Below are 57,671 nucleotides of genomic sequence, written 5' to 3' on the forward strand. Positions count from 1 at the left end.
GCTCGTCATCATTTCTTTAAATATTTTTCTCCTATTCCAAACGCTAACTCATTTTTAGACATAAGTACATGAAGGCTGCCGAGCAATCGGCGGCTTTTTTTTGCGTCTTGCGGGTAGACCGGCTTTTAATTGTTGCCACTGACCATTTAAATGGTGATTAATTGTCTATTTATGTTGCATATTAAACGTTTACATTTTATTTAATGTGTCATATTATATTGATTAGGATGTACTATATGAAAAATACAATAAGGGGATGAAGAAGTGGAAGCTGGAATTGGCATAAGTGGTCTGGGGAGAATCGGAAGATTGCTTATAAGAAGAGTGTTTTCGGATAAATATAACGCTATGCAGATCAAAGCTCTCAATTCTCCCCATTCTGTAGAAACAATAGCCCATTTATTAAAATATGATACCGTACACGGAACGTGGAATGCAGACATTTCAACCGAAGATGGAAAGCTGATTATCAACGGAATAACACTTGAATATTTCATGGAAAGAGACCCGTCTCGCCTCCGATGGACAGAAGCCGGCGTCGATATCGTTATTGATGCAACTGGTAAATTCACTGATCGTAAGGGAGCAGAGAAGCATCTTGCGGCCGGGGCGCAAAGCGTCATTATTACTTCCCCGGGCAAAGATGCTGATCTAACCGTTGTGATGGGTGTCAATGAGGAAAGCTACGAGCCGAACGAGCATCATATTTTATCCGCAGCATCCTGTACGACGAATTGCGTCGCTCCCCTTCTTAAATTGCTTGATCATGCCTTTGAGGTCAAGAGCGGTTGGATGACAACGATCCATTCCTATACCAGTGACCAGAACCACTTAGATAATCCGCATAAGGATTTGCGTCGTGCGAGAGCCTGTACGCAATCTATTATTCCAACGACTACAGGAGTAGGCAAAGCATTAATTGACGTGCTGCCGCATTTAGCTCCACATATTCAAGGCATATCGATCCGTGTTCCGACAACTAATGTTTCACTCATCGATTTGACTGTCCAGCTTGGTAGCTATACGACGCTTGTTGAGGCTAAGCGAATAATTCGCAGCATGGTTTCAGGAGGATTAGCTCCGTATGTAGATATGCAAGATGTTCCGCTTGTCTCGTCTGACTATATCGGAAATGAATGTTCAGCGGTTGTTGATGGGTCGTCCATAATGGTTGCCGGCAATCAATTAAAAATATTGGCTTGGTATGACAACGAGTGGGCTTACTCCTGCAGAGTAATCGATTTAGCGGATATGGTTGTTCGGAAAAATCAATTTATGGGAGGCATGAGACCATGCAATCAAGCAGCGGCGAAATGAAATTGGGAAGTATCGTATGCCAATACTGCGGGGAACTGATTGATACCGTCGATACGAATAGGGTGAAAATCCTATATGGGGTCTGCGGACTCAGCACATGCTCGGTGAACAATCCGAAAGAAATGGAGCAGCCTCTTCCTCCGCAGGCCGAACAAGGAAAGAGAGTTTGGCATTTTCAAGAGGGACATGCAGGAATGAAAACATTACTTGGCGGAAAAGGTGCAAATCTTGCAGAAATGACCAATGCCGGACTGCCTGTTCCTCCTGGTTTTACGATCACTACAGATGCTTGCCGAGCGTACTATAGTGCTGGCGGTAAGCTGCCGGAGGGCTTGTTCGATGAGATCCGCAGCGCTTTAGTGAAGGTGGAGCAGACGAAAAAACAGAAATTTGGCGACAGCCTCAATCCACTGCTTGTGTCTGTACGTTCGGGCTCCGTTAATTCCATGCCTGGAATGATGGATACGATTTTGAATCTGGGCTTGAACGATAACACCGTAAAGGGTCTTGCAAGCCATACAGGCAATCCCCAATTCGCTTATGACTGCTACAGAAGATTGATCCAAATGTTCGGAAACGTGGTATTCGATATAGAAGGAATCCACTTCGAAACGCTGCTGCACCGCAAAAAAAATGAGCTGGCGATTGATGAGGATAAGGATGTTCCTGTAGAAGCTTGGATCGAAATCATCGAAAAATTTAAAGAAGTAATCGAATGGCGAGCGAATGTTCCGTTTCCCCAAGATGTATATGAACAGCTGCATCTTGCTGTAGAAGCGGTATTCCGGTCTTGGAACAACCAAAGGGCAAACGTATACAGAAAGGCTTATAACATACCAGATAGTCAAGGGACAGCGGTTAATATTCAATCGATGGTATTCGGGAATATGGGGGATGATTGCGGTACCGGTGTTTTATTCACACGTAATCCATCTACGGGAGAGAAGGCATTATACGGTGAATATCTGATTAATGCCCAAGGGGAGGATGTCGTAGCCGGTATAAGAACACCTTTGCCAATTGCTAAGCTGAATCAGGAAATGCCTGAAATTTATGAGCAGCTTGTACAAACAGCTGCCAAGCTTGAAGCACATTATAAAGATATGCAGGACATTGAATTTACGGTAGAAAAAGGGAAGCTCTTTATTCTTCAAACGAGAAACGGCAAGAGAACGGCACAGGCTGCAGTAAAGCTGGCAGTCCACTTTGTTCATGAAAGAATATTGACAATAGAAGAAGCGATGCTGCGCATAGATGTTGAACATCTTAACCAGCTTCTTCATCGAGCCATTGATGAGGACGAGAAGCTGCAGGTATTGGCAGTGGGATTGCCAGCATCACCCGGCGCAGCTACAGGACAAGTCGTGTTTGATGCCGACAAAGCCGAGGAATGGAGCCGCTCCGGCAAGCGCGTCGTGCTTGTCAGCTCAGAAACAAGCCCCGAAGATATCCATGGCGTCATTGCTGCTGAAGGTGTGCTTACCAGTCGCGGCGGCATGACGAGCCATGCGGCAGTTGTCGCGCGAGGAATGGGCAAGCCATGTGTTTGCGGCTGTGAAGAGGTTCGTATTGATACAGGCGAAGGGCAGTTCATCGCAGGTGATGTTAAGGTACGCGAAGGAGACTGGATCACGCTGGACGGCTCGACTGGACGCGTGATTGCAGGCACTGTCACGCTTAAGGAACCGGAAATGAGCGACGAGCTGGGTCAGTTGCTGAAGTGGGCGGATGATATTCGAGCACTAAAGATACGTACGAACGCCGACTCGCCAGAGGATGCGGCTAAAGCAAGGTCGTTTGGGGCGGAGGGAATTGGGCTCTGCCGCACTGAGCATATGTTTATGTCTGCTAGCAGGCTGCCTGTCGTACAGGCGATGATACTTGCAGACAACTTGAAGGATCGTAAGGCTGCTTTGGATCAGCTGCTTCCTATGCAGCAAAGCGACTTTGAAGGTATTTTTGCCGCAATGGAAGGGCTGCCTGTTACGATTCGCTTGCTTGATCCGCCGCTCCATGAGTTTCTGCCCAATATGGAGGAGCTGCTGCTTCGGCAGGAACGGATGAAAAAAGATGCGGATACGATAGATGAACGCAGCGCGCTTGACCAGCTCATACGTAAGGTGCGAAATTTACAAGAAATGAATCCGATGCTGGGATGGCGAGGATGCCGGCTTGGCATTCTGATTCCGGAAATTTATCAGATGCAAGTGATAGCTATTTTCCGCGCTGTGCTGGCATTGCAGAAGAAGGGGGTTCAGGTCGTTCCGGAAATTATGATTCCGCTCGTTGGACATGTCAATGAGTTGAAGGCTATGCGAGAATTGGTGGATCGCACGGCCGAAGACGTGCTCGGGACGTTAAAGGAGCAGGTGCCTTATCAGGTAGGCACGATGATCGAGGTGCCAAGAGCCGCTCTAACTGCCGGCCAAATTGCGCAATATGCAGACTTCTTCTCCTTCGGCACAAACGATTTGACGCAAATGACGTTTGGCTACAGCCGAGATGATGCGGAAGGGAAATTTCTCACACACTATGTGGAGCATCATATTTTATCTCAAAATCCGTTCCAGGTTTTAGATACAGAAGGAGTAGGCTTATTGATCGAATGGGCAGTCGAGAGCGGCCGTTCCAAAAAGCCTGGCCTAAAAACAGGCATTTGCGGCGAACATGGCGGCGAAAAAGACTCGATCTTCTTCTGCCACCAAACAGGCTTGGATTATGTTAGCTGTTCACCTTTCCGTATTCCGTTAGCTAGAATAGCAGCTGCACAAGCACAGCTCATTCACAGCAGGTAACGAGCCCGCATCGCATTATGAAGAAGAGGAGGGGGAATCCGAATGACTGATCAGCAGCATTTGTATATTTGCTCTGATTCCATTGGCGGAACAGCGGAGTCGGTAGCACAGGCAACCATTCGCCAATTTAATGCTGAGCAGGTAAAGATCAAGCGGTACGGACATATCCGGCATGAGGATGAAATTAAAAAAATGATGGAAGAAGCTGCCGAGACAGGTGGTTTCGTCGCTTACACGTTAGTGCAGCCGGAATTGCGTGAGATGATGAAAGCAGAATCCATTCGTTTAGGCGTTAGGGCAGTTGACATTATGTGGCCGATGATGCAGGCATTTATTGATACTTATGGAGATGCTCCCAAACAGCAGCCGGGTCTTCTGCATGAAATGGATGCCGCTTATTTTCGCCGAGTTGAGGCCATTGAATTTGCTGTAAAATATGACGACGGCCGTGACGCAAGAGGGATGCTGCAAGCGGAGGTCGTATTGATCGGCATCTCGAGAACCTCGAAAACGCCGCTCAGTATTTTTCTTGCCCACAAGGGCATTAAAGTGGCCAACTTTCCTGTTATGCCAGAGGTTATGCCGCCGGCAGAGCTATTCAAAATTCCGAGCCATCGTATTATCGGACTCACGATTGATGCCGAGAACATACTCAAAATCCGTACAGAAAGACTTAAGGCACTTGGACTGCCTGATGGCTCCAGATATGCGAATTTGCAGAGAATTGTAGAGGAGCTTGAATATGCCCATGATTTGATGAAGCAGCTTGGATGCACGGTCATTAACGTTACCAATAAGGCCATTGAAGAAACAGCCGATCATATCATGGAATATATTTAATCAAACGATTCAATAGTAGAGTTTTGTGCCAACCTCATTACTCACTTGAAGCTGTGCCGCGTTTGCGGAATGCTGTAGGTGAGAGCCCTAACCGACGGATAAAAGCTTTGCCAAAATAGGCTGCATCCTCGAAGCCAACGCTGCTTGCAATTAATTGCACGGGCAGGCTCGTCTGGCTCAGCATCAGGCAAGCTTTTTCCATCCGGTAACGGATTAGAAATTCATGAGGAGATACACCCATTTGGGCATGGAACAGCTTGGTGAAATAAGAACGGTCCAAATCGACATGTCTGGCAATGACTGAGATGGAAATGCGCTTATGGTAATGCTCTTCTATAAATTTAACCGCTTGCGTGACATACTGCTCGTTGCTATTTCTCCCTATGCTGCGCAACGGCTGCTGTAGTTCCGTCTGCCTGCTCAGGAAGGTAGAGAAGATTTGCAGCATTAATCCATAGCAGTAGGTTTCGGCTGCGAGGTCGTTGACTGCAGAATGATGGAGCAGCTCTGCCAGCAATTTCTCCGCTCGCTCAGGCTCGTGGTGCGAATGGGTGGGAGATTGAACGGTTACTCCTGCTGAATGGAAGAGCTTGGCGGCAAGCTGCCCATCAATTCCGACCCAATAATAAGTCCAAGGGTCCATTTCGCTTGCACAATAGGTAGCTGGTTGATTTGGATACATGCAGAAGCTGTCACCTGCTTTCAGCTTATAATCGCAGCCCTCCATGGTGAAGACGCCGGAGCCTTTTACGATAAAATGCAGCAAATAATGATCGCGCATGACCGGACCATTTTGATGGGAGGGCATACAATGCTCCAGCCCGCAGTAGTGCAGTTTAATATCTGTGTCCAAGCGACCGATTAGAAAATGTTCCGTAAATTGTTTTTCCAACCTGAACCCCTCTTTTCATTAGCTGTCTTTAACTAAGGATAGCACAAAGTTACTAGTAAATTAAGCGGTGAAACAGTGGTTTTACTATAATCATGACACAAAATAACTACTATTAAACACAAATCTCTCTATAACTTCAACGCGTACAGGAGATATAATAATCTCAAAAACAGATGAAGTTTAGGGAGGCAGTTTAGCATGCAACTTACCGCTAAGGGGTTATATGAATATAAGCTGGAAAGCGTAGAATCCGGATTTCGCGCTGAGCTTTCGGTCGAACGTGAATCCGATGGGATTGAGATCGTTCGTATAAAGATTGCAGCAGATTGTCCGGCGGTACCGCCAACGTTCAAGCTGAAATGGAGCCATCCCGTTATCGATGTGCAGGGCATGTGGCATCCGACGGCTTTATATCACAGGTGGATTCGGGCGGACTGGAATCCGCTTCTGGATTCCAAGTCGACGAATTCCGCTCCCGTAGTAAGCCTATTTGGCGGACAGGGGACGAACAGGCTGACATTCGCTTTTTCCGATGTACTGAACGTTATCAAATACGATGCTGGTCTTCACGAGGAGAACTCTCATTTTAACTGCGTTATAGCCATGTTCGACACGCCAACGCCGGCGCTTGCCTCCTATGAAGCAGAGCTTCGGATCGACACGCGCGAAGTTCCGTATTACAAATCACTGGACGATGTGAGTCATTGGTGGAGCGAATACAAGACGAATACGCCTTCGCGCGTTCCTGCGGAAGCGCTGGAGCCTATGTATTCAACGTGGTACAGCTTTCATCAGGAGCTTACGCCGGAAGGAATCGAGGAGCAGTGCCGCCTTGCTCTCGAAATCGGCTGCAAATCGGTCATCGTTGACGACGGCTGGCAAACGGCGGACAATGCCAGAGGTTATGCTTTTTGCGGGGATTGGCAGGTATGCGAGGAAAAAATGATCGACATGAAAGCGCATGTTGAACGCGTTCATGCCATGGGCTTGAAATATTTGCTCTGGTATTCGGTTCCTTTCATTGGAGTAAACAGTGACGCATGGAGTCGATTCCAAAATAAGCTGCTCTACAAAATGGATAGTTTGGGTGCTGGCGTAATCGATCCGCGATATCCCGAGGTTCGCGAATATTTGATCGGCATATACGAGAAGGCGCTGCTGGATTGGGATTTAGATGGCTTTAAGCTTGATTTTGTTGATGTATTCCAGCAACAGGAGCAGGAGAATGAGAACTCCGATCCAGGACGCGATATCGCCTCGGTACCGCAAGCGGTGGACGTGTTGCTGAGCGATGTGATGGCACGCTTACGCGCGATTAAGCCTGATATTATGATCGAATTCCGCCAACCGTATATCAGCCCCCTCATGCGAAAATATGGCAACCTGTTCCGAGCGGGGGATTGTCCAAACGATGCGGTGCAAAACCGTATTCGTACGCTCGACATTAGGCTGCTGTGCGGAAATACGGCTGCGCATGCCGATATGATCATGTGGAATGCGGACGAGCCGGTTGACAGCGCGGCGCTTCAATTAATCAACATTCTCTTCGCGGTACCGCAAATTTCCGTTCGACTGGAGACGCTGCCGCAGAAGCATCTGGATATGCTGACCTTCTGGCTTTCCTTCTGGCGCGAGAACCGTGATGTGTTGATGCATGGCCAATTGGAGCCGCAGCGTCCTGAGCTGCTCTTCCCGCTTGTGACCGCACGTAATAATGAGATTTCGATTACAGCCGTTTATAACGATTCCGTTGTTTCATTAGAAGATACGGACTCACAAAAAATAGTCATCGTAAACGGGACGCGCGGAGACCGGTTGATCATAGAGGCGGTTAAGGCTTTAGGGGCGAGAGAGGTTCAGGTACTCGATTGCATGGGCGTAGAAGTCAGCAAATTTGAGATAGTTGGCGAGCAAGGCTTGCTGTCGCTCAGCGTTCCTCCTTCTGGATTGGTTTTTCTTCGGTCAGCCAGCTCCAAATAAGCAAATATTGCGGACTGTTCCAAAGGTAGAAGTGTTCTACTCTTTGGAACAGTCTTCTTTTATTGGAGGCTGCCTTAAAACAGCCCTTTTTCCTATTTGGCAGTGCCAAGCGGCATACGGATATTTTCTCCGGTAAGCGAGCAGGCCTCACCATCCGGCATTTTTTGATTTAAAGCAGAGTCGATAAAATCGACTACTTGCTGCAGGGAATCGATTTGATTTATAATTTTTTTCTTATGTCTCAGCATCAATTCAAGCAATTCAGGAAATGCGGTAATATCCGAAGTTTGGGATAAATTCAAATAGGGTTTCATATCATCTAAGGGCATTCCTGTTTTTTCAGGCAGTTAATGAGCTTTATTTTTTGAATATCCTCCGCACGATATATACGATGACTGTTTTCCTTGCGCTCTGCTCGCGGAAGCAGGCTAATTTTCTCGTAATAGCGAATGGTATCCTCCGTTAATCCGGTTTGCTCCGCTGCTTCCTTGATCGAAAACCCTTTTGCCTCACTCAACCGTTTCACCTTCCTCCTGCTAGCTTTATTATGTGTAAATTATATAACTTGGAGTCGGCTCCAAGTTATACACTGACCGCATCGAATCGATAATGGAATCGAAAACGAGTGATGGAGGCAAATCTAATGAATACAGCAGGTCATGGACGAACCGCGCTTATTACAGGTGCAAGCAATGGGATAGGTTTAGAGCTTACTCGGAAAATGCTAGCCGAGGGCTGGCAAATTATTGCGCTGAATCGCTCAGCATTCCCGGAAGATGATAAACTGATCCGAGAGTCGGTTAGCAAAAACCAGCTTCGGATATATAAAGCGGATCTGGCCCATTTCGATAGCTTGAGGCATGCTCTGAATCAAATCAAAGCCGCTGAAGAGAGGGTTGATCTTTTGTTCAACAATGCGGGCGGCAGCCTCGCCGAGCTCAGCTTCTCTAAGCAGAAGCGCGAGCTGCATTTTGAACTGCATACGGTCGTGCCGTACATTATACTTATGGAGCTGAAGGAGCTTCTGCAAAGGGGGACATTGAAAACGGTAGTGAATACCTCTTCTTATGCATTTAAGTTTCGCAAGAAATTTGATCCTGACGAATTGGAGCATCCCACCGATTTTACAATGCTATATGGTTCTTATGCTGCCTCCAAGCTGGCTCTTTCCTTATGGTCGCAGGAGATCGCAGCAGTACTCGCCGACGATGGCATAAAAATATTCAGCGTAGATCCAGGGGGGAACAACACAATCAGGAAGGGGAAGAAATCCGGCATTCCGTTCTATTTGAAGCCGATGATCAAGCTGTTTTTTCCGCATCCGCGCAAAGGGGCATCTCTGCTGTATGAGGCAGCTATGGACGTAAAGCGTGAAAAGTCTGGCGTCTTCTTCGTAAATGGCCAAGTAACGGAGCTAAAGTTCATCAAGCATGCCCGCAAGATGCTAGAGAAAGTAAGCTTCATTTATAGGTCGGAGTATGCGGGAGATGCCAAGGTTTAAAGAATAGGGAATAACTGTTTGACATATCGTTAATTCTCGATATAATGATATGTATGAAACCAATCGAAGTGTTTAAGGCGTTGTCCAACGAGTCGAGACTGCAAATTTTGCAATGGCTGAAGGAACCGGAAAACCATTTTACTCCCCATGAAGGAGTGGATATGAGAGAAATTGGGGTATGCGTAAGTCAGATCACTCAAAAGCTGAATATGACTCAATCTACCGCGTCGCAATTTTTATCGATGCTTCAACGGGCGGGGCTCATTAAGACGCTGCGTATCGGAAAGTTTACGTATTACAAAAGAGATGAGACCGCTATTGGTGAAATCGCTGATTTTTTGAAGCAAGAAATATAAGAAAAAGAACTGAATGCTCGATGTTGACCATTCAGTTTTTTATAGCATTATCATATCGACATATCGCGATATGTAATATCAACTGCAGTTATTCACATCGATATTCATGAATATGTTGATGGGTTGTATACACGTTGAGAGGAGCTGATGGACAGTTTTGTTAGATTGAACGTTGCTTGAACAAAATTAAAAAACGGGAGTGGAATTATTTTGTCGAACACATGGAAAATATATATTTTAGCAATCGTCAGTTTTTTAGTCGGAACATCTGAGTATATTATTTCAGGAATTTTGGATAAGATCGCGGATTCGATGGGTGTTACAGTAATGGCGGCAGGCCAGCTCATCACTATTTTCTCACTAGTCTATGCCATTGGCACACCCATTCTGATGGCAATAACCGCGAGTATTGATCGACGCAAGCTGCTCGTATATTCACTCGGTTTGTTCGTGCTTGGAAATATTTTTTCCTTTTTATTACCCGGCTTTGGGCTATTTATTTTTGCGCGCGTCCTGATGGCTCTAGGGGCAGGGATGGTCGTCGTAACGGCATTAAGCATTGCAGCGAAAATAGCGCCTCCAGGCAAGCAGGCCAGCTCAATCGCAACCGTAGTAATGGGATTTACAGCTTCCCTGATTATCGGTGTTCCTCTTGGGCGAATGGTTGCCAACGCCTTTGGCTGGAAATCGGTCTTTGGCGGCATCGCGCTTGTAGGGATCATTGCCATATTCGTCATTCTCTTTACGATACCGAGCATGAAGGGCGATAAGCCGATCCCTCTGCTGAAGCAGCTTTCTCTTTTGAAGAAACGAAAAGTGGTACTAGGGCTTGGTATATCCTTCTTCTGGCTGGGGGGCTACTCAATCGCTTATACCTACATTTCGCCTTACCTTCTCCAAATAGATGGCATGAACGAGACGCTTCTAGGCGCTGCCCTGCTTGTTTTCGGTATTGCGAGCTTGGTTGGTTCCAAACTTGGCGGCTATAGCGCGGACAAATGGGGGATTAAACCAACATTAATTGGAGGCATGACGCTGCATGTTTTTGCCCTTATCATGCTGTCATTTGCTGCAGGCTCGATCGTCGCCGTGTTCGCCGTCCTTATATTATGGTCATTTGCGGCATGGTCAACCGGTCCGACACAGCAATATCATTTGGTTACGTTAGAGCCTGAATCTTCGGGCGTTATGCTTGGGCTCAATCAGTCGATGATGCAGCTCGCGATGGCTGCCGGCGCTGGATTTGGAGGTATCGTCGTTGGAGGCGCGTCTTTATCGGCCATTACCTGGATCGGAGCGCTTGGCGTTGCCCTCGCCATTGTCACGACTTTGGTGTTGTCGGGCTTGGGGCTACGCTCTAGGCAGTTTGATCCTATCAGCCAATCGGGTAAAATGGAATCATAAGCTGAATGAATGATCCTTGTCTATTCAGCAATCCCTATTTATAAGGAGATTCCGTACATGACTACACCACTCTCACCGCTGTTAGACCGTGAATATATCGTCAGCCAGCTAGAAGCTTTGCTAAACATACCGAGTCCCAGCGGATACTGCATGGACATTATCAAGCATGTGAAGGCTGAGACAGAAAGACTTGGCTATACGCTGGAGATAACGCCCAAAGGAAACGGGATGATTACCATTCCAGGCGAAAATGCCGACCACGTGATCGGCATCACCGCTCATCTGGATACGCTAGGAGCGATGGTTCGTTCGATTAAGCCTAACGGCATGCTGCGAATGACGCCGATTGGCGGTTATGCGATGCAAACGGTCGAAGGAGAATATGCGGTCATTCATACGCGCGACGGCCGAAAATATGAAGGAACGGTGCTGTCTACCAAAGCCTCCGTGCATGTTTACTCGGATGCCCGGGATTTTAAGCGCGAGGAAGCGAATATGGAGGTTCGCATTGACGAGCTGGTCAAAACAAAGGAGGACACGGAGAAGCTGGGCATATCCGTTGGCGACTTCATATCTTGGGAGCCTAGAGTTCGAGTATTGTCAAGCGGCTTTATTAAATCGCGGCATTTGGATGATAAAGCAAGCGTAGCGGCTTTGCTCGGCTTCATGGAATGGTTGAAGCGCGAAGGAAGGACGCCGTCTCATACGCTGAAGCTTATTTTATCAACCTATGAAGAGGTCGGGCACGGCAGCTCCTATATACCTGCGGATATTACCGAAATGATTGCCGTCGATATGGGAGCGCTCGGGGATGATCTTTCAGCTACGGAAATGGATGTGTCTATTTGTGCCAAGGATTCGACCGGACCTTATGATTATGCGATGACTTCCCGGCTAATTGAACTGGCAAAACGCGAGAAGCTGGCTTACGCCGTTGATATTTATCCGCATTACGGCTCCGACGCATCAGCGGCGCTGCGCGGTGGAAGCAATATTCGTGCAGCTTTGATCGGGCCAGGGGTTCAAGCTTCGCATGGGATGGAGCGGACGCATGTGGATGCTATCGTGAATACAGCGGCTTTGCTTTTGGCCTATGTAATAGAAGAAAATCAATAAACCAATTTCGATATCTTGCTTTTACATTCCAAATTGCGTACATCATGCCACTTACGAGGGTATACTTTGATGTATGGAGGTGGAAGGAATGAAGGCTGAGGAACAAATGCCGGATGAGAAGTGGCAAGCGATTATAAGCAATGATGCTTCTTATGACGGCAGGTTTATTTATGCGGTAAAAACGACCGGTATTTTTTGCAGGCCATCCTGCAAGTCCAAAGCGCCGAATAAGGAAAACGTCCGGTTATTTGAAAATGCGGAGCAGGCGCGATCGGCACATTTTCGCCCATGCAAGCGGTGCAAGCCTACGGGCGAGCGTTTGCCGGATGACGAGTGGGTCAATGTCATCACGCAATATATTGATAGCCATTATAGAGAATCGTTGACCCTCGACACGCTGGCAGAGATGTGTCACGGCAGCCCTTATCATTTGCAGCGTACCTTTAAGCGAGTTAAAGGGATGACGCCAATCGAATATATCCAGCAGACGAGAATGATTAAAGCTAAGGAGTATCTTGCCCATACGGATCGAGCCGTTTCAGACATTGCTTTGAATGTCGGCATGCCCAATACCTCCTATTTCATAACGCTGTTTAAGAGGAAAATAGGGCGTACGCCGAGTGACTATCGTCATTCCAAACGCCATTCCAAACAAAATAACGAGATGCCGGAGGTGCCGCATGGTGGCAGAGAAAATTAGTTCGTTCATGTATTGGACATTGCTTGTTCATGGAAAATGGAGCATGTACGTTGCAGCCACGTCAAAGGGGTTATGCTACGTCGGGTCCCAAAACAAGCCTTTCGAGGAGCTGGCTAAATGGGCTCAGATTAAATTCCCCGGCAGCAAGCTCGTTCAGGATGAAGAGAAGCTGCAGCCCTTTGCCTCACAATTAATAGAGTATCTGGAAGGACAGCGTAAGACGTTTACGGTTCCATTCGATTTTCGCGGGACATCGTTTCAGATTGCGGTCTGGAAATCGCTATGCGAGATTCCATATGGACAAACCCAGTCCTATTCGGATATAGCCAATCAGATTCAAAAGCCAGCAGCCTCTCGCGCGGTCGGAGCCGCTATAGGGGCAAACCCGGTCTTAATTACGGTGCCGTGTCACCGCGTAATAGGCAAAAACGGCTCGCTCACTGGTTATCGCGGCGGCCTAGAGATGAAAACGCAGCTCCTGCAGCTGGAAATGGAAGCATGAAGACGGCGTTATTATACAAAAATCCGAAGACGCTTCTCAATAAAGGTACAGGCTTCCTAGAAGATTACACGCATTCGCTCAATCCCTATACGGGCTGTTCGTTTGGCTGCTCGTATTGTTATGTTCGTCAGATGCCGGTATCCACGTTCCGTAAGGAGGAGTGGGGCACATGGGTAGACGTTAAGCTTGAAGCGGCAGCTTTGCTTCGGAAAGAGCTTGGGCGCGCGAAGGGCAAAGGAAAGGTTAGTATCTTTATGTCATCGAGCACGGATCCCTACCAGCCTATTGAACATAAAGAGCAGGTGACGAGATCGCTGCTTGAGGTCATGGTGGAGGAGCCGCCGGACTTTTTGTTCGTACAGACAAGGAGTCCGCTCGTCCGCAGAGATATGGATTTGCTGCTCCAGTTGGGGGACAAGGTTCGGGTAAGCATAACGGTGGAAACCGATCTTGAGGATATTCGCAAACATTTTACGCCGGCTGCGCCTCCTATCGCTGCTAGATTAAAGACGCTGCAGCTGTTAGCCGAAGCGGGCGTACCCGTACAAGCGACCATCGCTCCGATATTGCCTAGCAGCGAGGCTTTCCCAGAAATTTTAAAAGCGCTGGTCAATCGCGTTTGCGTGGACGATTATTTTATGGGAGATGGGAGCGGAGGCAGACGAACGCGAAGTCTGGGCATAGAGAGGCTATACAAGGAGCTTGGCCTAGAGGAGTGGTATTCGCCTACCGCATATCGGATGGTTTACGATCGCTTTAGTCATGTTTTCGCTGACAATCAGCTTTATTTGAGCCAGGAGGGGTTTGCGCCTTGAAAGGCTGGGGGCTAGCCGGCAGGTCACATCATGGTGTGACTTGCACGGCTGGCCCTTTTTTTGTTTGGAGTGATAAACGATTGTGCTCGGGTAACTCTAAGCTCAACTACGAGGCAGGAGGAGCTTGCGGAGTATAGGCAGGAAGCAGGGGGGAGTCGGTATGGTCATGAAATGTGAAATGACTTGAGCGGCAAACCTATTTTTTTGTTTTAGGGCTCTCTGCGTGAATTAACGGGATTTTCTCCAGTTAATTTTCTCTAGATGGAGCTAAAAGTTCATTTAACTGGAAATACTCCTGTTAATTTAATCAAAAGCGTCATCAATGGGTAAAAACGAATGGATTAACGGGAGAAATTCCATCTAATGGTGGAAGAAGAGCTATAAGGAGCTTATTAACGGGAGAAATTCCTGTTTAGTGTTCCACAAAGAGGTGGGGAGCGCGATAGGCACTGGTTAATCAGTGTTTTCCAAGAGTAGATAGTTGGGGGTGGCGATAGTCGTTTGCGTTTCTATGTTTACCAAGCGTAGATAGGTTGCGGAGCGCGACAGGCATTTGCTGGTCAGTGTTTGCAAGAAGTAGATTGGTATGAAGTGAGCAATAGTCGTTTGCGTTTCTGTGCCAACCAAGCGTAGATAGGTTGCGAAGCGAAACTGGCACTGGTTAATCAGTGTCTTCCCGAGCAGATAGGTTGCGAAGCGAAACTGGCGCTGGTTCATCAGTGGCTGCCCAAGCGCAGAGAGGTTGCGGATCGCGACTGCAACTGGTTGATTTGTGTCTGCAAAGGGTAGATAGGTTGGGGGAGCGCAATTGGTGTTAGTAGATCTGTTCCACCAAACGCAGATAGTTTCGGAGCACGACTGGAGCTAGTTGATCAGTGTCTGCCCGAGCAAGTAGGTTGCGGAGCGCAACTGGTTGATGGTTCATCCATGGCTGCGCAAGCACAGATAGGTTAGGAGAGCGCCACTGGCGCTTAGCAGATGTGACCACCAAGCAGAGACAGGCAGCACAGCCCGGTTCCCGCGTGCAGCCTCGCTTCCAAGCGGCTGTATACGCTTTCTTTCGTCAAATTCAGCATCGGTAGGACGTTAGGAGAGGAAAGGGAGGTAGTCTTTTTGGAATGAGGAACATTGATAATCTGGTGCAATTTCAGTGCTTTCGAAGCTTTATAATGATCCCGATTCATGGAAGTTAATCCTGAAAGGCCGCTTAGCATTCTCGGCTAAAAGACGAAAAAGTCAGACGGAAAACAGTTGAATGTACGTTTATAGCAGTTAAGTCTTGGTATTTTTAAGCGAAAATCTCCATTATGATTTTTTTTTAATGTAAATCTGACGTTATGATGTGAGGAAATATGCACTTTTTTAGGGATTGCGAATAATGTCGAAATGATTTTTTGTCCTGCTTTGGTAGGATACTAGTCAATAGTCCCCCCTTTTTACGTCAATAAAGCGCATTCATTTGCAAAATATACGCCGTCAAATCAACATGAAAATAGGGAAAATCCTTTATATTATGGGGGATGGAAGCACATGAAGGTTTAGTAAAAATGAGTCTGAAGTTTGATTCTCTCAGAAAATTCATAAAGCGCTTCCAATTATCAGAATTATTAATTTCGACATCAAAAAAGCACCTGTTTATTTCCAACTAATCGCATCAATTAGGAGTCCGTACTTATGAAAACAAGATTGAAAATGAGTACGATTGGCTAATCGACACCATGTCTTTATTCCCTCAAGAATTATTATCATCTGTGTCATACTAGAGTGCAGGAAGGGTTCCACGATTCAAAGTAAGGAACGTGCGAGCTGATGAATGGAGGTTTCAAAGATGAACATTTCAAATCAGGAGCAGAAGCGAGTAAGGCTGAAGCAATTTTTGAAAGTACTATCCGAGGATCCTTCTCTAATGCAGCAAGACGGGAAAACGGAAGCTAGATCTTTACCTGAGCTGCTTATGGCCACCGGCTGCCGCCTCCACAATGAGCCAGTTGATATGGCTGAGCTTTTCTCGCAACTACTCGGCAAGCTGGGCTTGAAAGCCTGCTCAACCGAGATGATGGAGTACATTATGAATGGCGGAACGGTAGACGATTTTATGAACACAGCAAAATAATAGGTTCCGTCTTTGTTGTCAGGCATTCATGAAACGGGATATACCTATCCATAAATGGCGCCCAAAAGTTCGCGTTTTGAATAATTAAAAAAATTTAATATTCGTTAAGAACAACTTTCATGAAGCTACAAGGACGGATGACTTTATTAGTAACGGAGGAAAATCATTTGGAATTAAAACAGTATTGGATCATCGTGAAAAGAAGGCTATTGATGATTGCTTTAATTATTACGGCTAGCTGTCTAATCATCGGAATCTACTCCAACTACTTCATCAAACCACAATATGAAGCATCCGCTAAACTAATCGTCAACGATTTCAAGGGCAGCAGCTCATTGCTTCCAAGCATAGACGTTGGCTCGATTAACTCCACTATTGGACTTATCAAAACCTATAAAGAAATTTTGAGAACGCCGCGGATGATGAAGAAGGTAGTCAAGCAGTATCCGGATCTTGGCGTAACGTACGGTGAGCTCATCGGCAAAGTAAGCGTAAGCTCAGTAAATGAAACGCAGGTTATGTCCATATCGGTGCGGGATGATTCCTACGCACAAGCGGCCAAAATCGCGAACGCGATTGCGATTGTTTTTCAAAAATCGGTACCAGAGCTAATGAAGGTAGACAACGTCTCGGTCTTGGACCAAGCCGATCCGAAGGAGCACCACGCACAGGTATCGCCGAATCCAAATATGAACATCGCTGTCACATTTATGCTGGCTTTGATGTTAGGCGTAGGGATTACCTTCCTTCTCGATTATTTGGATGACACGATCAAAACCGAGGGAGACATAGAGTCGCTTCTACAAGTGCCAGTGTTATCGTCCATTCCGAAGTTCGAAGAGAGGGATGCGCTCGAGAGAACCAGCGCACCGCCAAAGACGATAGCAGGGAGGGAAAAAAATGTCTCGTTTGATGCCTAAATGGAACCTTATTACCGAGCTAAACCCCAAATCGCCTATATCTGAGGGCTACCGCATGCTGAGGACGAACATTGAGTTCTCGACGATTAACCAAAAGCTGCAAATTATTATGGTCACCTCCTCCAAGCCGAGTGAGGGCAAGAGCACAACCTGCGCCAACATGGCAGTCGCTTTCGCACAAGCCAACAAGAAGGTGCTGCTTATCGATGCCGATCTGCGCAAGCCGTCACAGCATCATATTTTTGGGAAATCGAACCGCACCGGCTTAACGACGGCATTATTTAACCAGCTGAAGCTGGAGGACATTATACAGTTCACGGGTACGGAAAATCTATCGATCATTCAAGCGGGGCCAACGCCTCCTAATCCATCGGAGCTGCTTTCTTCGGACCAAATGGCCGACCTGCTGAAGACGGCTAGAGAACGCTATGACGTAATCATTATCGATACGCCGCCGATTATGTCCGTCACAGACGCTCAGATCGTTGCGACTCAAAGCGATGGCGTCGTTCTTGTCGTCGATTCAGGAAAAGTGAAAAAAGACGTTGCGCTCAAAGCAAAGGCTTTGCTTGAGCATGTAAAAGCGAGGCTTATCGGCGTCGTGCTTAATAAAATCAATCGTAATCATTCGGATATCTATTCCTACTACTACGGGGAAAAAACGGACGCTTAGACGCTGCTCCCCTGGTTAACTGAAGCGTGGAATAGATAGGTAATGTCTCCTGCACCTCTATCACCGGAGGCACTCGGTCATGCTGTGGGTCAGCCGACCTTAGACGTTAATCGTCAAGGGTGTGACGTGAGGAGGGGTTCAATGCCCCTATAAATATAAAAAAAATATAATAGGATAGGGTGAAATCAAATGAAAAAAGTGAGAAAAGCCATTATCCCTGCCGCAGGACTCGGCACCCGTTTTTTGCCAGCAACTAAAGCGATGCCTAAAGAAATGCTTCCTATCGTCGACAAGCCGACCATTCAGTACATTGTAGAGGAAGCAATTGAATCAGGCGTTGAAGACATCATCGTCGTTACAGGTAAAGGCAAGCGGGCGATCGAGGATCATTTCGATATCGCTTTTGAACTAGAGCATATTTTAGAGCAAAAAGGGAAATTCGATATTTTGGAAAAGGTTAGAAAATCATCAAATGTGAATCTCCACTACATAAGGCAAAAAGAAGCGAAGGGTCTTGGCCATGCCGTATGGTGTGCGCGCAATTTTATTGGCGATGAGCCGTTTGCCGTACTCCTTGGTGATGACATCGTTGAGGCCGAGACGCCGTGCACAAGGCAGCTCATTGAGCAGTATGAAAGAACAGGACGTTCAGTTATCGGCGTTCAGATGGTTGGCGTCGATCAAACGCATCGCTACGGTATCGTTGATCCCGGACAGCGGGTGGACAATCTATACGAAGTTAATAGCTTTGTAGAGAAGCCGCCTCAAGGCCAAGCGCCTTCCAATCTGGCAATTATGGGACGTTATGTGCTGACACCGGACATTTTCGAATATTTGGGGCGGCATGAGCGCGGCGCTGGAGGAGAAATTCAGCTTACCGACGCGATTCAAAAGCTCAATATGGACCAGGGCGTATATGCCTTTGACTTCCAAGGCACCCGGTACGATGTCGGCGAGCAGCTCGGCTTTATTATGACGACGCTCGATTTTGCCCTAAGAAACAATGAACTTAAATACAAGCTTATGACTGAGCTTGAAGAATTGATGGAGCGGGAGCTCAGCAAGCAATTATTATCCGGAAGGAGTGATAGAAGATGACACCTCCACAATATCAGGATGAAGCGGTAGTCGGCGTCTCTGATTACTATTCGAATGCAATCGCAAGGCGTAATGGTCGTGAAGCGGTTACGATGTATTCGATTATGAAACGAACGATTGACATTGTTGGTTCGCTAGTCGGTTTAATGCTGTTAAGCCCGCTGTTTATCATCATCGCTATCCTTATCAAGTGGGAGGATCCGAAAGGGTCTGTCTTCTTTTATCAAACAAGGATCGGCAAAAATGAGAAGCAGTTTCGGATGTTCAAATTCCGCTCGATGCTGACAGGCGCCGAGGATAAGCTGAAAGAGCTGCTGGATAAGAACGAAGTCAAAGGCGCTATGTTCAAAATGAAGGACGATCCGCGCATTACGAAGATCGGCAAGCTTATCCGGAAAACAAGCATTGATGAGCTGCCGCAGCTTCTTAACGTGCTTAGAGGTGAAATGTCCTTGGTTGGTCCAAGACCACCACTTTTGAGAGAAGTGGCGGAATACAGCGAGTATGACAAGCAGCGCCTGTCCGTAACGCCGGGTTGCACCGGGCTTTGGCAGGTTAGCGGCAGAAACAATCTTTCCTTCAAGCAAATGGTTGAGCTGGACCTGACTTATATCGAGAAAAGATGCGTCTGGTTCGATATTAAAATTTTGCTAAAAACGGTGAAAACCGTCGTTAGCTCCGATGCTTATTAATAAACATAGTTTTGCTTCGCAAAACAGAATCCGCACTAAGAAGTAAGTTTTGCTTCGCAAAACTAAGCCTATGCTTACGAAGATAGTTTTGCTTCGCAAAACTTTAAGGAGTTGATCAAATGGCAAGAGTCCTGCATATATCGGAATTTACTAAGGGCGGCATCGAAACCCACCTGAATGAAGTGCTGAGTTACCAAGCGGGCAGACATGATATTTATCTTATGGCTTCCGAGCAGAACTCCCGCCCTGAATCGCTGCAGATCAGCCAAGACCGTTTGTACTTGTACCCGTACAAGCGGAAGCCGGCTTATTTTCTTCAAGCGATCAAAGCCATTCATCGCAAGGTAAAGGCGTTTAAACCGGATATCATTCATGTCCACGGAACGTTCGCAGGTGTCTTCCTGCGAACGTTGTTTTTTTTCAAGATCCGCAGGCCGGTCGTCATTTACAACGCGCACGGATGGGCTTTCCTAATGGACACGAAGTCGTGGAAAAAACGGATATTTGCTTTCGTGGAGAAAGTGCTGGCACTCCGTACTGATTACATTATCAACATCTCTAGGCATGAATATGAGATGGCTATGCATTACGGATTGCCAGCCGAGAAATCGGGAGTCGTCTATAACGGCGTTTCCGATACGATTGCTTCGGGCAAGCCGCCTTTTGAGACGCAGCAAGACAAAATCAATTTGCTCTACGTCGGCCGCTTCGATCGTCAAAAAGGCTTTGACCTGCTGCTTGATGTATTCAACGAGCATAAGTTCGCGAACGTCCATCTGTATTTGGTCGGCGACACGGTGCTGGAGGAGGTTGAATATGTTTTCCCGGAAAATGCGGTCAAGATCGGCTGGGTGGACAATTCCGAAATCGACCGTTACATGAATGCCTGTGATGCGGTTATTATTCCGTCGCGCTGGGAAGGCTTCGGCATCGTCGCCATTGAAGCGCTGCGGAACAAGAAGCCGGTCATTGCAAGCAACCGGGGCGCGCTTCCGGAAATTATCCGGCATGGGCTGAACGGCTATATTTTTGATTTCGAGAATAAGCAGGAGCTGGCAGATATCGTTCATCGGCTGGATAAGACGACGCTTGAATCGATGGGCCAGGCAGGCCTGAATATTTTCCAAGACAAATTTCATTCGAATCAAATGAACAACCAAATCGAGCGGCTTTACGAGGATGCCTTGCAAAAACGAAGAGGCCCGTATTCCGCTGCGGTCAAAAAATATGTCTAGATTTACGGGGATGGAGAGAAGATGAGCCTAAGCTTGCAGAGCAACCTTACGACTAATGATAAATTAGCCAAGAATGAGAGCAAGGAACAGTTCTTTTTGGCGATCTATCTGAGCATCATGCTGGTGCTGACCGTCTATCAGGATTTCCCGTTAGTCAATATGATCGGCGAGATCGGCAGATCGCCTATTATTTTAATGCTTCCGCTGTTCGTATTTTGCGAGATTGCGATGCTAGCCAAGCACAAGCGGGTGATGAACGGCTCGACGCTGCAAAAATATTTATTCGGCTTTATCCTTTATTTGAGCTTTATCAGCATCGTCTACCTGCTCGTTCAATTCATACAAGGCAGCTACAGCTTTGGCTCGGAAGGGTTGATGGGCAAAGCGATAAAGGTATTGATCTATTTTGTGCTGATTCTGCTCTATATCCGGCATATGCAGCTCGTTTTTTCCAAAATTAAAAGCTTTAAGGTGCTGTACGGCTGCTTTCTCGCGGTCGTTACGCTGCTTGCGGCCATTATGATTTTGGAGCTTATGAGCATGCCAAACGCCTTTATGTCATTGCATTCGGGGAACAATCCCTATTGGCGGGTTAGGATGCTTACGTCAGAGAGCAGCACGACGGGCTCGATTGTCGTTGTGTACTCCGCTATTCTCGTCTATTTGACAAGGTACTTGAACGGTTTTGCCAAAACGCTATCCATCATATATGCATCTAGTTTTTTTCTGTTTTATGTATTCATTACCGGCTCGAAAGGGTTCATGATTATTATTTTACTCACGCTTGTCGTGACGATGATCAAGTTTTTGGATTTTCGGAAAAAGAAAAACTTCATATTGCTTATTTCAGTCGTTCTGGCCATGTACATGTTCATTACCAATTTTTCGGCGGGACTGGTCAGCTCGTTTAGCAATGACATCGAAAACTACACATCTTCCTACACACGTATGGGAACGATCATTATCTCGCTGGCTACCGTCTTTCACAATCCGTTTGGGGTTGGCACGGGAGCATACCTCATGTATTTCGATAAGTATGTGAATGACTCGATCAGCTTGATGTCTCATTTCTATTACAACCTATTTGGCATTAGCCAAATAAATGCGGGGGAGCTGTTGCAATATTCGGGCTCGGATAAAAACTTAGGCGTCAAATCCGGCTTTTTCCAGTGGGTCATGTTCGGCGGAATCATTTCTGTGCTGTTCTTCTACCTGCTTGCCAAAAACCTGATCGTTAAAGTAAAGTCCAGCTCCATTTTGTTTCTAGCGCTTATCTTTATTTTATTTTCGATGCTCCTCGTTACTTTGGAAATCAAATACGAGGTTTGGCTGCTGTTTGCTTTTATTAGCCTCTTTCTTGGCAAGAACGAAATGAATCCATCAAAAAGGTCGGGGGTAGTCAAATGAAAATGCTTGTAGTATGCAGTGATTTCCCATATCCCGCCGACCATGGCGGTAGAGTTGACACATGGGGCAGAATCAAGGTGCTCGCTGAGCTCGGCTGGAAGCTTCACCTGCTCGTATGCGGCAAGCAGACGCCATCTAAGGAAGAGATGGACGCTGTGTATGATTATGTAGAAGAAATTACGCTCTGCGATCGCAGAAGCAAGCTTGCGGATTTGCTCCACGTCATACCGATGCAGGTGCAGTCCAGAAGCGAGCTAAGAAACGTCAAGCTAACAGGGGATTACGATTATGTGCTCCTCGAAGGCGATTACGTGTATCCGGTGCTGCAAAATCCGAAGATCAAGCCTGACACGGCGATCTTAAGAGTTCATAACGATGAAGCGGTTTACTTCAAGGCGCTTGCCCGAAGCACCAAAAACGTCGTCCATAAAATGTATTACCACATGGAGAGCGGCAAGTTCGCGAGTTTGCAGAAAAAAATGCTCGAGAAGGTCGACAAATACCTGTTTATATCGAGCAAAGAATATGAAACGTTCCATAAGCAAAATCCAACGGCAAAAAGCTTGTTTTTGCCTCCTCCGGTAACGAAGGCCAGCTTTGAATCGAGCGATTTTCAAAACAAGCATGTCGTATTTATCGGATCTTTGTTTATGCCGAATAACCGGGAGGCGATTCAGTGGTATCTCGAGCATATTCATCCGCTGATGCTGAAGGAGCCGGAGTACAAGTTCATCATAGCCGGCAACAGCCGAAAGCAAAGCTTGAGCTGGCTTGAAGCGTACGATATGACGAATGTGATCGTGCATGATACGCCGAAGAGCCTCGACGACATCTACAGAAGCGGTTATCTGTTCGTTAATCCAATGCAAAACGGGGCAGGCGTGAAGCTAAAGACGATTGAAGCGATTCAAAACGGCCTGCCGGTCATCTCCACCTCTATCGGGTACGAGGGAACCGGACTTGTAGATAATGAGCATATTATGGTCGCCGACCGGCCGGAGCAATTTTACGCGAAAATCAAGCAGCTGTTCGATAACCCGCAAGCGGCCAAGGCGCTGCTCGAGTCGTCGCAAAGCTTCTTGCGCACGCATTACAACCATAAAGAGGTACTGAAGCAGTTTATTCAGTCCTTAAATGCCAGTTATCAAGTAAAGCAGGTGCTCTAAATGGTCAATCAAAAAATAAACGTCATGTTTGTAACCCACGCGGACAAGAAAGGCGGGGCTGAGCAAAGCCTCATTCATCTCATCAATTATTTGGACGCGTCGAAATACCGGATTTTCTTATTAAGTCCCGGCGATGCGGCGTATTTGAATGAGATCCGTGCGGAATATGTGCATTTCCCGCTGGAGCTTAGCAGCATTAAGAAGAAATTCGGCTTAGGCTATATCGAAACGGTGCTTAAGATCCGGTCGTTCGTTCGGAAAAACAAGATCGCGATCGTCCATGCCAATGGCTGGCGGGCTCCTTGGTATACGGCTCCGCTAAAGTTTTTGACGAAGAGCAAGCTGGTTTGGCATCACCGCGATTATACGCATTTGCGTATGTTCAACAACGTGCTGCCTCGCTTTTTTGACCAGGTTATCTGCATTTCGCATTTTGTGGCGAACTCGATTCAGGGCAGCAACAAAACGATTATTTACAATGGCGTCGATCCAGAGCTTGCGCTGACGAAGAAGAGCCGGGCTTTTATGGAGGATAATACGCTAATTATCGGGACGTTCGGCCGAATCGTGGAATGGAAAAGGTATCATCTCATGATTGAAGCGGTCAAAAAATTAGCAGACAGCAACCGCAGCAATTGGAAGCTGCTCATCGTAGGGGACGCTTCCGTTGACGGATCGGATGGCTATTACAACGATATGATCCAAAAGGTGCTGGCATATGGCCTCGAGCATCAGGTGATCTTCTATGGATACAGCAATAAACCGCTTGATGTCATGAAGGAATGTGATCTTACGATCAACTTTTCGCTTAACGAGCCGTTCGGCAGAGTTATCATCGAGTCGATGCTCGTAGAGACGCCTGTTATCGTAGCGGATTCCGGAGGAGCTCCCGAAATCATTCATCATACGAAAGGCGGCTTTATCGTGAAGGACGGCGATGTGGACGAGCTGTATCAGACGATCCAGCGCGTTTATGACAAAAACGTCGACCATCAGGAAATGTCCAGCCGCGGCTACGCCAGCGTAATGAATGATTTTAATATGAGCACGATCGCGAAGAAAGTTGAGTCCACCTACAGCCGTTTGCTCGCACATATGAAGTCGGAAGCGGCAGGAGGAACGGATGAGTACAGGATACAGTCAAATTAGCTTCGGCAAGCTGCTAGCCGTTCTAAAGGGAGCGGCGATACTGCCGATTAAGACGAGCTCGGTAGGCAGGCTAGGCAGAATTTCAGGAAAGCTTAGCGTAAAGAACAAGGGTAGATTTTTTTTGGGGAAAAATGTTTCTTTTCAGGCGAAGCCATTTCCTTCATCGATTACGGTTGAGAAGCATGCTGAGCTGTTTGTAGGCGATAATGTGTTTTTCAATTATGGCCTAGACATCGGCTGTACGAAGTCGATCCAAATCGGCAGCAACACGATTATAGGTCCGATGGTGAACATTATCGATACGAACTTTCACCCAGTAGACATGGAGGACCGTTCGGGCAGCAAAGACATTGTCATCTCGGATAATGTCTGGATTGGCCGCGGAGCTGTCATTTTGCCTGGCGTGACGATTGGTCAGGGCTCGGTCATTGCGGCAGGCAGCATCGTAACGCGGGATATTCCGGCAAATGTGCTGGCAGGAGGAACGCCTGCCAAAGTGATCCGCGAGCTCCAGGTAACGAATGAATGGATTCGCAGATACAACTGATAGAACGCAGAAAGGCTTTGGAGGAATATCCAGCGGCAATGATTCTGGTTTGGCTAGGGAGCGTATGGCAATGAAAGTATGGATGTGGCCGAAATCGAGTGAGTTGAACTTTTACAATGATCTGTTGACAAATTCGCTGAACGGCGCGGGCATGGAAGTGAAGGACTTGAAGCATGGCAAGCTGATGCTGCAGGTCGGCGGAGTGAAGGCAGGGGACATTGTTCATATCCACTGGATGCATCATGCCTATCAGAACCGCAATCTGCTGCTGTTCATCGTGAAATCGTTCATTTTTGTCATGACGATGCTTTATTTGAAGGTGCGGAAGGTACAGCTCGTTTGGACGATTCATAACCTGTATCCGCATCAGGTGAAATACAAGAAGCTTGAGCGCTTCATGCGAGGATTGATATGCAAATTTTGCAGTAAGCTGCTGGTCGCCTCTGAGTCGATCAAACGAAAGGTCATGATGGAATTTGGGGTTCCGGCAAGCAAGCTCTTTGTGGTGAAGCATGGCCATTACTTAGGCGTGTACAAGCCGAAAGGGAAGGATTGCAGGCAGGCTTACGGCATTAGCGAGGACGCGGATATTTACTTGTTCTTAGGCGCGATCAAAGCCTATAAGGGTGTCGAGGATCTAATTGAAGCCTTTAATGCGATGAAGACGAAGCAATCCTACCTCATTGTAGCCGGCAAAGCGGACAAGCAGATGGAATCCTATTTGAAGCATGTTGAGGATAAAGAAAATATTATTTTGGATTTACGCTTCATTCCGAATGAGGAGGTTGCCGATCTCATCAGCGCCGTCGATGTGATGGTCATGCCGTACAAGGAGATTACGACCTCAGGCTCCGCGATACTCGGCTTATCGTTCAGAAAGCTGATCGTCATGCCGGATAATGATTTTATCGACGAGTATTTCAAGGAGGACATGGTCGTGAGCTACAATCCAAACGACTATAACGGCTTGGAGAACGCGATGAAGGCAGCCTTGAATGTGAAGAGGGAACAGCGCTCGCCCCAGTACGAAGAGGTGCTGAAGGAATTGGAATGGAGCACGATTGCGCAAAAGATAAAAAAAGTTTACCAAGGATGGGGATAAAGGATGAAGGTAACGGTGGCCATCTGCACCCATAACCGGGCAAAGGATACGGGAGAAGCAATAGAAAGCGTCCTTGCTCAAAGCTATGAGCGGGAACAAATTGAAATTGTCGTAATCGACAATCGATCGACGGACAATACGGCCGACTTGGTTGGCGGGCTTGCACGGATTCATGGCCCTGCTGTTCGTTATATTTTCGAAGACAAGCTTGGATTATCGGTTGCGCGCAACCGGGCGATTCGGGAAGCAAAGGGCGAGTACATTCTGTTCCTGGATGACGATGCGATCGCCTCTCGCCATTGGGTGCAACAAATTGTGGACGTCTTCGAGAGCGACGCGAAGATCGGCTGCGTCGGCGGCAAAATCGATCCTATCTGGGAAGTGGCGGAGCCCGATTGGATTCCGGCAGAGCACCGCTCGGTGTTTACCATCCTCGATTACTCTAGCGAGATTAAGGAAATGCCGGCGCCAGCGATTCCATACGGTGCGAATGTCGCTTTCCGGGCGAGCGTCTTTGGGCAGTACAAGCCATTCCGCGAGGATCTGGGCCGTGTCGGCAACAACCTGCTGTCGAGCGAGGAAAGCGAGCTGATCGCTAGAATTCGCGAAAGCTATAAGGTGTACTATACGCCTTTTGCGCCAGTTCAGCACAAGATCGCCAAGGAGCGAACGACGAAAAAGTGGTTTTTAAAGCGGATTTATTGGCAAGGCGTCAGCGATGCGGTGAAGCGGCAGGATAGAAGCCTGATTGCGGTCGTGAAGCATTCCATTCGAATGATTCAAGCGATCGGAACGTCATTGCTGTCTATTTTTCATTTTAAGAGATTTATTAGCCAGGTTGTGAAAATATGTTACCGCAACGGATCGCTTGTCGGCATCCTGCGTTATAACGGTAGGGGTTGACTTGTAATGTCGGAGCTTGCCATTCATAAAGCGTGGAAGGGAAACGGGCTCTTACAGACGATAATGCGGACTAGCGCGACCAATCTATTAGTGATGGTCATCAGCACGCTGACCTCGATCGTAACGGCGCGCATGTTCGGCGTTGTCGGGAAGGGCGAGTTTTCGGCCATTTTATTTTGGCCAACGCTGCTAGCCGGACTCGTAGGGTTTGGGCTTCCAACCTCGCTTATTTATAACATGAAGCAAAACAAAGGCAGCGGCGGCGATTTTGTCAGGGCGGGCTTCCTCTTCCAAATACCGGTCAGCATCATCGTTGGCGTGGTCGCGTGGATTTGGCTTCCGGTCTGGCTTGGCAATTATCCCGCTGACATCGTTCAAATCGCTAGATGGTATACGGTGCTTATGCTGCCGATTCTGCTTGCGATTAATTTAATATCGGCTCTGGCACAGAGCACAAGCAAGTTCAACGTATACAACGGCGTACGCTTATTTGTTCCTCTCTTCAATCTAGCAGGCCTGATGGTGCTGTGGGCGATCGGCGATTTAAGTCTTCAGAACGCTTCTCTCATCTTCCTTGTGACTAGCGTGCTTGTCGTTTCTTGGTCCTTATACAGCATAAGGGATGCGCTTCGCATCAACTGGCTGAAGGGGCTTGGCAATCGATTGGCGGCTAAGGCGCTGTTTGGCTATGGCGGCAAAGTGTTCGGGGTTGAGCTGCTCGGCACGCTGTACTCGCAATTCGATAAGATCGTCATTCTATCGATGCTGACAGCAAGGGATCTTGGACTTTATACGGTCGTATATGCTTTGTCTCGCGTCTTTAACGTCGTTCAGATGGCGATTACGAATGTCGTCTTCCCCAAGGTGACGGGCATGGACAAATCAGCCATTATCGCCACGGTGGGCAGGGCATTCCGGCTATCGATGCTGCTTATGACGATCGTCGTCATTCCGAGCATGTTCATTGGCCGGTATTTGATGGGCATCTTGTTCGGGGCTCCGTTCCTCGAAGCAAGCAATGCCTTCTATCTGCTATCTATCGAATGTATTCTCGGAGGAGGCTCATGGATTTTGGCTTCCGCGTTTAATGCGATGGGAAGGCCGGGCTTAGTGCTTGTGCGCCAGTTGATTGCCTTGGCGGCAACGATCGGCTTGTTTTTCGTGTTTACGCCGTTGTATGGGCTGAACGGCATCGCGCTCGCCTTATTGATCGGCGCAGTCATTCGCATGGCAGTGACGATGGCGTCGATGCGGTTGATTTTTGGGGTAAGGCTTGGAAATATGCTGTTTGATAAAAATGATTTCCGTTTTCTGATCAAGCGTTTAAATGAGAAAAAACAACGTAAAGGAGCGCGCTGATATGCTAGTGGAAACGAACATACACCCGATGGAGGAACTAAAAAGGCAGCTTCTTCAAATCTTGAAGGTAATCCCGCCAGGCTCAAGCATTTATTATATCGACTATCCTGTATACAACAACGGCGGGGATCTGCTGATCATGAAAGGGGCGGAGGCGTTCTTCAAGGACAATCATATCCGCGTTGCAGCGCGGTACAGCGTCCTTGATTTTCCAGACCAGCTGACGATTCCAAACGATCAGATTATCGTGCTGCAGGGCGGAGGAAACTTCGGCGATTTGTATCCGGTGCATCAGAAGCTGCGCGAGAAGATCGTGGCCAGCTATCCAAACCATCGGATCGTATTGCTTCCGCAGACGATTTACTTTAAGAGCGATGCGGAGTATGAGCGGACAGCGCGCCTCTTCAACAGCCATAAGGATACCCATCTCTTCGTGCGGGACACCTTAACCTATGATTTGGCCGTTCAAAAATTTCATAAATGCTGCGTTTATTTATCGCCGGATATGGCGCATCAGCTTTGGCCGATTTTGCCTAAGAGCAGCCCAGGCAAGGAATTGCTATGCTTCTTCCGCACAGACATCGAGAAGACGAGCGAGCAGGAGAGCTTTGAAGCGGTGGGGCGGGGCGACCATTTGGACTGGGCTTCCCTCTATAACCGAGTCGAGAAAAAGTCGATTAGGGTGATCGGGCAAATGATGACCAAGAGCGGCGTACCGCTGCCGATGCAGGCAATATGGGGCAAGTATTCCGATTATTTGGTCGACAAAGCGGTCAAGCGCTTCAGCGGCTATCGCGTCGTACAAACCTCAAGGCTGCACGGTCATATATTGTCATGCTTGATGGATAAGCCTAACACGCTGCTCGACAATTCATACGGCAAAAACTCGAATTACTATAATACATGGACCAGCAGCGTAAAGTCGGCTCAATTAGTGGTGAAGAGCTGAGCTAGCCGGTTATTTGTTGGACCAATAAATTCATGCGAAGACATTCTATTAATGCAGCTTCACAAAACTTTTTAGGGGGAATCAGTATGAAAATTGTTCTTCTATCAGGAGGCTCCGGCAAGCGTCTGTGGCCATTGTCGAACGAGTCGCGGTCCAAGCAGTTTTTGAAGGTGCTCAAAAACGCCGATGGCGAACGTGAATCGATGGTTCAGCGCGTATGGGGACAAATTTCTAAAGCTGGCCTGCGCGATCATGCATACATTGCGACGAGCAAGCCGCAGGTTGACATGATCCATAGCCAGCTCGGAAGCGAGATCGAAGTGATCGTAGAGCCGGAGAGAAGGGATACGTTCCCGGCTATCGCGCTGGCAGCCACCTATTTGTACTCGGTGCAAGGCGTGAGCTTGAACGAGACGGTAGTTGTCATGCCGGTTGATCCTTATGTTGAGGAGTCATTTTTCCATAAAACGAAGGAGCTTGAGCTCGTTCTAAATGAATCCGGTGCGGATTTGGCGCTCATGGGCGTGAAGCCGACTTACCCTTCGGAGAAGTACGGCTATATCGTTCCAGAGCTTGCCGCTGAGGCGGATGAGAATTATGTCAACGTACACAGCTTTAGAGAAAAACCCCGCGAAGAAGAAGCGGCAGCAATGATTGAGCAGGCTGCGCTTTGGAACTGCGGGGTTTTTGCATTCAAGCTGGATTTTCTTATTAATATACTCATCGTCAATGAATTACCGATTCAATACGACGAGATGCTGAAACAGTACAACAAGCTTCCGAAAAACAGCTTTGACTATGAGATTGTTGAGAAATCTAATCATATCGTGGCGCTGCCATACGAGGGCGAATGGAAAGACCTTGGCACCTGGAACACGCTGACCGAGGAAATCGAAACGCCGCTAATCGGCAAAGGGATCATCACTGGCGACTCGTTGAATACGCATGTAATCAATGAGCTGGATATCCCGATTACGCTGCTGAATGTATCCAATATTATTGTTGCTGCAAGCCCTGACGGCATTCTCGTATCGGACAAAGCGTCAAGCCCCATGATCAAAGAGGTCATGAAGCATTCGGATCAGCGTCCGATGTATGAGGAACGGCGATGGGGACGCTACCGGGTGCTGGATTTCCTGAAATATCCGGATGGCAAGGAAGTGCTGACGAAGCGGATATGCGTAGCGCCGGGTCAGAACTTAAGCTACCAGTATCATCTGCTTAGAGATGAGGTATGGACGATTGTTGCCGGCCAAGGAACGATGGTCCTAAACGGGCAGAGCTTTCTCGTGAAGTCCGGCGATGTGTTGACGATTTCCAAAGAAAGCCGGCATAGCCTGCGCGCGGAAACGGAAATGGACATTATTGAGGTTCAGACGGGGTCGGAGCTTATTGAAGAAGATATCGTCCGGCTAGCCTTCGATTGGAAAGAGATTATGTCACTTTGCACCGTATAAATAAAAAACTTGATGAAGGAGCGATAAGCATGAATATTACGGTTATTGGAACCGGCTACGTCGGTCTCGTATCAGGCGTGTGTTATGCCGAGCTAGGCAACCGAGTCATCTGCGTGGATAAGGACCCGCGCAAGATTGATACACTGAATGCCGGCGGCATTCCGATCTATGAGCCGGGCTTGAAGGAGCTGGCAACGGCAAATCGCGAGGCAGGAATGCTATCGTTCACGACCGACTTGCCGAGCGCAGTGCGCCAATCGGACATTATTATTTTAGCGGTAGGAACGCCGCCGCTGCCGAGCGGCGAGGCAAATCTCTCTTATATTAATCAAGCAGCCATCGAGATTGCAGAGGCGATGAACGGCTACAAAATTATAGCGGTCAAGAGCACCGTGCCGGTCGGAACAAACGAGAAGCTGGCGGAGCTCATCCGCTCCCGCACGAACGAGCGCTTCGACAGCATTTCGCTGCCGGAGTTTTTGCGCGAGGGCTCGGCGATACAAGATACGCTTCATCCTGATCGGATTATTATCGGTGCTAATTGTCAAAGCGCGTCAGACGTTATGACGCTGCTGCATATCCCGCTAACCGAGCAAATTGTCGTGACGGATATCCGCAGCGCCGAAATGATCAAGTATGCATCCAATGCCTTTCTCGCTACGAAAATATCATTTATTAACGAGATCGCTAACATCTGCGAGAAGGTTGGCGCCGATGTGACGAAGGTTGCGGAGGGCATGGGCTATGACAAGCGGATCGGTCCGTCGTTCCTAAAGGCAGGTATCGGCTATGGAGGCTCTTGCTTCCCGAAGGATACGAGCGCATTGATTCAAATCGCCGGCCATGTGGACTATGAATTCAAGCTGCTCCGCTCGGTTGTCGAGGTGAATCAGGATCAGCGCTTCAATGTGATCCGCAAACTGGAGACGATTTTTGAAGGCCAGCTGCATGGGAAAACGATCGCGGTATGGGGACTCGCATTCAAGCCGAATACCGATGATGTACGCGATTCTCCGGCACTCGAAATCATTCAGCATTTGGTCGATAACGGCGTCAAGGTTAAAGCCTATGACCCTATCGCGATGGATAACTTCCGCTCTATATACCAATTAGAGGGTGTAACATGGTGCTCTGATGCTATGGAAGCGGCAAAGGATGCGGACGCGCTTTGCTTGCTGACCGAGTGGGAGGAATTCTCGAGGGTTGACCTTGGGCTGCTGCAGAGTGTGTTGAAAAATCCGATTTTAATCGACGGTCGCAATGTATTCGAGGAAGAGCATCTAATTGGCACTGAATTTGTTTATTATTCCGTTGGCAGGCCTAGTTTGAATCAAGGCGTAAAGCAGCAAATGCCCGTTCTGCAATTTTAGTCCAAACTTATGAACTAGAGGTGAACGAAAGATGACGATTAGAAAAAAGGTAACCTTATCCGCGCTTGCGATTTCAATGCTTACTGCTTCACTCGGCGGTTTGCCGCTAAGCCAGAAAGGATTGTTCCAAAAGCTTGGAATTGTTCAAACGGTGAATGCCGCGGAAACCGAATTGCCGTCTAGCGTGTTCCTAGAGCGTATGAGAGGTCTCTATGCCGCGCTTGCTGCAGGCGACAAGACGGATATGCAAGAGGTTAGAAATCTGCGTGATGAAATCGCCGGGCTTGATGAAGCGACGAACCAGCAGCTCATTGATCCGGTGTGGAATAAAATTAGCGCCAAGCTTCCTGAATCCGTTGATAAAGCGGAATTGAAGGCGAGCCTGTTCCGACTGGTCAAGGCAGTCGGCTCCTTCCGTTATGATCCCGATGCCACCGATCTGGAGGCTATTCGCACGAACCCGGAATATCGCGCTACCTTGAAGACGATTGCAGCCGCAGGCGGCGATGAGAATATCAGGATCGATGATTTTCTCGTGTTTCTATTTGGCGACGGCAGCAGCAGAAAAGGCGTTGAAGGCACAATTGGCGGCTTGTTAGCCGAGAAATCGCCACAAGAGCTGATCCAGCTGCTCGGCAGCAAGCAGGGCATTACGGCCGTCCTGCTTCAAGCGACGGAGAAGCTGCTTGGCGACACGGACTCCTATAAGTTCAGCTCGATTCTGAAAAACCTTGACGTAACGCCGCAGGATGTAAGAGAAACGGTGCTGAATTTTCAGCTGAAGCTGCAAAAGGATGAGCCGGCAATTAGTGCGATGACCGTAGCATACATTCGATCGGCAGCGAAGCCAAATGTGAAAGTAACCGCTGACGGACGCGTTCACACCTACACCTTAAACGTGTTTGGCGTATCGATTATCCCGTTTGTGCTGCAATGGTCAAAGGTATCCGGCGATTCCGGGGTAAGCGTAACGCCGAATGGCGTTGTTTCTATACCGGATAGCGAGGCAAGCGGTAAAGCCGTCATCCAGGCCAAGCTGATTAATCCATACGGCGGCTCGGCGAAAGTTATTTTTGAACAAGAGGTTACACTATCGACAGCGCAAGAGGAGGAAACGGTATTTCCCGTTGCTCCATTTATTGAACGAATGAACAAGCTGCATGGCGCCCTTGCAGCAGGCGATCCAGCCGATGTTCAAGCGGTTCGCGGTCTTCGGGATGAAATTTCAAGGCTTGATTTTTCGAAGGATCAAGCGCTAATCGATCCGATCTGGAACAAGCTGGCAACTAAGCTCCCGGCATCCGCAGACCAAGCAAAGCTGAAAGCAAGCTTGTTCGAAATGCTCAAAGCGGTTGGCTCGATTCAATATGATCCTCAGGCATCAGGCTTGGAAGCGATCCGTTCGAATCCTGAATACCGGGCTTTGCTTAAGGAGATTGGAGCAGCTGGCGGCGAGCCAAGCTTCGTCATTGATGATCTTCTGGTGTATCTATTCGGCGACGGCGGCATGAAGCTGGGCATTGAAGGCGCGATTAAGAAACAGGTAGCAGCATTATCTCCAACGGAGCTGCTGCGCCTACTTGGAGACAAGCAAGCGATTGCCGCACTAGTGCCAAAGGCGACAGAGCAGATTCTGAGCGAAACGGATACGTATAAGGTCAGCTCGCTGTTAAACGGCTTAGGGGTTACGACAAAAGAGGTTCATGCGACGTTGGCGAACTTCCAGTGGGAGCTGAAAAAGGATGAGCCGGCTCAACAAGCCTTGACTATTGCTAGTATCCGCGCTGCTGCTGTTGAAACGGTTAAAACCAGCGTAGACGGCCGCGAGCAAGCATACAGCTTAAAAGTATTTGGCGTCGCTGTTCCGCAGCTTGCGCTGAGATGGAGCAAAGTATCCGGCAGCGAGAATGTGCAGGTATCCGCTAACGGAACGGTTACACTTTCGCGAGGCGCACAAAGCGGTTCGGCGGTTATTCGGGCAACGTTCATCAATCCTTACGGCGGCACAGCGAAGGTTATTTTTGAGAAGCAGGTTACTTTAACGGCTGCGGAAGGCGATGGAGATCACTTCCCTGCTGAGCAATTCCTTGAGCGAATGAACAAGCTGCATGCTGCTTTGCTAGCGGGTGACCCGGCGGATGTTCAGGATGTCCGCAACCTTCGCGATGAGATCTCGAAGCTTAGCTTTGCCAAGGATCAAGCGCTTATAGATCCGGTGTGGAACAAAGTTAAGGCGAAGCTTCCAGCAACGGCTAATCAAGAAGAGCTGAAGAAGAGCCTGTTCCAAATCATTCAAGCTGTAGGCTCCATCCAGTATGATCCGGAGGGCAAGGATCTCGAAGCGATTCGTACGAATCCTGAGTTCCGGGCTACGCTGAAGACGATTGCGGCAGCCGGCGGCATAACGAATTTGACGATGGATGATTTCCTTGTGCTCCTGTTCGGCGATGGCGATGATCGCCTAGGCATTGAAGGCACCGTTCGCGATATCATCTCGGATATGAATGCAAAGGAGCTCGCTGAGCTTCTTGGCAATAAAAATAAGATCAATGAAGTGCTAATGGAAGCTATGGCTGAGATTTTATCGGACAAAAACGACTACGCCTTGAGTGAAGCGCTTTACAACTTAGGGGTTAAATCTACTGACGTTCGTACGGCTGTACTGAAATTCCAAGTGAAGCTGAAGCATGATGAGCGTGCGATTAACGCATTAACTGTCGCCTATATCCGCTCAGAGGTGATTTCGGCAGTGAAGGTAACCGCAAATGGAAGACAGCATGAATATACGCTGAAGCTGCTTGACAAAGCGCTGCCATCCTCATTCCTTAGATGGAAAAAAGTTTCTGGAAGCAAGGATGTCACGGTCGATTCCAAAGGGAAAGTAACGATTCCGAAGAAGGTTGCCACAGGAACGGCAGTTATTCAAGCGACGCTAATCAATCCATACGGAGGCTCAGCCAAAGTGATCTTCCAGCAAGAGGTGACGCTTGTTAACGGCGAAGTGGAAACGGATCCTAAGGAAGAGCTGAAAAAGATCGCTCAAGCTCTGGATGCTGAGCTTGCGGCTATCAGCCAGAAGCTGAAAGCGGCAACGAATGACGAGCAAAAAGCAGAATTGGTTCTTGAGGTTGTACAAGCTAGAAATGAAACCGTTAATGAAATCAACAAAGTCACAGCATCAGATGCGCTGAAAAACAAAGCGATCAATGAAACAAAAAGCAAGGTCAACAAGTTGTTAACCGCTATTATTATGGAAATTATGCGGTCTTAATCTCAGCCAGTCTTCCTTCTCTGACAAGAGAAAGAAGACTGGCTTCTTTCTATTACAAACGAAAGGTGGTAGCCGCATATGAGTCAACGGCATGCACGAAGGAACAGGCGTCCTCGCTTTCAGAAACCGGATACGATTAATATTATTTTAGGCTCTTTAACGATTGTTTTGCTTTTTGTATGGGGTGGGCTTTATTGGAAGGAATCCTCGCAGCAAGCGCTTATCGTCAACGCGGATGGATCAGCACAGAACGAGCAGGCGGAGCTGATAGATCTGGATGAGCCTGTAACGGAGCCAGTAATCACCCCTCCTGCAGGAGAAGTGAAGCCGGCAGATGCAGTCAAGGGAGACAAGCCAGCGGAGCAAGCAACGGAAAAACCGGCTGTGGGCGGCGATGGTGCCGTTTTGCCGGAGGAGACGACTAAGCCGAGTCAGCCAGATAAGGGCTCGGGAGCAGTCCAAACGACGAAACCTGCGCAAACGGAAAAGCCTAATCAAGAGACGGCTGCGAAGCCGAATGCAGGCGGATCGACAAAGCCGGCAACGACAAAACCAGGATCGACAAAGCCGGTAGCAACAAAACCAGAAACGACAAAACCAGAAACGACAGAACCGGAAACGACAAAACCGGAAACGACAAAGCCGGAAACGCCAGCAGAAACAAAGCCGCCAGTAAGCATGTCCGAGAAATACGAGCAAGAGATCATTCAGCTTCAAGCGAAATGTACACAGGATATGAATGAGGTGCTGGTAGGGGCTGAAGCGAGCATCGAGCAGATGGATCAATCAGATCCTTACGCCTTCCAAGCGCTAAATCAGAAGTGGATGGATAGCCTTGCGAATGTGGAGAGCACATGCAATACGAATTTCCAAACGAAGATCGACTATGCGGAGAAGGATAATGTGGATCCAGCGATTACAGAGGAATGGCAGCAAAAGTTCAGCTCATTGATGCTTCAGCTCCAAGGCGAGTTCGAGGCGAAGATGCTGCAGCTGATGGGCGGTTAACTGTGAATGCATGAACCTAGAGGAAGCTAAATTCGTTAATTTATAGGCGGTTGAATGCTTGAGCCAATCGCCTATGATTCAATCAACCCAATAATGGTTATATCACTTTTAAAGTGACGGTACGTTTATCCATCCTTTGGCAAGGTGCGGTCGCGGAGCACGCGTTCCAGCAAGCTGCGAATGAGCTCCAGATCGTCCCTTTCCAGAGGTACACCGTCCCAGTGAAGCTGTTCATAATTCAAATACTCCTTCGCATTATGATTAAGCTCAATTGTAGGCTCTGGATAATCAGTGAGTCCGAGCAAGTAGTCCGCCGATGTGCGCAGCTTACGCGAGATCGTTTGAATGGATTCGATGGTCGGCTGGCGGTATCCGGATTCGTAACCCGCATACGTGCTTTTTGCAACCCCTAAGTAATCGGCCACTTCCTGCATAGTCAATTTCCTCGTTTTACGCAGCTGCTTAAGGCGCTTCGCGAACATCGTAATCCCCCTCTCTCTAACGTCTCTCTGTTTCTAATTCATGGCTGGCTAAATGCACACATAATTATATCATGTTTACCATTTGTATGTACAAGATAGAATGTTAGAATAACGAAATACTTATATATGCATGTACCAAAGAGCCTTGCAGGGCTGCCGCAGACCTGTAAGGTTCTTATTTGTTTTTCTATTCTTGTCTTAAATGATAGGAAAGGATAATGTCAAACTCCTTTGATGCATATATTTTAATGATCAAGCTGCATCCGGCGAGGAGGTTGAAGATGAAATCAAGCATTTCGGGAAAAGTAATGATCATTTACGGAAGCATCTTCCTGCTCATTATTGTTTTGACCTTCTGGTTGTCCTACCAGGGCACGGTTGGCCCGCTCGAGGATGATCTGACTAATACGAATCTGGCTCTTCTCAAGCAGGTGGATCAAAAGATCGAAGTGGCATTTCGTCAGACAGAGAAGGATCTGCTTGCTCTCATGGACGAGCTTGAATTCGTTTATTTCATGCTCGACAGCTATGATGACGATGCCCAAAAGTACAGCAACTATTATGGACTAACGACCAAATTAAAAAACTTTATTAACGCGAACCCTAATTTCTCGTCCATCTTTGTTTATTCTGCTGCAAACGGCGATATTTTGACCGAAAAGGCTTATATGAATGACATCTCTCCGGTTAATAATTGGCTGGCATCATATATGGACATGCCAGGATACTTCAAATGGATTACCACCCATCCGGTGTGGGACGGAACGACGACCCAGAACGTTGTCACGCTGGTGCGTTCCTATCCAACGCTCAGCAGCCCGGGATACCGCAACGGCATAGTTGCCGTCAATATTAGCGAGAATGTGTTATACAGCATGATTAAGTCGGTTTACGAGTACAGCACGGCAGGCCATTTATTTATTTTTGACGCGGATGGGAACGTCGTCAGCCATGACGATAAAACGATGCTTTACCAAAATCTTAAACAGCTCCCTTACATGAAAAATGTTCTATCTACAGAGGGCAGCGGTTCCTTGTCGATCAAGCTGGACGGCGTTCCGCAAACGGTATTTTACCGCACCTCCGCGTATACGGGCTGGAAGATGGTCAGCATCATGCCGGAATCCCAAATTTACGAGCCGCTTCAGCTAACACGCAATCTGCTGTTCATTTTGGCGGGAGGCATGGTCATCCTTGCTCTTATCGTATTGTTCTATGTCAATCGCTTAACCTTCAAGCCGCTCGACCGCCTTGTCGGCAAGCTGGCGGGTACCTACCAACCGGATAAAAATAACCGGTTTGATACGGCCGGGTTCACCTATTTGGAGACAGTGTTCGAGAAAATGATGCAGGATCGGGAGCATTTGGAGAAGCATGTGCGGGATTCCAAATCGGTGCTTAAGTGGAGATTGATTATGGATTTGCTGACCGGTTACCGGACGGACTATCAAGCCTTGCGGCATCATCTTGAATTTACCGGAATAACGCTATACCCGGAGCGCTTCCTTGTCTGCACGGCGGAAATCGGCAAAGCGGAAGGGAGCTTGAGCACGCGAGATGAAACGCTTTACACGTATGTGTTTTGCAATGTAGCGGAAGAGCTGATGGGCAAAGAGAATGCGGGAGCCGCTATCGATTTGGGTGGGGGACGAGCCGCGCTTGTCTTTAGCTTTGCGGAAGGCGAAGCGGAACAAAACCATTTGCGCGCGCTCGCTATTTTGGAATTGATACTTGAAGTCATAAAGAAGCAATTCGGTTTAGTCGCAACGGTCGGCGTCGGAAGAGGCGTCAAGGAATTGAGCGACATCCAGAACTCCTACGGCGAATCACGCAAGGCGCTCCGCTACAAAATGCTCTTTGGCAGTCATTCCGTTATCTCGATCGAGGATTTACAACCGCTGGACAGTCAGGATTATTACCGTTTGAACCGAAAAGCGAGCCGAATTATGGAGGCCCTTAAGAGGGCGGATACGGACAAGATGAAGGAGGATGTACATCAAGCCTTTCAGAAGGCGGTAGAGCTCGGCTTGCCTCCTGACTTGATCCGCCAGTTTTCGTTCGACTTAATCGTGAAGGCGCTGCAGGTCGCCGACTCGATCGGGATCGGCCCAGAGGAGTCCATGGGCAACCTGGACAGCATCTATGAGAAAATCGAACGCAGTGAAGATTGGAAGCAAGCGGAGGGCCTTGTTCTCTACGTCCTTGAAGAGCTGGCTGCCAAGCTTACGAGCAAGCGAAGCCAAAGAGGAAAGAACGATACGATTGATCGGATGCTTACTTACATACAAAGCCATTATCATGAAAATGATTTGTCCCTTGATCGGCTTGCCGAACAGTTTCATTTGAGCCCAACCTATATCAGCAAGCAGTTCAAAGAATACACCGAACGAAATTTCATCGACTATCTGATCGAAATTCGAATCGACGCGTCCAAGGCGCTTCTGCTGGACAAGGATAGGAAGGTGAATGATATCGCCGAGGCGATCGGATATATGAATACGCGGAGCTTCCTGCGGACGTTCAAAAAATATACGGGGATGACGCCGACAGAGTACCGCGAGCATGCCATCAGCAAGCTATCGGAGTAAGATTCGGGTCAAGCGTAAGCCGGCGGCTATCTATCGATGCGGAAGCGGTGCCCCGGTCTTTTCCTTGTAGTGGCGCGGTTTCTCTTCTGTCACAGCAAAATAATGAACCTGTTCAAGAAAGGTGACCTCCCCTTTCACAATAAAAGACACTAGGCACAGAACATGTCTATATTCAGCCTCCTGCGCATTGTGTACGATCAAATCGTAAGCAGAAGAGGATAAAGGGGGGGAGGACGATTTGGATACGGCTTAAGCGGGATCGGCATTTATATTTGATGCTTTTGCCTGTCATCTTGTTTTACGTGCTCTTTAAATATGCACCGATGGCAGGCGAAATCATCGCGTTCAAAAATTACCGGTTTATTGATGGAATATGGGGGAGCGAGTGGGTAGGTTTTCAACATTTTCAAATGCTGTTCGCAAGCTTGGATTTTTGGAGAATTCTTCGCAATACGCTGCTGCTGAACATTTATAGTCTTGTGTTTGGCTTTCCGGTGCCTATCCTGCTTGCCCTGCTGCTAAATGAGGTAAGAAGAGAGTGGTACAAAAGAACAGTGCAGAACCTGTTGTATTTGCCTCACTTCATCTCTTGGGTTGTATTGGGCGGAATTGTCATCGCGATTCTATCGCCGAGTACAGGCGTCGTAAATCTAATTTTAAAACAATTTGGCATAGAGCCCGTTTATTTTATGGCAGACTCGACTTGGTGGCCTGTCGTGTATACGGTATCCGGTATTTGGCGCGATGCGGGCTGGGGGACGATTCTCTATTTGGCAGCGATGGCTTCAATTGATCCCCAGCTTTATGAAGCAGCTAAAATCGACGGGACGAACAAACTGCGGCAAATTTGGCATATTACGCTTCCGGGCATTCGCAGCACGATTGCCATTTTATTGATCCTACGCATGGGGCATATGATGGACGTTGGCCTCGAGCAAACGCTGGTGCTGCAAAACCAATCCGTGTTGGACGTAGCGGATGTCATCAGCACTTATGTATACCGGGTCGGTTTGCAAAATATGAATTACAGCTATACGACGGCGCTCGGATTATTCCAGTCATTGATTGGCTTTATTCTAGTCGTGGCCGTTAACGGGCTGATCCGTAGATTCGGCGAAAGGGGGTTATGGTAACGGTGAAAAGGAATGCTGCAGCAGCTGCCGCGCTGTCTTCGATGGGCAAGATCATCCTTTATACGTTTCTTGGTCTCTCGTCCTTAATCGCCCTGTTCCCGCTTTGGTACGAGGTAGCGGCTTCCTTCAGCAGCAGCCGGGCGATTACAGCCGGAGAAGTGCTGTTGTGGCCAATTGAATTTAACCTGCATGCCTACGATCGGCTGTTTGACGACGGACAAATCTTGATTGGCTTGCGAAATACAGTCCTGATTACGATTGTCGGCACCGCCTTCAACATGCTCATGACGATACTTGCCGCTTATCCGCTCTCAAGACGCCGATTGATGGGACGCAGCGGACTGCTCCTGTTCATCACATTCACGATGTTATTCGTTTCGGGAATCATTCCGAGCTTCATTCTCGTTAAAACGTTAGGCTTAATGGACACTTACTGGGCATTATGGCTGCCAAGCCTGATCAGCACGTATAACATGTTCGTTATGAAGACCTTTATGGAAGGGCTGCCGGAGGAGATCGAAGAGTCGGCAGCTATGGATGGAGCGGGCGATTGGCGCGTCTTAATGCAAATCATGCTCCCATTGTGCAAGCCGATCATCGCCTCCTTGTCGCTGTTCTATGCTGTAGGCTGGTGGAACTCTTATTTCAGCGTTCTTCTCTATATTACGAAAACGACATCCCAATCCTTGATGGTGAAGCTGTATCAAATGATCAATCAAGTGGATGCAAGCCTGCTTAATAATGCCGGGGGCAGCGAGGGCGCGGGGCAAATTTTGCTGACGCCTGAAGGCATTAAAGCGGCAGCTATCGTCATTGCGGTCACGCCGATTCTGTGCGTATATCCGTTCCTTCAGAAGCATTTTGTGAAAGGCGTATTAATCGGTTCGGTTAAAGGTTGATAGGAAAAAGGGGATGATGTATTTGATGAAAATGAACAAAATCCGCAATTGGATCATGACGGCAAGCTTAGTTGTTGTACTGCTGGCTGGCTGCACGGGGAAAACCTCCGAGCCGAGCAAACCATCCGCTGCGCCGAACGAATCCGATGCGCCAGTGGCAGAGCAAAAGAAAGAGATCAGCGTCTCCATCCTGGATCGGGGCGAAGTGGCGACCGAGGAAGGCAGCTACGAAAACAACCGCTGGACGAAGTGGATCAATGAGAATGCTCCTGCACAGGTCAAATGGGTTCCCGTGCCGCGAACGCAGGTGCAGCAGAAACTGAATACGTTGATCGCATCGGGCACGGCGCCGGATCTGATATGGGAATATGACCGCAACTACATCAGCCAGCTCGCTGCCCAGGGCGCGATCCAGCCGATTGACGAGTATATTGAAAAGTACAGCACAACGTACAAGGCTTACTTGGAGAAGCATCCGGAATTAAAGCCCTTTTTGACGATCAACGGAAAAATGTATGCGATTGCAAGCGCGCGCGGACAGGAAACGATAGCCAATCACGGAATTATGATTCGTCAGGACTGGCTAGATAAGCTGGGCTTGAAGGCTCCTACTACAGTAGAAGAATTAATTGACGTTGCCCGCAAATTCAAAGAGGGCGATCCAGACGGCAACGGCAGCGCGGACACTGTGCCAATCACGTTCAATTACAATGGCGTGCAAATTTTAAGGGCCCTCTTCTTCAATAACGAGAACCAATGGTATTTGGAAGATGGCAAGCTTACGTTCGGCCGGATACAGGACCGGTACACCGATTCGCTTGCTCTGCAGAAGCAGCTTTTTGACGAAGGCTTAATTGATAAGGAATATATTACGGATACGAATTTCCAGCGCTCGCTGCAGCTGTGGACGACTGGAAAATCCGGCATTTATCTCGGTTCATGGACGATGGGCGCGGAGTTTGTTGATTTGAAGAAAAACGTACCGGATGCCAAAGTCGTGCCGCTGGAGCCAGTCGCTTCGAAGTATGGAAAAAACGGTCTTTATCAGGAAGTGCCGGCCAACATGTATATCGCTTTTAATACAAACATGAAAGAGGACAAAATCGAAGCAGGTGTCAAATTTTTGGATTGGATGCTGGAGAAGGGCTGGGAGCCGCTCAGAATTGGAGAGCTAGACGTGCACTATAAGCTCGTTGGCGAAGTTCCGCAGAAGACCGATGCTGATAAGTTCAAGAAGGAGGTCTTCTATGCAAGGGAATATGCCATCCTGAACGAATGGGATCCGAAGCCGGAATGGTATGCCGTTATGGCCGCCCAAGACCCGATCTCCCAAGAGCAGGCAGCGCTTAAAGCGGCTGGCCTTGAGATAGCGATGAAAAACGAATACCGACGGGACATTGCCTATAATCCTGATATTCCTGAGGTGAGTCAGCTGATTGCTACGTTCGCTCCGATCGCGCAGCAAATTGAAGCGAAAATCGTCACCGGTGGGGGCGCGCTTACGCCGCAGGCCGGAATGGACGATATTCGCAAGGAATGGAAGCGCTTGGGCGGAGAAAATGTTGAGAAGCTGGTGCAGGAGTGGTATGAGACGAACAAAGATCATTTGAAGTAGAGGGGAAGGCTCTTCCCGTATTCCTTAATGGCTCTCAGGGAAGGGTTAATCGCCGATCCGAGTAGCAAAGGATGGATGGAAAATGATGATAATGAAAAAAGCGATTTCATTATTCCTCGTCTTTGCATTGATCATGACAGCATCCGGTATGCTTGGCGATAATGAACCGGCAGCGGCTGCGGAAGCGGTACACGCAGAGCTGCAGGCAGGTGATTATGAAAACTCTGATGAAGTATGGGACTTTCTGCTTGGAACCGAATTCCCAGGGGCGCAAGGAAGCTATACAAGAGATCAATCCGCGTTTCAAACGGGACTTTCCTCAGCCAAAGTGACTGGTGATTTCAATGGCGGGGGCTCCTATGTTGCATTGGAGCGGTATATGACGAAGCGGATCGTTCCAGGGGATGCTGTGAGCTTATCCTTCTGGGTAAAGACAGCGGATGCTTCATCGATTTATCTTGTTCTAATGGACGGCACTAACCAAAACCACTCGCAAAGGCTAGTGCTTCAGCCGACGACGGATTGGCAAAAGGTTACCGTGAATGCCTTTAATGCCGGCAGCGAATATATGCACTGGGGAGGTGCCAATGACGGTGCTTGGCATCCGTCGCTGAAGAAGATGACGATCAAGGTTGCAAGGGCCGGGCTGCGCACGGGACTGAAGAGCGGGTCCGTATGGTTCGATGATCTTAGGATCAAGGTTGCGGTACCTGATCTGGCCATCGCCCAAACGCAGGTAGGCAACGTTTTCTCCGGGAAAAGCAAAGGCATCTTCGATGTTCTAACGACCGGTGACACCGTTACCTGGCAAACCTCTGATGCTTGGGGAGAGCCCGGTCCCTCCGGAAGCGCTCCGGTAACCGGAGGCAAGCTCCGGCTGGAGGTGCCGGTACAGACTGACGGCTATTACCGCCTAAAGCTCACCGCTTACCAATCGGGGACTTTGCTCAAAACGGCAGAGACGACCTTCGCGACTGTGCCTGCGTTTGACTTGGCGGCGGTGACGGCATCACCATTTGGCGTGCAGACTCATTTTGCCCATAGCTGGAACCGCGAGATGATTCCGCTCGTCAAATATGCAGGCGCCAAAAGCGTGCGGGATGCGATGTTCTGGTCTGAAATCGAGCTCAAAAAAGGCATTTACACCTATAACCCCAAATTCACCCTCTACATGGAAGGCTTGCTCGAGAACAGCGTCGATCCGCTTATGACCTTTGCATTCTCCAATCAATTTTACGATAATTTCCAAACGCCTTATTCAGCAGAAGCCCACGCGGCTTATGCAAATTATACAAAATCGTTGCTGAACCGATTCGGCGGCCAAATCAAATGGGGAGAAATGTGGAATGAGTTCAACCTGCCTAGCTTTGGCGGGAATGGCCCTGCCGCTTCACAGCCGGATGTTTACTTCAATCTGATGAAAGCAGGCTACGAGGCTGCCAAAGAGGTGCGTCCGGATTTGAATGTGCTTGGCGGAGCAACCGCAGGCATTCCAACCGAGTGGCTGGAGGACTTGTTCGAGCTGGGCGGATTAAATTATATGGATACCTTATCCGTACATCCGTACCGTTACCCCGACAAGCCGGAAGGCTTGCTTAGCGAGGTGGCCTCATTAAACCAGCTGGTACGGACCTATAACAATGGGCAGACGAAGCCGATCTGGTTCTCGGAGATTGGCTGGCCAACGCAGCTTGACCCTCGCGGGGTGGATGAGAAAACACAGGCTGCGTATTTGATACGCACGTATGTACTCGGTATGGCAGCGGGCGTGGAAAAAATCTTCTGGTACGATCTGATGGACGATGGAACGGATAAGAAGTATAACGAGCATAATTTCGGGATCATTCATAATGGCGGAGATCCGCTCGGAGCATATACGCCAAAACCGGGTTATGTAGCGCTAGCGACGGTAGCGCGGCAGCTGACAGGCGCAAGCTTGACCGGCCAGGAGATTGCAAATGGCATCTATCGCTATAAATTTAAGAAGGACGATAAAACGATTCATGTGCTTTGGTCAGGAACGGATACAGAAACCAATCTGACGCTGAAAACGAAGGGATCGCTAGTCGTAACAGACATGATGGGCCGTTCGTCAACCTACACGCCAAAGGACGGCGAAATCTATATTACGGCGTCCAGCGAACCCTTATTTGTCCAAGGGAAAATCGATAAAGTCGTTCAAGGCAGTAAATACGCGCTTAAGAGCGAGCCGTACTTCACCGGCGATCCCGTCAGCGTAACGCTATCTGTATACAAAGCTTCCTCTTGGCAGCCGCTCAATGCTCGCATTCAGTTGCAAGGAACAGTTCAAAATATACAGGCTTCCTCAGTAGGCACCTATAATTCTGTATTTCCGGGAATAAGTGAGCCGGGGAAATACACGGCGACAGCGGAGCTTGTTATAGGAGGCAAAAAAGTTGGCGCGTTAAAAAATACGGTCGTCATCCGGAAATCGGAGGAGCTATCTGCCAAGCATGTGCTGAAGGATGGCAGCGACTTTTTGAGAGTCCGAATCAATAACACGAAACCGATTGACAGGCGGCTGACCCAGATCGATTGGCAAGTGGGCGAGACTACCGAATCGGTAACCTATGATACCGTTTTGCCTGGCCTTTCGGATTACACGATCGATCTGCCGATACCAGCGTTGCCGGTAGGCACCTTAACGCCTCACCAGCTTACCGTCTATTTGGAGGATGGCACCGTATTGTCTCTGTCAGGCAATCTGAAAAATGTCGCTGTCGCCAGCATGACGCCAATCTTTAACCGAACCGTACAGGTGGATGGGTCGCTTGACGATGTCGACGATTTGCCAGGCATCGACCTGTTTGAGGAAGGCAATTCAAGAGTTGTGCCGCATAATGGTCCGGAGGATTTGAGCGGCAATCTTTGGATCACTTACGATAACGATCACCTGTACCTATCAGCGAAGGTTCATGACGATCAATTCACTCAAACAAAAACAGGAGATGCCATTTGGAGCGGAGACAGCATTCAATTCGCCATTTCCTTGGGAACGCCGGGAGAGGCAGCCGAATGGTACGAATACGGAATGGCGCTGACGCCGAACGGACCGGAATTGTATCGATGGATGGCGATGACCGGCGTGCTGACCGGGCCGGTTACGAATCGCCAGCTGGAAATTACGAGGGATGAGGCTAGCAAGGATACGATCTACCAGCTCGCTTTGCCTTGGACGGAACTGTCTCCGATCGCTCCGAGCGACGGCATTCTGAGCTTGTCCGCGCTTGTGAACGAGAATGACGGCAACGGCCGCAAAGGATGGCTGGAATGGGGCGGAGGAATTGGTTCCAATAAGCAGTCTAAACTATTCAAGCCGATGCTGATCGGCGGGCAGGCAGAGGTAAGCGTTAGCGGGATCACGCTTGACAGAAGCACACTGGAATTGACGGTCGGCGATCCAGCGGCTGCTTTACTTGCAGCGATAACGCCAGAGAATGCAGCGAGTAAAGAGGTAACATGGACCACAAGCGATCCGAATGTAGCGACGGTAAATGGAGGGGAAGTAACGGCGGTAGGAGCGGGTACGGCAACGATAACGGCGACGACAGCGGACGGTTTATTTACAGCTAGCTGCTTGGTTACAGTTGCAGAGGCTCCCATTATGGAGGAGCCTGAGCCGACTGTAATTGTGGAACCGGTGCCTACTGTAACGCCAGAGCCAGAGACGCCTGAGGTTACTCCGACTCCTGTGACGCCTGCAGCGACTCCGACTCCAGAGACGCCTGCAGCGACTCCAAGTCCAGTGGCGCCAGTAACACCAAGTCCAGAGACGCCGGGGTCTACTCCGAATCCGGTGACTCCGGCACCCACTAATTCAGCTCCAGAGATCGAAGGCTAACTATGAACGGCGGGAGCAGTTCGCCAAAGCGGCGGCCTGCTCTCGGCCGCTCTTATGCCTGAAACGAGGATACCGCGATTAGAAAGGATGGGAAATATGGATAGGACAGACAATTCAATCGATCACAAACCGCTGCTGCTCGGAAAAATCCATAATTGGGAGAAGCATTTTGACCCGGAAGTAAATATGCTGAAGCTGCCCTTTCATAGTCCCGGCTACCATACGACGCTGACGGCTGAGAAGTTCCCGCTTGTTCATCCTACTTATCCATCTATTCTTTATGCGCTGGCACTGCTTGACAGTGAGGAGCCGAGCAGCAGAGGGCGGGCTTTTGCTGTCATCCGCAAAGTGATTTCACTGCAAGATCAAAATCCTTCAAACGACACATATGGCATATGGTCATGGTTTTACGAGGAGCCGCTGGACAAAATGTCTCCGCCAGACTGGAACTGGGCAGACTTTTGCGGCAAACAGCTCGTCCAAATCGAAGTCCGGCACGGCGATAAGCTGCCGCGGGAGCTGCGGGAGCAGATCCGTCGGGCTGTTTTCTGCGCATGCGATGCCATCATCAAAAGGGATGTTGGTCCTCACTATACAAATATCGCGCTTATGGGCGCCTTTGTCACGCTTATCGCGGGTGAAGCTTACGGTCAGCCAAGGATCGCCGATTACGGCATTCGAAGGCTGGAGAAGCTTCAAGCTTTTACGAATCGGCTTGGCACATTCCATGAATTCAACAGCCCTACTTATTCGGTTATCGCCATCACCGAGCTGTCCAAAATTTATACCTTAACGTCAAGCACGTTGGCCAAAAAAATAGCGGGAGATTTGCTCGACGGGGTTTGGCGCATGGTGGCTGAGCATTTCCATCCGGCTACGAAGCAATGGTCCGGCCCGCACAGCCGCAGCTACAGCACGCTGCTCACCGATACGGCGAAGTCGTTTTTGCAAATTGCTACGGATCACACGGTCCGTTTTACATTTGAGAAGGAGCAGCCTTATGATGCGGAATGGTTCGGGAGCGGCATTCGCTGTCCGCAGCCGTATTTGCCGTATTTCACCCAATCGGAGGAAAGGCAGCTCCATCAGCTTTATTCCCGAAATGAGCAGACCGGGCAGGAGAAATGGGCAACAACGTATATGACACCTGCCTTTGCGATAGGGGTGTCCAGCGAGGAAATTATGTGGAATCAAACACGGCCGCTGCTAGTCTATTTCGACAATGGGGGAGAGGCGGTTTACTTGAAGCTGCGTGTCCTGCATGACGGCTACGATTATTGCTCGGCTGTACTGAACAGCAGTGTGGAGGGGAACCAGCTGCTGCTGGGCATCCGTTTTCTAACCGATGGAGGAGATACGCATCCGAGCCTCGATCTAATAAAAGGCAGCATCGAAGCATCCGATTTTCGAATTCGCATAGAGCTTGGAGGCTGCTTGGAGCATGTTAGCTCAGAAGCAATTGATGAAAGGGCAGAAGCGATAATCGGTGGTTGTAAGGTGAGTTTACGCACCTTGTTTGCAGCTTTTGAGCTCGAGCCGGATCAGGATAAGAAACGAAGCGGCGACCGGAAATGGGAGCTCACGAGGGACAGCGGCATCATTTGCTTCGATCTTATTTTGCATGCAGGTGAGGCGCGTACGCTTGACTTCGAGGCGATGAGCAAAGCTGCTGTGCTGTTTTCGTTAGTTATTGGCGAGGCGGAGCCAGCGATTACGGTAGAGTCACGGGAAGATGTTGTAATTGCAAGTTTTGCAGGCAAGCAGCAGTCATTGCTGAATGACGGTCGAATCAGCCTTTCCCTTGCTTTAAAGCCAGCTGCATCACCGAAGGCGTGAAAATTAGCTGTGTTCTATCATTTTGTGGAGGAGGGGTCGCTGTCATGCAAACGAAGCTATCGTCTGAAACGGTAAAGCAAACGGCTGATCGTGTTTATCGCTATATGCTGCAGGATCATTCCGGCAGCTGGGGCATGGATCTCAACCATTGGGACTGGGTGCCGGGAGTCGGCGTCATCGCGATGTTATCCTATTATGAGCTTACGGGTGAAGCAGAAGCGCTGCCGGAGCTAATACGCTGGTCGCAAAATAATTTACACCTTGCCGAGCAGGTGAAGGTTATTAATGCAATGGCGCCTTATACGGTTTTTCCGGCGCTTTATGAGCATACCCATTACCCTGTTTATTTGGAGACAGCAAAGCGAATCGGACAATGGATGCTGACGGAAGCACCCCGTACAAGGGAAGGCGCTTTCGAGCATACCGTTACGGAAAACGTGAAATTCCCGGAGCAGGTTTGGGCGGATACGATATTTATGGCGGTTATGTTTTTGGCTAGGCTCTCAAGGCTCACGGGAGATGCAGCCTATGCGAAGGAAGCCGTTCGCCAGCTGGAACTGCACTTAAGCCTGCTTCAGGATAAGGAAACGGGAGTGCTGTTTCATGGCTGGAACTCGGAGGCTCGCAATCATCTTTCGGCCGCACGTTGGACTAGAGCCAACGGATGGATAGCGGTGGCAGTGCCGATGATACTGGAAGAGCTGGAGGACTTGGCTGCTGTCCCGAAGGAAACGCTCGAGCGCTATCAATTGCTTATGCGCAGCCTCATTCGTTTCCAGCAATCAGATGGCCTTTGGGCTACGGTGCTGGATCGGCCCGACTTTTACACGGAAACATCTGGCAGTGCCGGCATTGCCTGCGGAATTGTGAAAGCGGTGCGTCAAGGCTTGCTTGAAGCTTCTTGCTTGAATGCGGCATACCTTGCGGCAGACGCCATTATCCTTAAGGTAGCGCCGAGCGGAGAGGTGACGGGCGCATCTGGCGGCACGCCGATCATGCCTACAATCGAGGCTTACAACGACATCCCTTGTTATCCGACGCTCTACGGCCAAGGGCTCGTGCTCATGCTGCTGTCGGAGCTGTCGGATATTTCGAGCTAATAGAAAAGGACCGCTTGCATCGCCGTTTTGCGAGCAAGCGGTCCTTGTTGAATCAAGTTAGTTGCCGCCTATCAGCATCGATTTGAGCGGCACCATCGACTCTTCAGGCACATAATATTTGAATTTATTGTCGCTGATTTGTCCAAGCAGCTGGCGGCGAATCGGACCGGCATCCTTCAAGAGACTCTCGTCTGCTTGGTGGTAATCGATCGGGCGCATCCAGATGGGACTGTAGCCGAGAAACAGCTGTCTTCTTGTGAATTCCGATTGATTGATCGAGCCGGCATGCCATAGATTTTGCGCGAAAATAAATACATCACCCGGCTTGCCGCATACCTGTATCTCTCCATCCAGCTGCTGGCGCACATCCTTATGATTCGGATTGTACGGTTTCTTGTGGCTGCCCGGTATGACCTTGGTATTGCCGCGGTTCGGCTGCGACATGTCGCTCAAAATATAGCAGACTTTAATATAATAAGTAGCCGTCAAGCCTGCAATAACCGGAAACTGCGGATGAGGACCGTCCTGATGCCAGTCGATAAAGCTGTGGGATGCGGTTTTTATTTCGTTTGGATTAGGCTTTCTTACCGTTAGATGGGAAATATGCAGCTGAATATTGTGGCCGAGCAAATTAACGATCAAGGGAAGGATGTCCGCGTGGTCGATCAAGGAGGCAATCTCCGCATGCCGGGCGACGCTATTATAAATATTATGGGCAAGCGTATCCTGCTCCTCTGCGAGGACCTCGTCGATAGCCGCATTCAAGCGGGCTACCTTTTCCTGTGACAATATATCCGGCAAAACCAAGTAGCCCTGTTCATTAAAACGGTTCATCAATTCCGGAATATTCAGCGTTGCGGTACTCATTAGCCTCTCCTCCTACTTGTAATTAATTTAATTATATATGACAATTGAACACTGTATAATGTATGGAACAGCCAAGTCCCTTGTATATAATTTCAGCAGAGGAGCGATGAAGTTGGACCACAATCGGTTTCGTGAGCCCGAGCTCATTTACCATGTGTTCGTGAAGGATGCCGCACATTTTCAGAAGACGGAGGATACGTACGATCACTGGGCATTGTTCATTGTTGAAGAGGGCAGCTTCGATTATAAAATGGGAAATGTGAGCGAGAGGGCCGTAAAGGGAGAAATGGTGCTTTGTCCGCCGGATATGACCTTTTACCGGAAAACAAACGGCTTGTCCTTTCATCTTATCGGATTCCGGTGGCGGGATGCCTTAGATGGTCATGCAGAGAAGGAGAATGGCGCTCTGCCCCCTATTGGCAAGCTTATTATGCTGAATAATAAAAGAATGAATTCTACTCTTTCTCTATTTCGCGAAGCTAGCTATGTAAAGGCAAGTCTTGTGCAGGATTACAAGAACCATTTGCTGAAGGACTTGTTGTATGTGTACCAGATTGAAAGCAATAATCGCAAAATCAATCTTTTGTATAGCGAGAATCCGCTTCTGCAGCGCGCGGTAAAAATGCTTCAGCAGCAAGCGGAAGCGGGTGTCTCCTTAAAATCGATTGCGATCGAGCTCGGCATTAGCCAAGTGCAGTTGACTAGGCTGTTTAAGCAAGAGTTTCAAATGACGCCGAGCGTGTACGCCGCTAATCTCAGAATGGATAAGGTAAAGATTCTCCTAGTCAATTCGTCCTTAACGCTGGCACAGATCGCGGAGCAGTGCGGGTTCACGGATGAGCATCATTTGAGCAAAAGCTTCAAGCGGATGTTCAGCGTCAACCCTTCCGCATATCGGAAAACCTATACGATATAACGATGGCTACCCGATCCAAATAAGGATAAGCCAATCGTTATAAATTCCTCTTGACGGCTTTCAATGTAAGCGCTTATAATGCAAGTAATCGATTACGTAAACGTTTACTTGAAAGGAGGAGCTTCGAGAATGAGCATTAAGGAAGTAGCTAAAAGAGCAAATGTATCTACCGCCACCGTATCCCATGTGATCAACGGAACCCGTTACGTAGCTAATGAGACGAAGACGAGAGTGCTTGAAGTTATGAAAGAGCTGAAGTATCATCCGAACAGCGTAGCAAGGAGCTTGCGCAGCAAGCAGTCTAAGATTATCGGCCTTATGGTGCCGATTCTGCCGAATGATACGTCTAGCTTTTTCTTTATGTCGATTGCCCAAGGAATAGAAAGCGTTCTCATGGAAAAGGGCTACAGCTTGTTTCTAAGCAATTCCAAGGATGATATCGCAACCGAGCAGGAGCAGGTCCGAGTGTTTAATTCCCAATTAATAGATGGAATGATTATGGCGCCGACCTACGAGGATCACACGTATCTTGATTCGCTGATGACGGATGCCTATCCGGTTGTATTTATTGACAGGAAGCCGAAGGATGCGCAGGGAGATTGCGTGCTGACCGAAGGCGCCAATGGCTCATATGAAGCAGTCGCGCATTTGATAAGCAAAGGGCATACCCGAATTGGCTTCATTACGGGCTCTCTCGGATTAACGACGAGCGATGAACGGTTGGAGGGCTATAAGAATGCGCTTATTGATAACGGCATACCGGTGGACGAAGAAATGATTCAAGTTGCGGATACCAGCTACTCAAGCTTTGACAGCGGATACCGCTTGACGGAAGCATTGATTTCCAGACATCGGATTACCGCTTTGTTCGTAGCAAATAACGTTATGACGATGGGATCGCTTCATTATTTGCAACAAAATGATATCGATGTTCCGAATGACATTGCCATCATCGGATTTGATGATTATGAATGGGCTAGAATTACGAAGCCAGCGCTGTCGATGGTCAAGCAGCCGGCATTTGAATTAGGCGAAACAGCGGCGAGAATTTTGCTTGAGCGCATTGAGCAGCCAGACGGCGAATATAAGGAAGTAAGGCTGCCGACGGAATTGATTATTAGAGGTTCTTCTTAAGCTTAGAGGAACCTTTCATTTTAAAGTAAAAAGAACGAGTATTACGTAATCGTTTACGTAAACGATTACGTAAAGCGGTGAAAGGTGGAATCAACATTGAAAACGGCGAGCTCGGACGTCGCGTTGCCGGCAAAGGCAAGGGCGGGATCAAGGTCAATAAGCCAAGTATGGGTGAAGATGAAGCAAAACTATGAGCTGTATTTATTTATTTTGCCGGTTGTGCTTGTATATGCCATTTTCAAGTATTACCCCATGTATGGCGTACAGATCGCATTTAAAAACTTTAGGGCAAGCAAAGGGATTTGGGGAAGCGATTGGGTCGGCTTGGATCATTTCATACGGTTTTTCGAGGCGTATAATTTTTGGCCGATAATGGAAAACACGATTTTGCTTAGCCTGTATTCCTTAATCTTCAGCTTTCCGCTCCCGATAGTCGTAGCGCTGATGCTTAATCAGATGCTCGCCAAGCGGTATAAGAAATTCGTTCAAACGGTTATTTACGCGCCGCATTTTATTTCTACGGTCGTTCTGGTCGGGATGCTGAACGTGTTTCTATCCCCGAATAGCGGCATCGTAAATCATGTCATCGCTTTTTTTGGCGGCGATCCCGTATTGTTTATGGCGAATGAGGAATGGTTTCGTCCGCTCTACATCCTATCGGGGATGTGGCAAGAAACGGGCTTTGCGACGATTATCTATTTGGCTGCTTTGGCTGGCGTCAACCCCGAGCTTCACGAAGCAGCGGTAATGGACGGCGCAAGCAAGTGGAAGCGGGTTAAGCATGTCGACATTCCGAGCATCCTGCCGACGATCATCATTTTAATGGTGCTTGCAGTTGGCAATATCATGAGCGTCGGCTTCGAGAAAGCCTATCTCATGCAAAGCGACCTCAATTACGGAGCGTCCAATATCATTCCAACCTATGTGTATGAGCAGGGAATTCAGAAGGCGCAATACAGCTTCTCTGCCGCGATTGGATTGTTTAATGCCATCATAAACGTGGTGCTGCTGGTAACGGTTAACCGCGTAGCCAAAAAACTGACGGAAACAAGCTTGTGGTAGGGGGCGAGGGTTCATGAATGCGCTGTTAAAAAGAAAAACAAAGGCCGATATGTGGTTTGATGTCATCAATTATACGGTTCTGACAATCGGAATGCTGCTTATTCTATATCCGTTATACTTTGTCCTGATCGCGTCCTTCAGCGATCCGAATCAAATATATTCGGGTGAGATTTGGTTATTTCCGAAAGGGCTTACTTTAGATGGTTATGAGCGGATATTTCATGATTCCACGATATGGATCGGCTATGGCAACTCGCTTTTGTATGCGATTGTTGGGACGGCCATTAGCGTTACGCTAACTTTAATGGCTGCTTATCCGCTCGCACGCAAGGATTTTGTCGGCAGAGGCTTGTTTATGTGGTTCTTCATGTTCACGATGTTTTTCAGCGGCGGGTTGATCCCCACATATCTTCTGATCAAGGATTTGAACATGATCAATACGATATGGGCTTTGGTTTTGCCGGGGGCTGCCGGGGTGTTCAATATTATAATCGTGCGAACTTTTTTCCAAAGCACGATTCCGGATGAAATGCGCGAGGCTGCCTTTATCGACGGCTGCAGCAACACGAAGTTTTTTGTCAGCATGGTGCTCCCCCTCTCCAAGCCCATTATTGCGGTAATGGTGCTGTATCATGTAGTCGGATTTTGGAACGGTTTTTTTGACGCCATGATTTATTTGAATGAGGAGACGAAATTCCCGCTGCAGCTGGTGCTGCGAAACATCCTTGTGCAAAATCAGGTTAATTCCAGCATGATGATCGACGTTGAGTCCTATGCCGCAAAGCTTCGCGTAACGGAGCTGATTAAATACGGCGTCATTATTATAGCCAGCCTTCCGCTGCTCGTTTTGTATCCGTTCCTGCAGCGTTATTTTGTTAAGGGTGTCATGATCGGCTCGATTAAAGGGTAATCGGGCAAGTTCCTTGGTTATCGCCGGGCTCTGCAGCACCGCGGATCAGACTCGGATGATGATAGATAAATATATTTTTTAAGGGAGGATCACCAAAATGAAAAAGGCAGGGTCTATTACAGTAAGCCTTTTGCTTGCCGCAAGCTTAATGCTCTCCGCTTGCTCGGACAACCAATCGAATCAAGGATCGGATAACGGCAAAGCAGGCGGCAACGGCAACAAGGTGCCAGAAGAAAGCTTTAATAAAGAGGGGCTTCCGATCGTGAAAGACAAGATCAATCTTACGATCGTATCTCCGAAGGCGCAGCTCGCTCCCGAATATAACGAGATGGAAATTTTCAAACGGCTGGAAAAGGATACGAACGTTCATATTGAATGGAATAATATTCCCGATACCGATTATGCGGAAAAGAAAAACCTGCTTCTGGCGAGCGGCGATCTGCCTGATGCCTTCTACAGCTCGCAATTTTCCGACTATGAATTGATCACCTATGGCGAGGATGGGACGATCATTCCGCTGGAGGAGTTAATAGACCAATATGCGCCCAATCTGAAGAAGCTATTAGAGGAGCGACCGGATATTAAAGCAGCGATTACCGCTCCGAACGGTCATATCTATGGCCTTCCTACATGGGAGGAGAATGAGCTGGGCACAAATCCGTTCTTCCATGTCATCAATACGGAATGGCTGGATAAGCTGGGCCTTAAATTCCCGGATACGCTAGATGAATATACGGATGCGCTGCTTGCTTTTAAGACAAAAGATCCTAACGGAAATGGAAAGGCGGATGAGATTCCGCTCAGCTTTATGCATATGCAGTGGTGCATGGATATTGCCGGCCTGTTCGGCGCATTCGGCTTGCCTGACAACCTGGAGCATCGCATTGTACGGGATGGCAAGGTTATCTTCACCGCTACTCAGCCGGAATATAAAGAGGCTTTGAAATATTTTAACGAAAAATGGTATAAGCAGGGTTTGATCGATCCGGAATCCTTTACGCAGGACGCGCCGCAATATTTGGCAAAGGGCAAAACGTCTGATGCGACGCTTGGCTCCTACGTTTGGTGGGAAATCGAGGAGGTTGTCGGTTCAGACCGGGCGAAAAATTATGCCCTCGTTCCGCCTCTTACAGGACCGACCGGCAAAAAAAGCATAGGCAGAGGCAACGGGGGCGGCCCGGGAAGAAATGCTTTTGTCATTACGAGCGAGAACGATAATCCTGAAGTGACCATGCGCTGGATCGATCAACAGTATGAGCCTTATATGGCCGCTCAAATTCATTGGGGCCCGATTGGCGTCATCTATGAGAAGGACGCGAGCGGAAAGCTCATTAACCTGCCGCTTGCGGATGGCGTATCGATGGGAGAATTCCGCCAGAAGGTTGCGCCAAACGGGGCGGGCGTCATTACGAAGGATCACTTCAAGACGATTGTAGATATGGAGCCTCGCGCGCAGCAGCGCAAGAAGGATTTGGAGAACGTATACGATCCGTTCATGGAGAAGGAAAATTATCCTACGATTTTCTTCCTGCCGGAGGAGCTGGATACAATTAACCAAATCGAACCGGAATTGATTAAATACGTGAATACGCAAAGAGCTAAATTCATCGTTGAAGGCGTGAATGACACGGATTGGGACAGCTATGTGAAAACAGTGGAGGACATGGGCTTGAATAAGCTAATGGCGTTGTATCAGACTGCGCTTGACCGTTATAAAGAGGCACAACAAGGGTAAAAGGCGAACGCTTAAGTCATCCATGATGGCTAGGGCTTACGATTGTCTCGCGACCGGGCATGACGGAACCTTCTGCGGAAAGTTCCGTCGGCTCTATAGATTAGCATTGATAGATAAGAGGAGAGAGAAAGCTATGACAATTAATTACGATCATCCTTTGCGACCGCAATACCATTTTACCCCTGAAGCGAATTGGCTGAATGATCCGAACGGAATGGTCTATTACGAGGGCGAGTATCATTTGTTCTACCAGCACCATCCGGCAAGCACGATATGGGGACCGATGCACTGGGGCCATGCCGTGAGCCGGGATCTTGTCCATTGGGAGCATTTGCCTATCGCCTTGTATCCGGATCATAACGGCACGATATTTTCCGGAAGCGCTGTAGTGGATTGGGAGGATACAAGCGGTTTTTTTGATGGCAAAGCAGGGCTCGTCGCAATCTACACCCAGACATTGGACATTCCGGATACCGACTTATCCAAGCAGCGGCAAAGCATCGCCTATAGCAAGGATAATGGCCGGACATGGACTGCCTATGCGGGCAATCCTGTATTATCGGACGAGAGATTTGTTGATTTCCGGGACCCTAAGGTGCTCTGGCACGCTGCCTCGGCGCGATGGATTATGGTGCTAGCGGCAGGAGACCGGCTCTGCCTCTATTATTCGACGGATTTGAAGGAATGGACATTTGCGAGCGAATTTGGCGAGAAGGAAGGATCGCATGACGGGGTATGGGAGTGCCCTGACTTATTTCTATTGCCGGTCGAAGGGCAGCCTGGAAGCGAAAAATGGGTATTAATTGTAAGCATCGGCGATGATGAGGGGCAGCCCGAAGGGTCGCGAACCCAGTATTTTATAGGCGATTTCGACGGCGTTACATTCACAAATAAT

The 57,671-nt window shown here is 48.5% G+C and carries 48 protein-coding genes (2 of these 48 cut by a window edge); 43 read left to right on the forward strand and 5 right to left on the reverse strand.

Features of this window, described 5'->3' with window-relative positions; translation table 11 throughout:
• From HI950_RS19900 to HI950_RS19915, 4 genes are all read left to right on the forward strand, one after another.
• Positions 1–58 carry the 3' end of an Nramp family divalent metal transporter gene (locus tag HI950_RS19900; RefSeq protein WP_169088025.1) on the forward strand. 1,208 nt of this gene lie to the left of the window's left edge, so only the last 58 of its 1,266 coding nucleotides appear in the window; its start codon lies off the left edge, out of view; its stop codon occupies positions 56–58.
• 206 nt (positions 59–264) lie between these two features.
• Complete coding sequence (gap, locus tag HI950_RS19905) at positions 265–1,317, forward strand: type I glyceraldehyde-3-phosphate dehydrogenase (RefSeq protein ID WP_169088026.1); 1,053 nt, start codon at positions 265–267, stop codon at positions 1,315–1,317.
• Positions 1,293–4,112: a pyruvate, phosphate dikinase gene (gene ppdK / locus HI950_RS19910; RefSeq protein WP_187768132.1), complete on the forward strand. Its 2,820-nt coding sequence runs from the start codon at positions 1,293–1,295 to the stop codon at positions 4,110–4,112. Before gap ends, ppdK begins: the two co-directional genes overlap by 25 nt.
• Positions 4,113–4,154: 42 nt before the next feature.
• Complete coding sequence (locus HI950_RS19915) at positions 4,155–4,952, forward strand: pyruvate, water dikinase regulatory protein (RefSeq protein WP_169088027.1); 798 nt, start codon at positions 4,155–4,157, stop codon at positions 4,950–4,952.
• A gap of 37 nt (positions 4,953–4,989) precedes the next feature.
• Here HI950_RS19915 and HI950_RS19920 read toward each other — a convergent pair whose 3' ends face one another.
• On the reverse strand, positions 4,990–5,844 hold the full coding sequence (locus tag HI950_RS19920) for an AraC family transcriptional regulator (protein ID WP_169088028.1): 855 nt from the start codon (positions 5,842–5,844) through the stop codon (positions 4,990–4,992).
• A 198-nt stretch (positions 5,845–6,042) separates the two neighbouring features.
• Between HI950_RS19920 and HI950_RS19925 the strand changes: the two genes are divergently transcribed.
• Entirely contained in the window at positions 6,043–7,824 is a 1,782-nt protein-coding gene (locus HI950_RS19925) for a glycoside hydrolase family 36 protein (RefSeq protein WP_169088029.1), read from the forward strand.
• A 92-nt stretch (positions 7,825–7,916) separates the two neighbouring features.
• Here the strand turns inward: HI950_RS19925 and HI950_RS36770 are convergent, their stop codons facing one another.
• Both HI950_RS36770 and HI950_RS36775 read right to left on the reverse strand, forming a co-directional pair.
• Entirely contained in the window at positions 7,917–8,138 is a 222-nt protein-coding gene (locus tag HI950_RS36770) for a hypothetical protein (RefSeq protein WP_317618412.1), read from the reverse strand.
• A 5-nt stretch (positions 8,139–8,143) separates the two neighbouring features.
• On the reverse strand, positions 8,144–8,341 hold the full coding sequence (locus tag HI950_RS36775) for a MerR family transcriptional regulator (RefSeq protein WP_317618413.1): 198 nt from the start codon (positions 8,339–8,341) through the stop codon (positions 8,144–8,146).
• A 126-nt stretch (positions 8,342–8,467) separates the two neighbouring features.
• Between HI950_RS36775 and HI950_RS19935 the strand changes: the two genes are divergently transcribed.
• The 25 genes from HI950_RS19935 (at position 8,468) to HI950_RS20055 (ending at position 36,637) form a co-directional block, all read left to right on the forward strand.
• A complete protein-coding gene (locus tag HI950_RS19935; RefSeq protein ID WP_169088030.1) occupies positions 8,468–9,325 on the forward strand; it encodes an SDR family NAD(P)-dependent oxidoreductase in 858 nt (285 codons plus the stop codon).
• Between the two features lie 53 nt (positions 9,326–9,378).
• Positions 9,379–9,681 carry an ArsR/SmtB family transcription factor gene (locus HI950_RS19940; protein WP_169088031.1) on the forward strand — a complete coding sequence of 101 codons (303 nt, stop codon included), beginning with the start codon at positions 9,379–9,381 and terminating at the stop codon, positions 9,679–9,681.
• Between the two features lie 210 nt (positions 9,682–9,891).
• The gene (locus HI950_RS19945) at positions 9,892–11,085 is read left to right on the forward strand and encodes an MFS transporter (protein WP_169088032.1); all 1,194 of its coding nucleotides are present in this window, start codon (positions 9,892–9,894) and stop codon (positions 11,083–11,085) included.
• Positions 11,086–11,142: 57 nt separating this feature from the next.
• Positions 11,143–12,201, forward strand: a complete 1,059-nt coding sequence (locus HI950_RS19950; protein ID WP_169088033.1) for a M42 family metallopeptidase — start codon at positions 11,143–11,145, stop codon at positions 12,199–12,201.
• Between the two features lie 88 nt (positions 12,202–12,289).
• Complete coding sequence (locus tag HI950_RS19955; RefSeq protein WP_223285388.1) at positions 12,290–12,901, forward strand: bifunctional transcriptional activator/DNA repair enzyme AdaA; 612 nt, start codon at positions 12,290–12,292, stop codon at positions 12,899–12,901.
• Entirely contained in the window at positions 12,882–13,403 is a 522-nt protein-coding gene (locus HI950_RS19960; protein ID WP_169088035.1) for a methylated-DNA--[protein]-cysteine S-methyltransferase, read from the forward strand. The genes HI950_RS19955 and HI950_RS19960 overlap by 20 nt, the downstream gene beginning before the upstream one ends.
• Positions 13,400–14,218: an SPL family radical SAM protein gene (locus tag HI950_RS19965; protein WP_169088036.1), complete on the forward strand. Its 819-nt coding sequence runs from the start codon at positions 13,400–13,402 to the stop codon at positions 14,216–14,218. The genes HI950_RS19960 and HI950_RS19965 overlap by 4 nt, the downstream gene beginning before the upstream one ends.
• 1,828 nt (positions 14,219–16,046) lie before the next feature.
• Positions 16,047–16,331 carry a hypothetical protein gene (locus HI950_RS19970; RefSeq protein ID WP_169088038.1) on the forward strand — a complete coding sequence of 95 codons (285 nt, stop codon included), beginning with the start codon at positions 16,047–16,049 and terminating at the stop codon, positions 16,329–16,331.
• Between the two features lie 167 nt (positions 16,332–16,498).
• Positions 16,499–17,251: a YveK family protein gene (locus HI950_RS19975; protein ID WP_169088040.1), complete on the forward strand. Its 753-nt coding sequence runs from the start codon at positions 16,499–16,501 to the stop codon at positions 17,249–17,251.
• Positions 17,232–17,924 carry a CpsD/CapB family tyrosine-protein kinase gene (locus HI950_RS19980; protein WP_169088042.1) on the forward strand — a complete coding sequence of 231 codons (693 nt, stop codon included), beginning with the start codon at positions 17,232–17,234 and terminating at the stop codon, positions 17,922–17,924. The genes HI950_RS19975 and HI950_RS19980 overlap by 20 nt, the downstream gene beginning before the upstream one ends.
• Positions 17,925–18,113: 189 nt before the next feature.
• Positions 18,114–19,022: a UTP--glucose-1-phosphate uridylyltransferase GalU gene (gene galU, locus HI950_RS19985; RefSeq protein ID WP_169088044.1), complete on the forward strand. Its 909-nt coding sequence runs from the start codon at positions 18,114–18,116 to the stop codon at positions 19,020–19,022.
• Positions 19,019–19,714: a sugar transferase gene (locus HI950_RS19990; RefSeq protein ID WP_169088046.1), complete on the forward strand. Its 696-nt coding sequence runs from the start codon at positions 19,019–19,021 to the stop codon at positions 19,712–19,714. Before galU ends, HI950_RS19990 begins: the two co-directional genes overlap by 4 nt.
• Before the next feature lie 119 nt (positions 19,715–19,833).
• Entirely contained in the window at positions 19,834–20,949 is a 1,116-nt protein-coding gene (locus HI950_RS19995; protein ID WP_169088048.1) for a glycosyltransferase family 4 protein, read from the forward strand.
• Between the two features lie 21 nt (positions 20,950–20,970).
• Positions 20,971–22,356: a hypothetical protein gene (locus HI950_RS20000; protein WP_169088050.1), complete on the forward strand. Its 1,386-nt coding sequence runs from the start codon at positions 20,971–20,973 to the stop codon at positions 22,354–22,356.
• Positions 22,353–23,522 (forward strand): glycosyltransferase family 4 protein, encoded by a 1,170-nt coding sequence (locus HI950_RS20005; RefSeq protein WP_169088053.1) that lies wholly within the window; start codon positions 22,353–22,355, stop codon positions 23,520–23,522. Before HI950_RS20000 ends, HI950_RS20005 begins: the two co-directional genes overlap by 4 nt.
• Positions 23,523–24,671 carry a glycosyltransferase gene (locus HI950_RS20010; protein WP_169088055.1) on the forward strand — a complete coding sequence of 383 codons (1,149 nt, stop codon included), beginning with the start codon at positions 23,523–23,525 and terminating at the stop codon, positions 24,669–24,671.
• A complete protein-coding gene (locus HI950_RS20015; RefSeq protein WP_169088057.1) occupies positions 24,646–25,218 on the forward strand; it encodes a DapH/DapD/GlmU-related protein in 573 nt (190 codons plus the stop codon). The genes HI950_RS20010 and HI950_RS20015 overlap by 26 nt, the downstream gene beginning before the upstream one ends.
• A 70-nt stretch (positions 25,219–25,288) precedes the next feature.
• On the forward strand, positions 25,289–26,320 hold the full coding sequence (locus HI950_RS20020; RefSeq protein WP_169088059.1) for a glycosyltransferase family 4 protein: 1,032 nt from the start codon (positions 25,289–25,291) through the stop codon (positions 26,318–26,320).
• A 3-nt stretch (positions 26,321–26,323) separates the two neighbouring features.
• Positions 26,324–27,223 (forward strand): glycosyltransferase, encoded by a 900-nt coding sequence (locus tag HI950_RS20025; protein WP_169088061.1) that lies wholly within the window; start codon positions 26,324–26,326, stop codon positions 27,221–27,223.
• A 6-nt stretch (positions 27,224–27,229) separates the two neighbouring features.
• Positions 27,230–28,582 (forward strand): oligosaccharide flippase family protein, encoded by a 1,353-nt coding sequence (locus HI950_RS20030; RefSeq protein ID WP_169088063.1) that lies wholly within the window; start codon positions 27,230–27,232, stop codon positions 28,580–28,582.
• A gap of 1 nt (position 28,583) precedes the next feature.
• The gene (locus HI950_RS20035) at positions 28,584–29,531 is read left to right on the forward strand and encodes a polysaccharide pyruvyl transferase family protein (RefSeq protein ID WP_169088065.1); all 948 of its coding nucleotides are present in this window, start codon (positions 28,584–28,586) and stop codon (positions 29,529–29,531) included.
• Between the two features lie 86 nt (positions 29,532–29,617).
• The gene (locus HI950_RS20040; protein ID WP_169088067.1) at positions 29,618–30,988 is read left to right on the forward strand and encodes a sugar phosphate nucleotidyltransferase; all 1,371 of its coding nucleotides are present in this window, start codon (positions 29,618–29,620) and stop codon (positions 30,986–30,988) included.
• Positions 30,989–31,017: 29 nt separating this feature from the next.
• A complete protein-coding gene (locus tag HI950_RS20045) occupies positions 31,018–32,358 on the forward strand; it encodes a UDP-glucose dehydrogenase family protein (protein ID WP_169088069.1) in 1,341 nt (446 codons plus the stop codon).
• 31 nt (positions 32,359–32,389) lie between these two features.
• Positions 32,390–35,629: a hypothetical protein gene (locus HI950_RS20050; RefSeq protein ID WP_169088071.1), complete on the forward strand. Its 3,240-nt coding sequence runs from the start codon at positions 32,390–32,392 to the stop codon at positions 35,627–35,629.
• A gap of 78 nt (positions 35,630–35,707) precedes the next feature.
• A complete protein-coding gene (locus HI950_RS20055) occupies positions 35,708–36,637 on the forward strand; it encodes a prolipoprotein diacylglyceryl transferase (RefSeq protein ID WP_169087827.1) in 930 nt (309 codons plus the stop codon).
• Between the two features lie 125 nt (positions 36,638–36,762).
• Here the strand turns inward: HI950_RS20055 and HI950_RS20060 are convergent, their stop codons facing one another.
• On the reverse strand, positions 36,763–37,119 hold the full coding sequence (locus HI950_RS20060; RefSeq protein WP_169088073.1) for a helix-turn-helix domain-containing protein: 357 nt from the start codon (positions 37,117–37,119) through the stop codon (positions 36,763–36,765).
• 281 nt (positions 37,120–37,400) lie between these two features.
• Between HI950_RS20060 and HI950_RS20065 the strand changes: the two genes are divergently transcribed.
• The 7 genes from HI950_RS20065 (at position 37,401) to HI950_RS20095 (ending at position 50,152) form a co-directional block, all read left to right on the forward strand.
• A complete protein-coding gene (locus HI950_RS20065) occupies positions 37,401–39,707 on the forward strand; it encodes a helix-turn-helix domain-containing protein (RefSeq protein ID WP_169088075.1) in 2,307 nt (768 codons plus the stop codon).
• Between the two features lie 275 nt (positions 39,708–39,982).
• A complete protein-coding gene (locus HI950_RS20070) occupies positions 39,983–40,840 on the forward strand; it encodes an ABC transporter permease (protein ID WP_169088138.1) in 858 nt (285 codons plus the stop codon).
• Positions 40,841–40,842: 2 nt separating this feature from the next.
• Positions 40,843–41,739 (forward strand): carbohydrate ABC transporter permease, encoded by an 897-nt coding sequence (locus tag HI950_RS20075; RefSeq protein WP_317618414.1) that lies wholly within the window; start codon positions 40,843–40,845, stop codon positions 41,737–41,739.
• Between the two features lie 25 nt (positions 41,740–41,764).
• Complete coding sequence (locus tag HI950_RS20080) at positions 41,765–43,354, forward strand: extracellular solute-binding protein (protein WP_223285389.1); 1,590 nt, start codon at positions 41,765–41,767, stop codon at positions 43,352–43,354.
• Between the two features lie 82 nt (positions 43,355–43,436).
• A complete protein-coding gene (locus tag HI950_RS20085) occupies positions 43,437–47,216 on the forward strand; it encodes an Ig-like domain-containing protein (protein WP_169088077.1) in 3,780 nt (1,259 codons plus the stop codon).
• A gap of 96 nt (positions 47,217–47,312) precedes the next feature.
• Positions 47,313–49,052, forward strand: coding sequence for a PTS lactose/cellobiose transporter subunit IIA (locus tag HI950_RS20090; RefSeq protein WP_169088079.1), 1,740 nt, complete (start codon positions 47,313–47,315; stop codon positions 49,050–49,052).
• 44 nt (positions 49,053–49,096) lie between these two features.
• Complete coding sequence (locus HI950_RS20095; RefSeq protein WP_169088081.1) at positions 49,097–50,152, forward strand: glycoside hydrolase family 88/105 protein; 1,056 nt, start codon at positions 49,097–49,099, stop codon at positions 50,150–50,152.
• A gap of 57 nt (positions 50,153–50,209) precedes the next feature.
• Here HI950_RS20095 and HI950_RS20100 read toward each other — a convergent pair whose 3' ends face one another.
• A complete protein-coding gene (locus tag HI950_RS20100; protein WP_169088083.1) occupies positions 50,210–51,019 on the reverse strand; it encodes a phytanoyl-CoA dioxygenase family protein in 810 nt (269 codons plus the stop codon).
• 106 nt (positions 51,020–51,125) lie between these two features.
• Between HI950_RS20100 and HI950_RS20105 the strand changes: the two genes are divergently transcribed.
• The 6 genes from HI950_RS20105 to HI950_RS20130 all read left to right on the forward strand — a co-directional run.
• Entirely contained in the window at positions 51,126–51,935 is an 810-nt protein-coding gene (locus HI950_RS20105) for a helix-turn-helix domain-containing protein (RefSeq protein WP_223285390.1), read from the forward strand.
• Positions 51,936–52,064: 129 nt separating this feature from the next.
• Positions 52,065–53,069: a LacI family DNA-binding transcriptional regulator gene (locus HI950_RS20110; protein WP_169088087.1), complete on the forward strand. Its 1,005-nt coding sequence runs from the start codon at positions 52,065–52,067 to the stop codon at positions 53,067–53,069.
• 177 nt (positions 53,070–53,246) lie between these two features.
• Positions 53,247–54,131: an ABC transporter permease gene (locus tag HI950_RS20115; protein WP_169088143.1), complete on the forward strand. Its 885-nt coding sequence runs from the start codon at positions 53,247–53,249 to the stop codon at positions 54,129–54,131.
• 13 nt (positions 54,132–54,144) lie between these two features.
• The gene (locus HI950_RS20120; protein ID WP_169088089.1) at positions 54,145–55,041 is read left to right on the forward strand and encodes a carbohydrate ABC transporter permease; all 897 of its coding nucleotides are present in this window, start codon (positions 54,145–54,147) and stop codon (positions 55,039–55,041) included.
• 97 nt (positions 55,042–55,138) lie between these two features.
• Positions 55,139–56,776, forward strand: a complete 1,638-nt coding sequence (locus HI950_RS20125) for an ABC transporter substrate-binding protein (protein ID WP_169088091.1) — start codon at positions 55,139–55,141, stop codon at positions 56,774–56,776.
• Positions 56,777–56,909: 133 nt separating this feature from the next.
• Positions 56,910–57,671 carry the 5' portion of a glycoside hydrolase family 32 protein gene (locus HI950_RS20130; protein WP_169088093.1) on the forward strand. Its footprint extends 744 nt past the window's final position, so only the first 762 of its 1,506 coding nucleotides appear in the window; it begins with the start codon at positions 56,910–56,912; its stop codon lies beyond the right edge, outside the window.

This window comes from Paenibacillus sp. PL91 (assembly GCF_012935325.2).
Taxonomy (GTDB): Bacteria; Bacillota; Bacilli; order Paenibacillales; family Paenibacillaceae; genus Pristimantibacillus.

Excerpts from the sequence above, each read along its gene's own strand:
- ppdK (WP_187768132.1), top strand. The coding sequence starts at position 1,293 with ATGCAATCAAGCAGCGGCGAAATGAAATTGGGAAGTATCGTATGCCAA.
- HI950_RS19915 (WP_169088027.1), top strand. The coding sequence starts at position 4,155 with ATGACTGATCAGCAGCATTTGTATATTTGCTCTGATTCCATTGGCGGA.
- HI950_RS19925 (WP_169088029.1), top strand. The coding sequence starts at position 6,043 with ATGCAACTTACCGCTAAGGGGTTATATGAATATAAGCTGGAAAGCGTA.
- HI950_RS36770 (WP_317618412.1), bottom strand. The coding sequence starts at position 8,138 with ATGAAACCCTATTTGAATTTATCCCAAACTTCGGATATTACCGCATTT.
- HI950_RS19935 (WP_169088030.1), top strand. The coding sequence starts at position 8,468 with ATGAATACAGCAGGTCATGGACGAACCGCGCTTATTACAGGTGCAAGC.
- HI950_RS19940 (WP_169088031.1), top strand. The coding sequence starts at position 9,379 with ATGAAACCAATCGAAGTGTTTAAGGCGTTGTCCAACGAGTCGAGACTG.
- HI950_RS19950 (WP_169088033.1), top strand. The coding sequence starts at position 11,143 with ATGACTACACCACTCTCACCGCTGTTAGACCGTGAATATATCGTCAGC.
- HI950_RS19955 (WP_223285388.1), top strand. The coding sequence starts at position 12,290 with ATGAAGGCTGAGGAACAAATGCCGGATGAGAAGTGGCAAGCGATTATA.
- HI950_RS19960 (WP_169088035.1), top strand. The coding sequence starts at position 12,882 with ATGGTGGCAGAGAAAATTAGTTCGTTCATGTATTGGACATTGCTTGTT.
- HI950_RS19965 (WP_169088036.1), top strand. The coding sequence starts at position 13,400 with ATGAAGACGGCGTTATTATACAAAAATCCGAAGACGCTTCTCAATAAA.
- HI950_RS19970 (WP_169088038.1), top strand. The coding sequence starts at position 16,047 with ATGAACATTTCAAATCAGGAGCAGAAGCGAGTAAGGCTGAAGCAATTT.
- HI950_RS19980 (WP_169088042.1), top strand. The coding sequence starts at position 17,232 with ATGTCTCGTTTGATGCCTAAATGGAACCTTATTACCGAGCTAAACCCC.
- galU (WP_169088044.1), top strand. The coding sequence starts at position 18,114 with ATGAAAAAAGTGAGAAAAGCCATTATCCCTGCCGCAGGACTCGGCACC.
- HI950_RS19990 (WP_169088046.1), top strand. The coding sequence starts at position 19,019 with ATGACACCTCCACAATATCAGGATGAAGCGGTAGTCGGCGTCTCTGAT.
- HI950_RS19995 (WP_169088048.1), top strand. The coding sequence starts at position 19,834 with ATGGCAAGAGTCCTGCATATATCGGAATTTACTAAGGGCGGCATCGAA.
- HI950_RS20000 (WP_169088050.1), top strand. The coding sequence starts at position 20,971 with ATGAGCCTAAGCTTGCAGAGCAACCTTACGACTAATGATAAATTAGCC.
- HI950_RS20005 (WP_169088053.1), top strand. The coding sequence starts at position 22,353 with ATGAAAATGCTTGTAGTATGCAGTGATTTCCCATATCCCGCCGACCAT.
- HI950_RS20010 (WP_169088055.1), top strand. The coding sequence starts at position 23,523 with ATGGTCAATCAAAAAATAAACGTCATGTTTGTAACCCACGCGGACAAG.
- HI950_RS20015 (WP_169088057.1), top strand. The coding sequence starts at position 24,646 with ATGAGTACAGGATACAGTCAAATTAGCTTCGGCAAGCTGCTAGCCGTT.
- HI950_RS20020 (WP_169088059.1), top strand. The coding sequence starts at position 25,289 with ATGAAAGTATGGATGTGGCCGAAATCGAGTGAGTTGAACTTTTACAAT.
- HI950_RS20025 (WP_169088061.1), top strand. The coding sequence starts at position 26,324 with ATGAAGGTAACGGTGGCCATCTGCACCCATAACCGGGCAAAGGATACG.
- HI950_RS20030 (WP_169088063.1), top strand. The coding sequence starts at position 27,230 with ATGTCGGAGCTTGCCATTCATAAAGCGTGGAAGGGAAACGGGCTCTTA.
- HI950_RS20035 (WP_169088065.1), top strand. The coding sequence starts at position 28,584 with ATGCTAGTGGAAACGAACATACACCCGATGGAGGAACTAAAAAGGCAG.
- HI950_RS20040 (WP_169088067.1), top strand. The coding sequence starts at position 29,618 with ATGAAAATTGTTCTTCTATCAGGAGGCTCCGGCAAGCGTCTGTGGCCA.
- HI950_RS20045 (WP_169088069.1), top strand. The coding sequence starts at position 31,018 with ATGAATATTACGGTTATTGGAACCGGCTACGTCGGTCTCGTATCAGGC.
- HI950_RS20050 (WP_169088071.1), top strand. The coding sequence starts at position 32,390 with ATGACGATTAGAAAAAAGGTAACCTTATCCGCGCTTGCGATTTCAATG.
- HI950_RS20055 (WP_169087827.1), top strand. The coding sequence starts at position 35,708 with ATGAGTCAACGGCATGCACGAAGGAACAGGCGTCCTCGCTTTCAGAAA.
- HI950_RS20060 (WP_169088073.1), bottom strand. The coding sequence starts at position 37,119 with ATGTTCGCGAAGCGCCTTAAGCAGCTGCGTAAAACGAGGAAATTGACT.
- HI950_RS20065 (WP_169088075.1), top strand. The coding sequence starts at position 37,401 with ATGAAATCAAGCATTTCGGGAAAAGTAATGATCATTTACGGAAGCATC.
- HI950_RS20070 (WP_169088138.1), top strand. The coding sequence starts at position 39,983 with ATGCTTTTGCCTGTCATCTTGTTTTACGTGCTCTTTAAATATGCACCG.
- HI950_RS20080 (WP_223285389.1), top strand. The coding sequence starts at position 41,765 with ATGAAAATGAACAAAATCCGCAATTGGATCATGACGGCAAGCTTAGTT.
- HI950_RS20085 (WP_169088077.1), top strand. The coding sequence starts at position 43,437 with ATGATGATAATGAAAAAAGCGATTTCATTATTCCTCGTCTTTGCATTG.
- HI950_RS20090 (WP_169088079.1), top strand. The coding sequence starts at position 47,313 with ATGGATAGGACAGACAATTCAATCGATCACAAACCGCTGCTGCTCGGA.
- HI950_RS20095 (WP_169088081.1), top strand. The coding sequence starts at position 49,097 with ATGCAAACGAAGCTATCGTCTGAAACGGTAAAGCAAACGGCTGATCGT.
- HI950_RS20100 (WP_169088083.1), bottom strand. The coding sequence starts at position 51,019 with ATGAGTACCGCAACGCTGAATATTCCGGAATTGATGAACCGTTTTAAT.
- HI950_RS20105 (WP_223285390.1), top strand. The coding sequence starts at position 51,126 with ATGAAGTTGGACCACAATCGGTTTCGTGAGCCCGAGCTCATTTACCAT.
- HI950_RS20110 (WP_169088087.1), top strand. The coding sequence starts at position 52,065 with ATGAGCATTAAGGAAGTAGCTAAAAGAGCAAATGTATCTACCGCCACC.
- HI950_RS20115 (WP_169088143.1), top strand. The coding sequence starts at position 53,247 with ATGAAGCAAAACTATGAGCTGTATTTATTTATTTTGCCGGTTGTGCTT.
- HI950_RS20120 (WP_169088089.1), top strand. The coding sequence starts at position 54,145 with ATGAATGCGCTGTTAAAAAGAAAAACAAAGGCCGATATGTGGTTTGAT.
- HI950_RS20125 (WP_169088091.1), top strand. The coding sequence starts at position 55,139 with ATGAAAAAGGCAGGGTCTATTACAGTAAGCCTTTTGCTTGCCGCAAGC.